We start from the raw sequence: 57,141 nt of genomic DNA on the forward strand, positions 1-57,141 counted from the left end.
ACCTGACGGACCATCTCGCCCAGCCAGGCGGTCAGATCCTCCAGGTCCTCGGTCTTGATGTCGTCCGGGATGGTGTGGTCCAGCGCCTTGTACGCGCTCGCCAGATAGCGCAGCACGATGCCCTCGGTGCGGGCCAGCTCGTAGAAGGACGTGAACTCCGTGAAGGACAGCGCCCGTTCGTACATGTCACGGATGACCGACTTCGGCGACACCGGGTGGTCACCGACCCACGGGTGCGACTTCTTGTACGTGTTGTACGCGTGCCAGAGCAGCTCTTCAAGCGGCTTGGGGTACGAGATGTCCTGGAGCCGCTCCATCCGCTCCTCGTACTCGATCCCGTCCGCCTTCATCGCGCCCACGGCCTCGCCGCGCGCCTTGTTCTGCTGGGCGGCCAGGATCTGGCGCGGGTCGTCGAGCGTCGACTCGACGACGGAGACCATGTCGAGCGCGTACGACGGAGACTCCGGGTCCAGCAGCTCGAACGCTGCCAGCGCGAACGTCGACAGCGGCTGGTTGAGCGCGAAGTCCTGCTGGAGGTCGACGGTGAGCCGGATCGTGCGGCCCTCGGCGTCGGGCTCGTCGAGCTGCTCGACGACCCCGCCGTCCAGCAGCGAGCGGTAGATCGCGATGGCGCGGCGGATGTGCCGCAGCTGGTTCCTGCGCGGCTCGTGGTTGTCCTCGAGCAGCTTGCGCATCGCCTCGAAGGCGTTGCCCGGCCGGGCGATGACCGACAGCAGCATGGTGTGGGTGACACGGAATCGCGAGGTCAGCGGCTCGGGCTCGGAGGCGATCAGCTTCTCGAAGCTGTTCTCCGTCCAGCCGACGAAGCCCTCGGGGGCCTTCTTGCGCACCACCTTGCGGCGCTTCTTCGGGTCGTCGCCCGCCTTCGCGAGCGCCTTCTCGTTCTCGATGACGTGCTCGGGCGCCTGCGCGACCACGAAGCCCGCCGTGTCGAAGCCCGCGCGCCCGGCCCGGCCCGCGATCTGGTGGAACTCGCGCGCCCGCAGCGTCCGCACCCGGTTGCCGTCGTACTTGGTGAGCGCCGTGAACAGCACCGTGCGGATGGGGACGTTGACGCCGACGCCGAGCGTGTCCGTGCCACAGATGACCTTCAGCAGACCCGCCTGGGCCAGCTTCTCGACCAGGCGCCGGTACTTGGGCAGCATGCCCGCGTGGTGCACGCCGATGCCGTGCCGCACGTAACGGGACAGGTTCCTGCCGAACTTGGTGGTGAAGCGGAAATTGCCGATCAGCTCGGCGATCCTGTCCTTCTCCTCGCGCGAGCACATGTTGATGCTCATCAGCGACTGCGCCCGCTCGACGGCCTGCGCCTGCGTGAAGTGGACGATGTAGACCGGCGCCTGCTTGGTCTCCAGGAGCTCGGTCAGCGTCTCCGTGATCGGCGTCAGCCGGTACTCGTACGAGAGCGGGACCGGGCGCGTCGCGGAGCGGACGACGGACGTGGGACGTCCCGTGCGGCGCGTGAGGTCCTTCTCGAACATCGACACGTCGCCGAGCGTCGCCGACATCAGGACGAACTGCGCCTGCGGCAGTTCCAGCAGCGGGATCTGCCAGGCCCAGCCGCGGTCCGGCTCCGCGTAGAAATGGAACTCGTCCATCACGACCTGGCCGATGTCGGCGTCCTTGCCGTCACGCAGCGCGATCGACGCGAGCACCTCGGCGGTGCAGCAGATCACGGGGGCGTCGGCGTTGACCGAGGCGTCGCCCGTCAGCATGCCGACGTTCTCCGTGCCGAACAGCTTGCACAGGTCGAAGAACTTCTCCGACACCAGCGCCTTGATCGGCGCCGTGTAGAAGGTGACCTGGTCATTGGCCAGCGCCGTGAAGTGCGCACCCGCCGCGACCAGGCTCTTCCCGGAGCCCGTGGGGGTGGACAGGATCACGTTCGCCCCCGAGACCACCTCGATCAGGGCCTCCTCCTGAGCCGGGTACAGCGTGATGCCCCGCTCCTGGGTCCAGGAGGAGAAGGCGTCGAAGAGGGCATCGGGGTCGGCGTCGGGCGGCAGCTGATCGATAAGGGTCACGCCCCCCATCTTGCCTGGCTTCCGCCCGGATGAGGGAACCGGCCGCCGCAGCGAAGATCACGAACGATACGCTGCCCTGTCAACTGGGGTTCGGCACAACGGCAATGGGGCGGGCACACACATGATGGGACCGGCGCACTCTCTGTCCGGGGCGGCTGCCTGGCTGGGGGTGGGAGCGGCGACGGCTGCCGCCGGCCACCCGATGCCGTGGCCCGTGCTCGTCGTCGGAGCGCTGATCTGCGCGGGCGCGGCGCTCGCCCCGGACCTCGACCACAAGGCGGCGACGATCTCGCGCGCCTTCGGTCCGGTCTCGCGCGGGCTGTGCGAGATCGTCGACAAGCTCTCGTACGCGGTCTACAAGGCGACGAAGAAGCCGGGGGACAAGCGCAGGACCGGCGGCCACCGGACCCTGACGCACACCTGGCTGTGGGCGGTGCTGATCGGCGGCGGCGGCTCGGTCCTGGCGATCATGGGCGGCCGGTGGGCCGTGCTCGGGATCCTGTTCGTCCACATGGTGCTCGCGGTCGAGGGCCTGCTGTGGCGGGCGGCCCGCGTCTCCAGCGACGTCCTGGTGTGGCTGCTGGGCGCGACGAGCGCGTGGATCCTCGCGGGCGTGCTGGACAAGCCGGGCAACGGGGCGGACTGGCTGTTCACCGCGCCCGGCCAGGAGTACCTGTGGCTCGGCCTGCCGATCGTGCTCGGCGCCCTCGTCCACGACATCGGCGACGCGCTGACGGTCTCCGGCTGCCCGATCCTGTGGCCGATCCCGGTGTCCGGCAAGCGGTGGTACCCGGTGGGCCCGCCGAAGGGCATGCGGTTCCGGGCGGGCAGCTGGGTGGAGCTGAAGGTGCTGATGCCGGCGTTCATGCTGCTGGGGGGCGTGGGTGGAGCGGCGGCGCTGAACATGATCTGAGGGAGTCTCCCGGAACCGGGGGCAGGGCCCCGGCCCCGGGCAGGGCCGTCACCCGTGCCAGGAGCGCCAGAGCGCCGCGTACGCCCCCTCCGCCGACACCAGCTCGTCGTGGCTGCCCAGCTCGCTGATCCGGCCGTTCTCCACCACCGCGATCACGTCCGCGTCGTGCGCCGTGTGCAGCCGGTGCGCGATCGCCACCACCGTGCGGCCTTCGAGCACCCGCGACAGCGAGCGCTCCAGGTGGCGCGCCGCCCTCGGGTCCAGCAGCGACGTCGCCTCGTCCAGGACCAGTGTGTGCGGGTCAGCCAGCACCAGGCGGGCCAGTGCGATCTGCTGGGCCTGGGCCGGGGTGAGCGGGACACCGCCGGAGCCGACCTCGGTGTCCAGACCCTCGGACAGCGCCCGTGCCCACCCGTCCGCGTCGACCGCCCCGAGCGCCGCCCACAGCTCGGCGTCCTCCGCGGACGTACGGGCGAGGAGCAGGTTGTCCCGGAGGGAGCCCACGAAGACGTGGTGCTCCTGGTTGACCAGCGCCACATGCTCGCGCACCCGTTCCGCCGGCATCCGGGACAGCTCGGCCGCGCCCAGCGTGACCCGGCCGGTGCGCGGGGCGTAGATGCCCGCCAGCAGCCGGCCCAGCGTGGACTTGCCCGCTCCCGAGGGGCCGACGAGCGCCAGCCGGGTGCCGGGCGCCACGTCCATCGAGACGCGGTGCAGCACGTCGACGCCCTCCCGATACCCGAAGTGGACCCGGTCCGCGCGCACGTCGCGCCCCTCCGGACGCACCGCCGCGTCGCCCGCGTCCGGCTCGATCTCCCGCACACCGACGAGCCGTCCCAGCGACACCTGGGCGACCTGGAGCTCGTCGTACCACCGCAGGATCAGGTTCACGGGGTCGACCATCATCTGGGCGATCAGCGCGCCCGTGGTCAGCTGTCCGATGCCGATCCAGCCCTGGAGGACGAACACGCCGCCGATCATGAGCACGGAGCCGAGCACGGTCGCGTGCGTGACGTTGAGGACGGGGAAGAGCACGGAGCGCAGGTAGAGGGTGTACCGCTCCCACGCCGTCCACTCCTTGATCCGCCGGTCGGAGAGCGCCACCCGGCGTGCCCCGAGGCGATGCGACTCCACGGTGCGGCCCGCGTCGACGGTCTCGGCCAGCACGGCGGCGACGGCCGCGTAACCCGCGGCCTCCGAGCGGTAGGCGGAGGGGGCCCGCCGGAAGTACCAGCGGCAGCCGATCACCAGCACCGGCACCGCCACGAGCACCGCGGGCGCCAGCGGCGGCGCGGTCACGGTCAGCCCGCCGAGCAGCAGCACGATCCAGAACACGCCGATCGTCAGCTGCGGGACCGCCTCGCGCATCGCGTTCGCCAGCCGGTCGATGTCCGTGGTGATACGGGACAGCAGGTCGCCCGTCCCGGCCCGCTCCAGAACGCCGGGCGGCAGCCCGACCGACCGTACGAGGAAGTCCTCGCGCAGGTCCGCCAGCATCCGTTCGCCGAGCATCGCGCCCCGCAGCCGTACCAGGCGCACGAACGCGGCCTGGATCACCAGCGCCACCGCGAACAGCGCGACCGTCCGCTCCAGACGGAGCTCGCGCGCCCCGTCCGCCGCCCGCTCCACGAGCGAGCCGAGCAGCCACGGGCCGGCCATCGAGGCCACGACGGCCACGGTGTTGACGAGCACGAGGAGCCCGAAGGCCCGGCGGTGGCGGCGCAGCAGCCCGGCCACGTACGCCCGTACCGTCGCGGGTGACCCCACCGGCAGGGTCGTCGCCGTCCGGGGAGCCGCCGGGTCGTAGTCCGGCGGCGCCACGCCGATCATGCTGTCTCCTCGATGTCGATCCCGGTCCTGAGGGCGCCGTCGCCCGACGCGTGGACCGAGGAGAGCTGTTGCTCGTCGGTCTCGCGGGTGACGACCGCGCGGTACCGCGGTTCCGTGTGCAGCAGTTCGCGGTGCGGGCCCACCGCCGCCGCCTCGCCGTCGTGGACCAGGACGACCCGGTCTGCGCGGTCCAGCAGCAGCGGCGAGGACGTGAAGACGACCGTCGTGCGTCCGGAGCGCAGCGACCGCACTCCCTCGGCGATCCGCGCCTCCGTGTGCGAGTCGACGGCCGACGTCGGTTCGTCGAGCACCAGCACCTCGGGGTCGGTCACCAGCGAGCGCGCCAGCGCCAGGCGCTGGCGCTGGCCTCCGGAAAGGGAGCGGCCGCGCTCGGTGATCGGCGCCTCCATGGGGTCCCCGTCGAGCGACGCCTGCGCGAGCGCGCCGAGCACGTCCCCGCACTCGGCGGCCGCGAGCGCGTCCGCCGCCGACACCGCACCGGACGCGGGCACGTCGAGCAGCTCGGTCAGCGTCCCGGACAGCAGGACCGGGTCCTTGTCCTGGACGAGGACGGCCGCCCGCGCGGCGTCCAGGGGCAGGTCGTCGAGGGCGACGCCGCCGAGCAGCACGGACGGCAGTCCCTCCGGTTCCGCGGGGTGGCCGCCGAGCCGTTCGGCCAGCCGGCCGGCCGCGTCCGGATCGCCGCACACGACCGCGGTCAGCAGGCCCGAGGGCACGTGCACTCCGGTGGACGGGTCGTACAGGTCCCCCGTCGCCACCGCGTCCGTGCCCGTGCCGCTCGTGGGGCGCTCCAGCGACAGGACCCGGGCCGCCCGGCGCGCCGAGGGGCGGGAGAAGGAGTACGCCATGGCGATCTCCTCGAAGTGCCGCAGAGGGTAGGCCAGCAGCATCACCGCGCTGTACGCGGTGACCAGTTCGCCCACCGCGATACGGCCGTCGCTAACCAGCCCGACGCCGTGGTGGACGACGACGATGGTCAGGAGACCAGGCAGCAGCACCTGCACGGCCGCGATCAGCGACCACATCCGGGCGCTGCGCACCGCCGCCCTGCGCACCTCCTGGGAGGCACGGCGGTAGCGGGCCAGGAACAGCTCCTCACCGCCGATGCCGCGCAGCACCCGAAGGCCCGCGACCGTGTCGGAGGCCAGTTCGGTGGCCTTGCCCGCCTTCTCGCGCTGCGTGTCCGCGAGCCGGGTCGCGCGCGGCAGCAGCGGCAGCACGCCGAGAGCCAGGACCGGCACCCCGATCGCGACCAGCACACCGAGCGCCGGCTGGTAGACCAGCAGGGCGACGCAGACGACCACGACCGTGACGGCCGCCGCCAGGAAGCGGGAGACCGCCTCGACGAACCAGCCGATCTTCTCGACATCGCCCGTCGAGACCGCGACGACCTCACCCGCCGCGACCCGGCGGGTGAGCGCCGATCCCAACTGCGCGGTCCTGCGGGCCAGTAGCTGCTGGGTACGGGCGGCGGCCGTGATCCAGTTGGTGACGGCCGTACGGTGCAGCATCGTGTCGCCGAAGGCGATACCGGCCGTCGCGAGCGCCATCAGGCCGCCCGCCGCGGCGAGTCCGGACCCGGAGCGCTCCACCACGGCCTGGACGGCGAGACCGACGCCGTACGGCAGCGCCATCACGGACACGAAGTGCAGCAGGCCCCAGCACAGGGACTTGACCTGTCCGCCCAGCTGGCCCAGGCCGAGCCAGAGGAGGAAGCGGGTGCCGGACCGGACGTCGGGTACTCCTGGATCGGGATACGGAAGATCGCGAATCTGCATGACGTCCCAGGGCTCGTCGAAGAGGGGGAAGGGGAGGGAGTAAGGGTGGTTCAAACCGTGAAAGGTTCGCGGTTCACCGCCCCCGCGAGCAATTGATTTTCTGCGCACGGCGGCACAGAACGCGCCAATATCCATCAGCGGGGGTCTGGCGCGGCACAGCCCGCGCACGCTTCACTCCTGACCCATGAAAGCGAAGGATCATGTCCATCATCGCCGGCGCGGTCGCCGCCCGCGGAGTTCGGCAGCGACTGGCACGATCCCGTCAGTGCCGCCCCGCCCGAGGAGCGCCCCGGCACCAGATCGTGCCAAGTCACCGTCGCGCAGGCCCAGTTCCGTGACTTCACGCCCTACCGCGGCGCCTACGCACCGCCCGCGGACTGCGGCACCCTCCCCCAGCTGTCGCTGGGAGGTGCCCCCAGAGCAAGGTGGTGCTGCGGCTCGAAGGCTCCGTGAAGGGACGCCAGTACGACCGGCTCGGCCACCTCGCCATCGGCGGGTCGAGATCCTGCGGACGTCGACCCCGCAGCCCTCGCCGGACGGCATCACCTGGTCCGTGGAGAAGGACGTCACCGGCTACAGCGACACCCTGCGCCGGGCGCAGCCCGTCGAGATGCTGATCGGCAATGTCGTCAACGAGACGTACACCGGCGTCATCGACGTCAAGGTCACCTTGACCTTCTACACCCCGGGGCGGGGCGCCCGGGCCGCCGAGACGCCCGACGTGTGGACCGGCGGCTGGTCCAACCCGTTCCTCTGGTACGTCGTTCCGGGGCCGCGGGCCCTCGACGTCATGCCCGTCCAGTACGACCTCACCCCCTTCGCCGGGCTGCTCAACGACGGCCGGCCGCACCGCCTGGAGGTCTCCGTCGTCGGCGTGCCGCCCGGGCAGACCGGCTGGAGCACCCCCGTCAATGTCCTCGTGTGGCAGGACGAGGGGCGTGACGTCCTCACCGGCGCGCTCACCCGCCACGAGGAGAGCCGCCCGCTGAACTCGGCGACGTACACGCCCGGCGCCGAACACCGCCTGGACACCCGCGGCGCACACCGCCTCACCGTCGCCGGCCACCTCGACACCTCGACACCTCGCACGGCAGGGTCGCCACGACGGTCGCCCGGTCCGTGGCGAACACCTCGGTCCACCGCTGGAGCGACGGCGAGAACCCCGACGCGCTCACGGCCCCATGGACCGACGACGAGACGGTCACCAGGGCAGGGCGCCGTCACCGCCACCCACCGCACGTACGAGATGGACGGGGTGACCACGCTCGGCGAGGGCGACCGGCTGTGTACCGTCCTCACCCTCGCGGACAAGGCCGACACCACCGTCAGCCGGGGCGCTCGGCGGCTGTCGTGGTGGCGCCTCGACGACACGTACACGGGTGATGCCACCTACGCGGCGCAGTCCCAGGAGCCGGTGCCCGGCCCGGCGGAGACTCTCAGCAGCGCGGGCCGGTTCCGTCGACCAGCGTGGACAGCAGCTCGCCCAGCACCTTGCGCTGCTCGGTGGTGAGCGGTGCGAGGACGTCCTCCGCCGCGGCGCGGCGCGCGTCGCGCAGGGCCCGGAGCGCGGCGCGGCCGGTGTCCGTGAGCTCGATGCGGGTCACCCTGCGGTTGGCCGGGTCGGGGACGCGCCGCACGCAGCCGCCCGCCTCCAGCCCGTCGACGAGGCTGGTCACGGCGCGCGGCACCACTTCCAGGCGCTCCGCGAGATCGGCCATGCGCGGCGGCCGGTCGTAGTGCGCGACCGTCCGCAGCAGGCGAGACTGCGCCGGAGTGATGGCGATGTCGGCGGACTCCAGCTGGCGCTTCTGGCTGCGGTGGAGGCGGCGGGTCAGCCGCAGCAGTTGCTCGGCGAGCAGGCCGTCGGCGTCAGGGGTGCTCATGCGGGAACATTAGCAGGATGTTGTTCATTGTGAATACAGGTAACAGTGAGCTAGGCTCTCGGACGTCGTCCGCCGGACGACCCCGTCCGTCCGCCCATCGGAAGGAGCCCGTTGCGCCCCGAGCACTCGACCTGGACCCCGCCGCCCAAGGACCCCGACCAGCCGCCCGCGGACGTCCGCCGCATCCTGCGCCTCTTCCGGCCCTACCGCGGCAGGCTCGCCGTCGTCGGCCTCCTCGTCGGCGCGTCCTCGCTGGTCTCCGTCGCGTCGCCGTTCCTGCTCCGCGAGATCCTGGACACCGCGATCCCGCAGGGCCGCGCCGGGCTGCTCAGTCTGCTGGCACTCGGCATGATCGCCACCGCGGTGATGACCAGCGTCTTCGGAGTGCTCCAGACTCTGATCTCGACCACCGTCGGCCAGCGTGTCATGCACGACCTGCGCACCGGGGTCTACGCACAGCTCCAGCGCATGCCGCTCGCGTTCTTCACCAGGACGCGCACGGGCGAGGTCCAGTCCCGCATCGCCAACGACATCGGTGGCATGCAGGCGACCGTCACCTCCACCGCCACGTCCCTGGTCTCCAACCTCACGGCCGTGGTCGCCACCGTCGTCGCGATGCTCGCCCTGGACTGGCGGCTCACCGTCGTCTCGCTGCTCCTGCTCCCGCTGTTCGTCTGGATCAGCCGCCGCGTCGGCCGTGAGCGCAAGACGATCACCACACAGCGGCAGAAGCAGATGGCGGCGATGGCCGCCACGGTCACCGAGTCCCTGTCCGTCAGTGGCATCCTCCTCGGCCGCACCATGGGCCGGGCCGACTCGCTGACCCGGTCCTTCGCGGACGAGTCCGAGCGGCTGGTCGACCTGGAGGTGCGCTCCAGCATGGCGGGCCGCTGGCGGATGTCGACGATAGGCATCGTCATGGCGGCCATGCCCGCCCTCATCTACTGGGCGGCCGGTCTCGCGCTCAGGACGGGCGGACCGGCGATCTCCATCGGCACGCTCGTCGCCTTCGTCTCGCTCCAGCAGGGCCTGTTCCGCCCGGCCGTCAGCCTGCTGTCCACCGGCGTGCAGATGCAGACCTCGCTCGCCCTCTTCCAGCGGATCTTCGAGTACCTCGACCTGTCCGTCGACATCACCGAGCCCGCGAAGCCCGTGCGCCTCGACAAGATCAGCGGCGACGTGCGCTTCGAGGCGGTCGACTTCGCGTACGACCCGGCGCAGAAGCGGCCGACCCTCGACCGGATCGACCTCGCCGTGCCGGCAGGCGGCTCCCTGGCCGTCGTGGGCCCCACCGGCTCCGGCAAGTCCACGCTCAGCTACCTGGTGCCCCGGCTCTACGACGTCACGGGCGGCCGCGTCACGATCGACGGCGTCGACGTCAGGGACCTCGGCTTCGACACGCTCGCGCAGGCCGTCGGCGTCGTCTCCCAGGAGACGTACCTCTTCCACGCCTCCGTCGCCGACAACCTGCGCTTCGCCAAGCCCGATGCCACCGACGAGGAGATCGAGGCCGCGGCCCGCGCCGCGCAGATCCACGACCACATCGCGTCGCTGCCCGACGGCTACGACACCCTGGTCGGAGAGCGCGGATACCGCTTCTCGGGCGGTGAGAAGCAGCGGCTCGCCATCGCCCGCACCATCCTGCGCGACCCGCCCGTGCTGATCCTCGACGAGGCGACCAGCGCCCTCGACACCCGCACCGAGCACGCCGTGCAGCAGGCCATCGACTCCCTGTCCGCCGGACGCACCACCATCACCATCGCCCACCGGCTGTCGACCGTCCGCGACGCGGACCAGATCGTCGTGCTGGAATCCGGACGCATCGCCGAGCGCGGCACGCACCAGGAGCTCCTCGACCGGGACGGCCGCTACGCCGCACTGGTCCGCAGGGACGCGGAGCTGCGGCCCGACGCGGCCGTGACCGCCGACGTCACCTGACGGCCCGCGCCCCAGGGCCTCCTGACGACATGTCGGCTCGCGGCCGCCGCCCGGCCGCTCGCGGCTCATGAGCGGCACCCGCGGGTCCGCCGAGGCGCCCCATGCGGCATGATCGCCGGCCATGAGAGCACTCCTGGGTGTCGACCTGCCGGGATTCCGTCCCGTCGACCACGACGTATGGGCCAACGACGAAGGCGACATCCTGTCGCTGCACTTCTTCGGGCTGCCGCCGGACCTGCCCGCGTCGCTCGACGACGGCCCCGCGCTGCGCGCCGCGCTCACGCGGTACACCGCCGAGGCCGGCGGCGGCCTGATCGAGGCGTCGGTCAAGTCGCTCGGTTCCCTGCCCGCGCTGCGCCAGATACTCAAGCTGCCGCTCCCGGGGCAGCCGAACGGCCAGGTGTTCATCGGCAGCTTCACCGTGCCTCGTGCCACCTGCAGCACCGTCGTGAAGATCCAGGCGCCCGAGCGGGGGACGACCGGGATGCGCGAGGCGATGGTCATGGCCCAGGTCGGCCCCACCGACTACTTCCGTCCGCACCCCTACGCACCCGAGGTGCAGGGCGGTCTGCCGTTCCACGCGGCCGACCACGCCCAATGGGACGCCCAGTTCCCCGACCACCCGCTGAGCCGGGTCCGACGCGGGCTCGCCACCCTCGCGGAAGGGGTGCAGGCGGTACCGGAGTTCGCCGCGCTGCCGCCGTTCGCACCCTGAGCGGAGCCGTACGCGTCGGCGACGCCGCTCCCCGGGGGACGGCTGAGCGGCGTCGCCGCGGGGCGAGTGCGGGACGCGCCGGCGCACGAAGTGGACGACTCCGCCGAGCAGGCGCGTCCTTCGTGTCGCAGCGCGGGAGGTACCGGGGCGAACGGGGCGGCCGCGTTGGCGTGCCCGTATGACGAACGAGCGCTCGTCGGCCCGGCGCGGGCGCGGGTACCGCGTCACCCGCCGCGGCCGTCTATCCCATCGACGAGAAGGCCACCCCGGCGAGCCTGCTCAGCTTCATGGTCAACACGGCGCACCAGCGGTTCGGGGCCAGGGCCGTCATCGCGAGCGCCCGCAGGGGAGGGCTCAGCCCCTACGAGGCAGTCAACGTCGCCGGCATCGTGCAGGCCGAGGCGGACACGGCGTCCGACATGGGCAAGGTGGCCCGCGTCATCCACAACCGGCTCGCCAAGGGGATGCCGCTCCAGATGGACTCCACCCTCAACTACGCCCTCGATCGCAGCACGGTCGACATCAGCACCGCGGACACACGGCTCGACAGCCCCTACAACACGTACGACCGCACCGGCCTGCCGCCGACGCCCATCGACAACCCGGGTGAGGAGGCGATGCGCGCGGCCGTCGAGCCGCCCGCGGGCGACTGGCTGTACTTCGTCACCGTCGAACCCGGTGACACCCGCTTCACCAGTGACTACGAGGAACACCAGCGGAATGTGGGGGAGTTCAACGCGCGCCGCGCCGAGGCCAGGGACGCGGGCTGACCGGCGGCCCGCTCCCGGCCGCCGCCGCGGGACGACCGCGCCTCACACCAGCGCCGGTTCGCGCTCCGGTTCGCGCTCCGGCTCCGGTTCGCGCTCCAGGAGGCGTTTGATCTCGCGGACGGCGGCGCGCCCTGCCCGGTTCGCCCCGATCGTCGACGCCGACGGGCCGTAGCCGACGAGATGGACGCGCTCGTCCCGTACGGCCCTGGTCCCCTCGACCCGGATGCCGCCGCCCGGCTCCCGCAGCCGCAAGGGCGCCAGGTGGTCGATCGCCGCCCGGAACCCGGTCGCCCACAGGATCACGTCGGCCTCGACCGTCCGGCCGTCGTCCCAGGCCACCCCGGTCGGTGTGATCCGGTCGAACATCGGCTCGCGTTCCAGCACCCCGGTCTCACGGGCGTGCCGGACGGCATCGGTCAGCGGCAGCCCCGTCACCGACACCACGCTCAGCGGCGGCAGTCCGCGCCGCACACGCTCCTCGACCATGGCGACGGCGGTCCGTCCGGCGTCCTCGTCGAACGGCCCCTCGCGGAAGACGGGGGGCCGGCGCGTCACCCAGGTGGTCTCCGCGGCCACCTCGGCGATTTCCATCAGGTGCTGGGTGCCCGACGCCCCGCCGCCCACCACGACGACGCGCTGCCCGGCGAACTCCTCCGGGCCGGGGTAGTCCGCGGTGTGCAGCTGACGCCCCCGGAACGTCTCCTGACCGGGGTAGCGGGGCCAGAACGGCCGGTCCCAGGTGCCGGTCGCATTGATCAGCGCGCGCGCCGACCACACTCCCTCGGAGGTCTCGACCGCCAGCCGGCCGCCGCCCGCCTCGCGTACCGCGCGGACCTCCACGGGGCGGTGGACCCGCAGGCCGAAGCGTTCCTCGTACGCCGTGAAGTACGCGCCGATCACCTCGGAGGACGGCCGGTCGCCGTCGGCACCGGTCAGTTCCATACCCGGAAGGCTGTGCATGCCGTGCACCTTGCCGTAGGTGAGCGAGGGCCAGCGGAACTGCCAGGCGCCCCCCGGGCGCGGCGCGTGATCGAGGACCACGAAGTCCCGGTCGGGCACCAGACCGGCGCGCCGCAGGTGATAGGCGGCGGAGAGCCCCGCCTGCCCGGCGCCGATGACGACCGCGTCCATGTCCTGTGCCCCAGAGTTGTTCACGGTTCTACCAACCGAGAAGGGGCCCGGGATCTTCCCCAGAGGCGGCCGTGCGACGCGCGCCGGGCTGGTGACGGGCGGGAGGATGGAGCCATGCCCGGACACTTCACCACCACGACCCTGACCCTCACCACCGGATCCGGCGAGACGGTCACCGATCTGACGCACACCTGCGAGCAGTTCCTCGCCCAGCACGCGGACGGCAGGGACGGCCTGCTCAACGTGTTCGTCCCGCACGCCACCGCCGGAGTCGCGGTCATCGAGACCGGCGCGGGCAGCGACGACGACCTGCTGGCCGCGCTGCACACGATCCTGCCCGCCGACGACCGCTGGCAGCACCGCCACGGCAGCCCCGGCCACGGCAGGGACCACGTCCTGCCCGCTTTCGTCCCGCCGCACGCGACGCTGCCGGTGCTCGGCGGCCGCCTGGAACTGGGCACCTGGCAGTCGGTCTGCCTGGTCGACACCAACAAGGACAATCCCAGCCGCCAGGTGCGGCTGACTTTCCTGGGCTGACCCGGGCGTCATCGGTCGCCGCTCGGCCGGACGGCGTAGTCCTCGACCAGGTCGCCGATGAGCGCGAGCAGGGCGTCGGCCCGGTGCCGGTCCTCGTGCTGGTTGCGCAGGGCGTGGTCGAGCGCTCGAAGTGTGGCCAGGGCGGCCGGGTCCCGGGCTCTCACCTTGTCGAGCAGCGGCGTGGTGATGAGGTCCATGCATGCGGTGAGCAGGAGCCGGGTGGCTGGAGAAGGGGGAGCCGGGTCGGGGGCGGCGAAGCCCGTGGTGAGGTACCGCGCGGGGTCGGTGAGGCTCCAGCCGACGACGGTGCCGTGCTGGACGAGGAGCGCCACGTCGGGGGCGATGCCGATGCGGGCCTCCAGCGGCTCGTCGAGGACATCGAGGTCGCGCAGACAGGTCAGCGCGGTGTCTCCGGGGGCGCGGCAGAGCTCTGTGGGCACCTCCAGGCGGAAGTCCCGGGCTTCATCGGCGCGGAGGCCGCCCACGCGGACGGCGGGTGTAGCGGGCAGGCGGGCCGAGTCCTCGGCATCGGCGGCTTCACCGGCGATCTGAAACTCGGCGCCGACAAGTTTCCGGCCCGCCTGATCGAACCGGAGCTCGTCGGGCGTGTCCCACAGCCACGGCTGACTGCCGAAGGTGTCCAGAAGGAACCGCCCGCGTTCCTCGACGTTCGCGTACTCCGCGATGCGCACACGGAAGTCCCGGAAGTCGAAACGCGGGGTTATGTGCAGTGGATCGCTCGTCACCGTCGCGGTCCAGTCGTCGTCGAGGGTGAGTCTCATGGTGCATTGCCGCCTCATGGCCCTCCCTGTTCACCAGTTCCCGTAGTCCTCCACGTAGGTGGCGATCAGCTCGAGCAGGGCGTCGGCCCGGTGCCGGTCCTCGCGCTGAGCGCGCAGGGCCTCGTCCGCGGCCCGGAGGCGGGCCAGGGCGGTCGGTTCGCCGTCCACCACGTCGTCGACCACCGGCGTAGTGATCAGGTCCAGGCATTCGGTGAGCAGGAGCCGGGTGGCGGTGGAGGGCGGGCTGGGGTCGGGGTCGGTGTACGCCGTGGTCAGGTACCGTGCGGGATCCGTGAGGCTCCAGCCGACGACGGTGTTGTGCTGGACGAGAAGTGCCACGTCGGGGGCGATGCCGATGCGGGCGTCCAGCGGCTCGTCGAGGACATCGAGGTCGCGCAGACAGGTCAGCACGGCGTCCCCAGGGGCGCGGCACAGCACCGAGCACCTCTCATGCCGGAAGTCCCGGACCTCATCGGCACGGAGCCCGCCCGGGCGTACCGCGGGCGTGAGGGGAAGGCGGGCGACTTCCTTGGCGGAGGCGGACTCTTCCGGCCAGTGGAATTCTGCCCCGACCAGCACTCGGCTGGCCTTGTCGAAGCGGAGGATGTCCGGCGCGTCCCACAGCCAGTCCTGGCTGCCGAAGGTATCCGCGACGAACCGCTCACGCTCCATCACGTCCGCGTAGTGCGTGACGCGCACAGAGTCGCCTGCGAAGCGGGGAGTGATGTGCAGCGGCGGATCGTCCGTCACCGTTGCGCACCAGCCGCCGTCGAACGACAGTTTCGTGGTCATTCTTGCCTCATCTGATCTGCACTCCTGGTGCCAGGTTGCCGAACTTCCCAGGGATCCTGCCCTCCACGATGTCCTCGTGGGTAACCGGCTTACCGGGGTCCGACGGACTGCCGCCGAGCGCCCTGGCACCGGATTCACCCTTGATGCCCGACTCTCCGTACGCCGTGATGGCCTGGCCCTGCTTGGAGCCGGGCCCGTAGACCACGGCAATGTCATTGTCCTTCCGGAAGATGAAGTTTCCTGCTTGACCCGATGACTGGTACACGGCATCGGGATTCTTCAGGATCTCCACGACCCGTTCGTCGGTGAAGCCGTGCCCCGTGTCCCCGTGGTAGTCGGCGTGTTTCTTGAACTCGCCGTTCTGTGCCCTCGCGAGGACGTCGTCCACGATCTTGTCGATCCGCTTCTGGGCCTTCTCCTCCTTCGTGTACTTGGGCATCAGGCCCAGCGGGTCGCACCCGCTGTGCGGGTTGTCCACGTACCCGACGGGATTCGGGGCGGGTGCGAGACCCAGGGGGTCCGGTGAGGTGTAGCGGCCGGTCTCCGGGTCGTAGTGGCGGAAGCAGTTGTAGTGGAGGCCGGTCTCGGGGTCGTAGTACTGGCCCGGGAAGCGCAGAGGGGTGTAGGCGCTGCTGTCCCGGGCCCAGGCGGTGGCTCCCCAGAGCGTGCTCCGGGTGCGCCAGGCGATGTCGCCGGCCTCGTCGATCAGCTCGGTCGGCGTGCCGACCAGGTCGGTGGCGATGGCGAAGAACCGCCGGTCCACCTCCTCCTGGCGTGCGTCCGCAGTGAGGATGCGCTCGGTCTGGGCCAGAGGGGCGACATCCCGGTGGTCCCAGGTGAGGGCGACCGTGTGCGGGACGTCCGGCTGGTGGCTCGTCTGCTCGCACAGGGTGAGGCCGTCCCAGGTGAAACGGACCTCCTCGACCACGCTCTCGCCGTCGGCTGCCAGGCGCTGTTTCGCGGTGCGGCGGCCCAGGGGGTCGTAGCGGTACCGCCACCGTGTTCCGTCGGGGGTGGTGACGGAGGTGAGGCGGTTCTCCGTGTCCCACTCGTAGCGCCAGGTGTCGGGCTTGCGGGAGAGGCGGGTCTTCTGCCGGAGGGTGACACGGCCCAGGGCATCGTGTTCGAAACGCACGCCTCCGGCTCGGGAGATGGTGGTGCCGGTGTAGGTGCGTGGTCCGGTGGCCTCGCGGCCGGGGTGGCCGGACGGCCAGGACGCCGAGGTCTGGTTGCTGGCGTCGTCGTAGGCGTACCGCTCCGTCCATCCCCGGGCGTGGACGGCGGTGACCCGGCCCGCCCGGTCGAGATCGAAGGTACGGGTGCCCGACAACCGGTCCGCGACGGAGGTCAGCTGACCGTCGGAGCGGTAGGAGTAGGCGCGGCTGTTGACGTCGCGCCCTGCGGCGGTGACGTGCTGCGCGGAGAGCCGTCCGGCCGCGTCCCAGGCGGAGGCCACGGTGACCGCGTCGTCGAAGACGCGGGCGAGTTCCCGGCCGGCCGCGTCGTGGGTGAAGTCGATCCGGTGATCGCCGCTGGTCAGGCTATGGGGCAGTCCGTCGGCGCCGTAGGCGTAGGAGGTGACATGACCCGTGGGCGTGGTGCGGCGTGTACGGCGGCCCAGGACGTCGTACGCGTACATGATGGGGCGGCCGTCGACCAGTTCCGTCTTGGTGAGTCCGCGACGGTCGTACTGGTACCGCAGCTCGCTGTCCGGTCCGGACGCTTCCAGCAGACGACCGGCCCTGTCGTAGGCGTAGGTCGTCACCCGGCCGTCGACTTCCTTGCGGATCACCTGGCCGAGCCGGTCACGCTCGAACGCGACGGTCCCGCCGAGCGCGTCGGTGCGCGTGGCGAGCCGGCCGGCGGCGTCCACCCGGTAGGTGAGGGTGCGGCCGTCGAAGTCGGTCTCGGAGACGATGTTGTCGGCGGCGTCGTACTCGTAGGTCCAGGTCAACCCGTGCGGATTGGTGACGCGGGTGAGGCGCAGGTCGGCGTCGTGCTCGAACTCGTAGCGCACGCCGTCGGGCCCGGTACGGGCGACCGGCAGGTCGCAGTGGGTGTACTCGAAGCGGGAGACGCCACCGGACGCACCGGTGTGCGTGAGGAGGTTGCCCTCGCCGTCGTAGGTCCACGACTCCGACGCACCGTCAGGGCCCATGCGGCGGGCGAGCTGTCCGTCGGCGTTCCATTCCAGGCGGGTGACCCCTCCCACCGGGTCGGTGACGCGGACCGGTCGGCCGAGGGCGTCCCGCTCCGTGCGGGTGATGGCACCGGCCGGGTCGGTCACCTCCACGGGCAGCCCCGCCGCGTCGCACACCACGTGCGTCGTGGCCCCGAGGGCGTCGGTGACTGAGGTGAGCCGGCCGCCGGGGTCGTAGGTGTAGCGGGTGATGGTGCCGGCCGGGTCGGTGACCGCCGTGCGGTTGCCGCGTTCGTCGAACTCGTGGACCGTGCGGGCGCCGTCCGGACCGAAGACCTCCACCGGCAGGCCGAACGGGCCGCGCACGGTGCGCAGTTCGCTTCCGTCGGGGCGGGCGGCGGATATGAGCCGACCGTCCTCGTCGTAGGAGAAGGCGGTGGTGAGGCCGAGCGGGTCGGTGCGGGTCAGGAGGTTGCCGCGCGGGTCGTAGGTGAACCGGGTGGTGTGGCCGAGCGGGTCGGTGACGGCCAGGAGACGGCAGCCGGGGCCGAACAGGTGGCGGGTCGCGTGCCCGTCGGCGGTGGTGAGCGTGGTCGTGTGGTGGCCGGTCTCGGGGTCCGGGTCGGTGTAGGCCAGGGTGATCTGGATGTGGCCGGCCTCGCCACCCTCGGCCACGACGCGGTCGCGGTCGTCGTAGACGTAGTCGTAGCGGCTTCCGTTGGAGTCGATCCAGGCGATGACTCGGCGGCGGTCGTCGTAGACGAAGGTGGTGGTGGCGCCGGAGGGCTTGGTGACGGCGGTGAGGTTGCCGTCCTCGTAGCCGTAGCCCATCAGGGGCAGGTCCGCGCCGCCCTCGCCCGCGCCGGCCAGGGACAGGGCGGTGACCAGGCCGTCGGCCACGGACAGTTGCAGGCGGTGGCCCGCCGAGTGGACCAGGGCCAGAGGCGTGCCGTTGCCGTCGCGGTCGACGGTGATCGTGTGGCCGTTGCGCTCGGTGATGCCCGACAACCAGGCGACTCCGTCGCCCCCCGGTTCACTGCCGGACGGGGCGGTGAAGTGGAAGGTCAGGCCGCTGTCGGGGGCGGTGACCGTGTAGTCGCCGTCGGCGTCACGGGCCAGCAGCGTGCGGGCCCTGCCCGTCGCCGGCACGGTGGGCGCGCCGGGGACCGGGTGCGGGTACGGGATGAGGAGCCCTTCGGCGGTGATGTGGACGACGCCGACGGCGTCGATCTCCAGACGCTCGTCGACGGTGGACGTCCAGGCGGGCCCCAGGAAGCGGCCGACCGCGCAACCGGACTCGGTGCGGCGGCTGAAGACCAGCGGCAGGATGCCGGGGAGTTCGACGTCGGTCTGGGGCAGGTACATCCGGCCCGTGGCGAGGTCCACCGGATCGCCGCCTTGCTTGCGGTCGCCGTCCGGGGTGTTGTGGGTGCCGTCCGGGGCTTTGTCGATCAGGTTGCGCGCCCGTGCGGCGTCGGCGGCGTCCGCGGCGATGCGCACGCCCTTCACCGCGGCGCCGCCTCCGCCTGTGGCCACGGTCAGCGCGGCGTCGGGCAGCAGACGGCCGAAGCCCTCGTACGGGTCCTTCATGAAGTCGCTGATCATCTGCTTGCCCGTGCCGACCGGGTCGTTGGCGGCGACCACCAGCCCGGCGGCCAGGCTGTTGAGAGAGGTGGCGTACTCGGCCGGGTGCGTGATGTTGTACGGGTCCAGGGGGTTGATCCCGCGGACGAAGTTCACCAGCCCCGCGGTGCCCTTGATGATGCCGCCGCCGACGTGGTCTCCCATGATCTGCATTTCCTGGAGCCCGTCGCGCAATTGCTCGGCGTAGGACGGCTTCTCCGGGGCCTTGTCGCGGGCGGCGCGCACCGCGGTGCGCGCGGTTTCCGCAGCGGTGTTCCGCTGCTCGCGGGCATGGGCGAGGATGTCCTGCGCTTCCTGCATCAGCTTCTTGCCGGGGTCGGCGAACGTCGGCGCGGGGCAGGGCGGGAGCGTGGACGGGTTGCGCTGGTCGGCGGGCTGGGCGTTGTAGCGTTCGACCGCGCTGTTGTAGTCGTCGATCTTCTTGCGGTGGGCATCGGCGGCGTCCGCGGAGGCTTTGGTGCCCTCCTTCCACTTGTCGATCGCCGCCTGTGCCCGCCCCTGTGCCCAGGTGACCGTGCCGGCGAACGCCTCCAGCGCGGCGGCCGCATTCTCACAGGCGTCGGCGCCGGTGAACCACTTGGGAGGCTGGGTGCGCACCGCTGTCCGCAGTGCCTCGGCCGCCTCGCCCTTGAGCTGGGAGGAGTCGAGGCCCTTGAGACCTTCGCCGGCGTTGTCGAAGGACGTCTGGAAGGCGCGGAGTTGCTTGGCGGTGGAGCGGATCTTGTCCGGGCTGCCGTAGATCAGCTTGGTCTTGTCCTCGGTCTGCCCGAGGTCCATCTCGTCGACCTCGGCGCCCATCCGATTGGCGACCGAACGGGACTGCTCGCGCACCCAGTCCGCACCGGACTCCCAGCCGACGTCGTCCAGCCGGTCGGCGGTCCAGTTCCCGGCGTCCTCGACCCGGTTGCCGGCCCACTCGACGCCGTCCTCGACCACCTTCTCGACGGAGTCGGGCGTGATGTCACTGATGAAATCGCCGATACCCATGGTCAGTTCCCCCCGGACTCACCCTGCTGCTGCGCCTGACGGGCGCGTTCCTCCGGCGACGGGCCGAAGGTCTCGTCCAGCGCCTGGTTCCACTGGTCGTCGGAGATGCCGAGTGCGTCGTTGAGCATTTCCGACTGCCGGCCGCCCCGGCCTTCGGTGAGGACGGTGCGGCCGGTGTCCTTCCAGGTCTGCCCCATCTCCTGACCGGCCCGGTCCCACGACTCGGCGCTCCAGTCCGGGTCCAGGTAGTCCGGCGTGAACACCTCTCCCCAGCCCTGCCGGGTGATCTCCTCCTCGGTGGCGTGCGGGTTGCCGCCCATCACGGAGTTGACGCCCACCTTCAGCGCACCCTCGACGTACTGGTCGTGCTCCCACTGGGTGCCCGCCGCCAGGCCGAGGCGGTTCGCGATCGCACTGGCGTCGCCCACCAGGGCGCGCACACCCCACTCCCAGCGCTCGCAGAAATCCTCGAAGTCGACCGAGAGGCCGTGGTGCCCGGCTTCCATCCCGGTCATCGACAGCTCCGAGAAGCCCTTGCCCATCACCGAACCGGTGGCGCCGCCGAGTTCACCGAGCTGGTCGATGGTCGCGCCCACGCCCTGCGTGAACTTCGCCACAGACGCCTTGTCGAAGCGCAGGTCAGCCCCATCACCGCCCATGGCCGCGCCCCTCCTCCGCCTCACCGGAGTCGACGGCGACGCCGTCCGGAACGATGCCGACAACCGGCGGGAAGAACATCGACCCGTCCTCGGTGGCGATGTCGACGGCAAGGCCTGCGGGCTCGTCCAGGGACGGCACGACCTCGTCGACGATGCGCGCGCCCAGCAGTGCCGCGTAGTCCATGGGCTGATCACCGGATGCGTGAAGCAGGGCGAACCGAGCCAGTGCGGCCTCGTCCGTGAACCCGCAGATCCACCGCACGCCGCCCGAATGCGCCGACCAGAGACCTCCGCTGGTCGTCGGCACCAGAAGGACCGAGCGCCGCATCTCACCGACCAGCGCACGAGGGTCACCGAGCCCCCTTCTTTGCTCGGCTATTCGCTCGGCGAGCGCTGTCCTGGCCTGCTCCACGGCCCCTCCCCCGTTGTAGGTGACTGATGACCGTAGATCATGACGCGTGCCGGGGGAGGGTTAGTTCCCCTGAAGCTTCGCTCGGGGCCGGACTCAGGGCACGGGCGTCGCCGGCCGATGCCCCGTCTCGCGGGCCGCCGCGAGGAAACCGCCGCCCTCGCCCCACGAACAGCACGACCCGGTCCCAGAGGCCGCGGCTCCTCCGCGGACCGGCGACGTCAGAGCTCCCCTCCACGCCCGCAGGACGCAGGGGGAGGACTTGCTATTGGGGGCGTCCCGTGGCGGAGCCCTGGCGACTGGCGACAACGCTGCGTGAGGGCGCTTCGCGTGCCCGAAGGGCTACGGAAGTGGGGCACCTCCGGCGCCGAAAGCGGTCGGGGCGCGTGTCAGGGCAGGCGAGCCAGACAAGATCGAAAGACGGGCGCCGGCTCCGCCGGAGGCCGCCGGGGAACCGAGGGCGGCCGGACAGGGCTCGTGACCCGCTCGGCGGGGCATACTTAGTCCACGATGACAAATCGATCCGCGCCGCGGCGCCACCTGCCCACCAGCCCCTTCGCAGCTCCAACCGATCCCGTGATCAAGGATTTCGCCCTCGGAGACCGCGTCTCCCACGACCGGCACGGCCTCGGAAAGATCGTCGGTCAGGAGGCCGCTGGTGCCTTTCTCGTCGACTTCGGTGCCTGCCAGACCCGCATCGTCAGCCCCTACAAGGGCATGCACAAGCTCTGACCACCCGTCCCCGGGGCACGGCCGCTCGGCGGCCGGGCCCCGGGGACGTACAGCGGTCAGCCGGTGGTGAGCTCGTAGAAGCCCCGGCCGAACGTGGCCGCGACCATGCGGTGGTGGCCGGCGTCGTACTCGATGTCGTCCACCGGGACCGCGGGCATGCCCCGGCCCAGGCGGAACCACTGCCGCCCGCCCGACGGGGACGTGAAAACACCCTGGTCGGTGCCGATGTACAGCACCTTGCCGCGCCCGACGACCAGATCGTTGACGGGTGCGTCCGGCAGGTTCCCCGACAGGTCCTTCCAGTGCCTGCCGCCGTCCGTGCTGCCGTAGACGTGGGCGAGTCCCGAGCCCGCGCGGTAGGCGGAGTGTGTGGTGTAGACCCGGTCGGGGTCGGCGGGATCGACGACGACGCGGGTCACCCAGGGCAGCCCCTCCGCCAGCTTGGTCCAGGTGGCGCCCAGGTTCCTGGTGACCCAGACCCGGCCGTCGTCGGTGCCGGCGTAGACGGTCCGGCCGTCACCGGCCGGGGCGATCGAGGTGATCGTCCCGTAGTTGGTGTAGATCGGGTCGGGCCCCGGGCCGCCGGACAGGTCCGGGCTGATGGCCTGCCAGGTCACACCGCCGTCCGTGGAGCGGTTGAGCACTTCGGCGCCGTAGTACAGGATCTTGGGGTTCCGCGGGTCGAGGACGACGGGCGTGAACCAGTTGCGCCGCTTGAAGGTCGTGCGGTCGGCGAAGTACGTCAGTGTGTCGCCGCCGTCGGTGGACCGGAAGCAGTTGCCGTACTGGTAACAGGCGTACACCTTGTTCACGTCGGTCGGGTCGATGACGTTCTCCTCGCCGTCCCCGCCGAGGTACTCGTTGAAGCCGTCCCCGCCCCAGGAGCGCAGCGAGCCGTTGTCCTGTGATCCGCCGGAGATGCGCGAGGTGTCCTGCGGGCTGATCGCCGCGCTGTAGAGCTGGGTGTACGGCTCGTGGCGGGCCTTGACCCAGCCGCCGTCCCCGTTCGCGTCCGAGCGGTAGACGCCGCCGTCGTTGCCCAGGTAGACCCGGCCCGGCCGGCGCGGGTCCCAGACCATCGCGTGGTGGTCGACATGGATGCTGGTGTCGTCGTACGTCCAGGTGGCGCCGGCGTCCTTGGTGGTCATCAGCGGTACGCCGGCGACGTGCACGTGCCGCGCGTCCTTCGGGTCGGCCCAGATCTTCCCGAACCACCATCCGAACGACGACTGCGACTCCGTGAGGTTCCTGTTCGCCGGGGTCCGGCTCCAGGTGTCGCCTCCGTCGGTGGAGGTGTAGAAGCCCTCGAAGGGGCCGCTGGTCCGGTTGACGATGGCGTACAGCCGCTCGCCCGCGACGGCGAGTCCTATCCGGCCCACCTCAGGGCCCGGTGCGGGCAGGCCGCCACCGAGGCGCTGCCAGGTCCTTCCGTCGTCGGTGCTGCGGAAGACGCCGGAGCCCGCGCCGCCGTAGGTGCGCAGCTCCGGCGTACGGCGGTGGTCCCACATCACGGCGTACAGTGTCGAGCCCTGGACGAACACCTCGGTGGCGCCGGTGAACGCATTGGCTCCCCCGAGAATCCGCCGCCAGGTGTCCCCGCCGTCGTCCGAGCGGTACACCCCCCGGTCGCCGCCGCCGTTGTAGAGCGAACCGGCCGCGGCCACATAGATGCGCCGCGGGTTGACGGGATCCACCGTGATCGCGCTGATCGCGCCGGAGTCGCGCAGCCCGATCGGGCGCCAGTGCTCGCCGCCGTCGGTGCTGCGGTACAGCCCGGTGCCCTCGTACGTGATGCTGCCGCCACCGGGGTTGGGCTCGCCGGTCCCCGCGTACAGGGTCCCGTCCGGGGCCGTGGCGACCGCTCCCATGGCCTGCGTCCAGTCGTCCGGCCACGCGGACTCGAAGGTCTGTCCGGCGTCCGTGCTGCGCCAGATCCCTCCGCTCGCCGCGGCGGCGTACACGGTGTCGGCCCGCTGCGGGTCGAGCGCCAGCGAGACGATCCGCCCGCCGATGCCGGTGGGTCCGACCGCCTTCCAGCGTCCGCCGACCGTGGGCAGCAGGCGTGCCTGCGCGGCGGCGTCCGCGTGGGCGTGGCGCGGGATCGGCTGTCCGGGCAGCGTCTTCTGCAGGTACCGGTACTCGGCTGGTGCGGCGGGCCCGCGGACCGGGCGGTACACGTCGGGCGGGCCCGGTGGTGCGGCGGCGGCCGGTGCCGCGATCACCGCGAGGCCCGCCGCAAGAGCTAAGACCAGCTGAAGGAGACGCTTGTGCATGGGCACCCTCTTCTTCGTCATGGCCATCTCAGGCCGTGCTGACGTTACGAGAGTCGGCGGCGCAACAGAAGGTCACGGACGGGACTTTGCGCCGTATGAGTCTCAAGAGGCCCGGTGTGGAGGCGTGTCGGGTGGGGGCCCGGGGCGGGCGGGCGACGCCGTGGACCGGATCAGTAGTTCTGCCACTCGTTGCTGGTGTACTCCAGGATCACGGGGTCCATCAGGGTGCTGGCCCGTACGTTCTGCGGGCGGCGGTCCACGGGGAAGACGGTGGCCGCCTCGAGGACGGCGCCGTCCAGGAAGCGCAGCGGCGGGGTGTCCTCGGCCAGGCGCAGGGGCGGCGGCGGCCCGTCCGTGCCGGGAGTCGCCAGGATGAAGCCCCAGTTGCCGAAGCTGGGGACATCCACCTGGTACTCGGTGGTGCGGTAGCCGGCCTCGCCGATCGTCGCGGCGATGGACCAGTACGACTTGGGGGCGAAGAAGGGGGAGCCGCCCTGCACCATGACCTGGCTGTACGGCTTCAGGACGTGGCGGAGCAGGTGGTAGAACTCGACGGAGTAGAGCTTGGCGAGCGCCGCGTTGTCCGGGTCGGGGAAGTCGATGACGACCGTGTCGTAGCGCCGGCCCGCGTCGCGCAGCCAGTTGAAGGCGTCCGCGTTGACGGCCGTGACCCTCGGGTCGTCGAGCGCCCGGCCGTTGAGCTCGCACAGCGGTGCGAAGGTGCGGGCGAGCCGCGTCATCGCCGGATCGAGGTCGACCAGCGTGACCGTCTCGACGTCGTCGTAGCGCAGGACCTCCCGCAGGGCCAGGGCGTCGCCGCCGCCCAGGATCAGCACGGAGGACCGCTTCGCGGACAGGGCGGGGTGGACGAGGGCCTCGTGGTAGCGGTACTCGTCGACGGACGAGAACTGGAGGTCGCCGTTGAGGAACAGCCGGGTGTCCGGCTCCCCGGTGAACGCGGTGGACCGGGTGACCACGATGTCCTGGTACGGCGTGGTCTCGGCGTGGATGATCGGGTCGCGGTAGAGCTGCTGCCGCGCGGTGACCTCGATGTCGTCCGCCAGCGCGTACACCGTGCCGAGTACGGCCAGGACGGCGGCCATGCCGGTCAGCAGCGCGATGCGCACGACCCGGCGGGTCTCGCGGCGGAAGATCCACAGGACGACGAGGACGCCCGCCACCGCGTTGACGGCGCCCACCACCAGGGCGCCCTTGAGCTGGCCGAAGGCCGGCAGGAGCAGCAGTGGGAAGCACAGACCGCCGACCAGGGCGCCGATGTAGTCCACGGCGAACATGTCGGCGACCGCGCTGCCTGCCTCCTGACGCCTGATCCGCTGAAGCAGCGTCATCAGCAGCGGTATCTCGGCCCCGATGAGGAGGCCGACGACGAAGGACACCACCACCATGGACGGCATGTAGATGCGCAGCCAGGCGAACGACACGTACAGGACGAGCACCGACAGCCCGCCGGCGAGCGCGAGCAGGCCCTCGACGAGGGCGAACGCGCCGACCGCGCGCCGCTGGAGCGGTTTGGCCGCCAGCGATCCGACGCCCATGGCGAACACCATGACGGAGATGACCACGGAGGTCTGCATCACGGAGTTGCCGATGAGGTAGCTGCCCAGCGCGGTGAGCGCCAGTTCGTAGACGAGGCCGCAGGCCGCGCAGAGGAACACCGAGAAGAGCAGCAGGAAGCGCGCCCCCCGCGAGCGGGTCGCGGGAGGGCGGGCGGCGGCCGTGGTGGTGCGGTCGAGCGTGGTGGTGCCCATGCGTGGTTACGAGACGGCGGCGCCGACCATGAAGGCCGTGCCGATGTACATCGCGGCCTGGACCCAGGCGGCGGGGTGGGGGCGGTCCCCGTTGTCGTCGAGCACGGCGTGACCGAGGCGGCCCGGGGTCAGCAGACCCACGACGCAGGAGATGAACGTCATCACGGCGACGCCCGCGAGGCCGTACAGCAGGGTACTGAACAGGCCGAGGCCCAGGCCCAGTTCGGACTCGCTCGCCCTGATGGACTGGTCGATGACGAGGCCGATGGCGATCGTCTGGCCGGCGAGCAGGACCGCGGCGCCGCGGTTGCGCTCGGTCCAGACCACGTGGAGGAGCTTGCCGGGGGTCACGAGGTCGAGTGCGATGAAGCCGACCGCCATCACGATGAAGCCGACCAGGCCGTAGAGCAGGGCGGTGCCTGCCGACTCGAGGATCTCTGCCACGGGGGTGCCTTTCGGGGACGTCGTCGGTGAGTTCGGGTGGGTGGACCTGGTGCGGTTACTTGCCGGAGCCGGGGCCGCCGCCGCGGAACGCGTCGCTGTCCGGGTCCGGCCACACGTTGCCGATACGGGACTTCCAGCGGCGGTGGCCGTCGCGGTAGTCGTCGATCTCGATCATGCTGCCGCTCTGGTGGGGGGTGATCGCGACGATGTCGTCGCGGTAGCGGAGGAACACGTGGCCGTCGTCCTCGAGGCGGTCCTCGGCCGCGGTGTGCCCGTGGATCTCGTCCCCGACCGCGGCCGGCGTGTCGAGGCTGTCGGTGTACGTCGGTCCGACGCCGTCGTACTCCTGGTGGATCCACGACCTCGGCACGTCGTTGACGTCGTCGGACTCACCGGCACAGGCGGTGAGCGCGACCGTGGCGAGCATCGTCACGCTGATGAGTCGGGCGGTCTTCATCGGGCCTCCAGCCGGGTGTGCGTCGCCACGATCTGGCGGCTCTGCGGATAGGTGTGCCAAGTGCGCCAGCTCAGTCCGGTGGCGTGCCGGTCGACGGTCAGCGCGGTGACGGCTTCGGGGGAGCCCGGGAAGATCCCGTACAGCGCCTCGGGGTTCCCGTCCGACCGGCTGCGGATCCATGCCACCCGGTTGCTGAACCCGGCCGAGGTGAAGCGCCGGACGCGCGCGGCGAAGTGGTAGGTCCAGTCGTCGAACTCCCGCACCGTCGTCCGGGGCAGACCTCCCGCGACGCCGGGGAGGCAGGCCACGGTCTCCCGGACCGGCCCGGCGAAGACCTGATGGGAGGCGCCCAGGAGTCTGAGCTGGACGTCGAGCCCGCCGACCGTCAGATCGCGTACCGCGAGCGCGTCGAGCGCGGGCAGGACCAGTGAGAAGGAGAGCTGGTCCGCATCGGTGTCCAGATACGAGGTCGTCAGTGCTATGCCGCTCACGTACCGCTGCCCGCCCGGGGGTCGGATACGGCAGCCCCGGCGGGGCGCCCTCCTGGCGCGGGCGTCCGCTCCCGGCGACCGGCACCGGAGACGGATCCGGTGGCGAGGACGGCGGACTGGGGCTTCAACGATGATCCCTACGACGTGGAACGGGCAATGAGCGCGCTGAGTATGGCACAGGCGTTCCGCGTCACAGCGCGGGGGTGGTCCCCGCGATCCCGGTCGGCGGGCGGCGGGCCCGGGGGCCGCGCCGCCGCCGGGGCGGTCAGCCGGCGGCCGCCCGCACGAAGCGCTCGTGGTCGTCCGCGCAGACCTTGCTCCCGGAGGAGGGCAGCAGCTGCGGAATGCCGTCCACGATCGGGTAACTCAGCTGGAGACGCGGGTTGTACAGCACGTTCTCACCGGCCGGCAGCGTCAGCGGCCCCTTGTCCAGCGGGCAGGCCAGGATCCGCAGCAGCGGGTCGTCGGGGTTCATGGGACGGGCTCCTCGTTCTCGTGGGCGGTACGGGTGGTACGGGTGGTACGGGTGGTACGGCGGCGGGGTCAGGTCTGCGGGTCGTGGCGCGGCATGGCCAGCAGCACGGACAGCGCCAGCGCGGTGCCTGCCACCCGCAAGGTCAGCAGCAGCGGGTCGTCCGGCAGACGTTCCCCGAAGGTCAGCGTCCCGAGCACCGCCGTGAACAGGCAGGTGACCGTCGTGCAGACGGGCACGATCAGGGAGGCCCTGCACCGCTGCAGCGCGGCCTGCGACATGACGAGACCGGCGACGGCCGTGAACAGCAGCAGATACGGATAGGGGGAGGCGAACAGCGACCGCGCCGCCTCACCGACGCCCGCGCCCGTCAGTCGGCCGGACGCGCCCTTGATCGCCAGCGAACTGACCCCGTACAGCAGCCCGACGGCCACCCCGTACCCGATGCCGTTCGTCGGCACCCGGTGCCGCCTTCTCGCCCGCGCCTCCACGCGCCCGTACAGCCACACCCCGCCCGCGAGCGACGGCACGCACACGAGGAGCACCAGTGTCCACGGAGCGCCGGTGCTCACGACGTCCTCGCCCTCGCGGACCGAGGCGACGACCATCAGCAGGGCGACGAGCACGGCGCCGAGCGCGTAGCGTTCCCGGCCGGAGGGCTGTTCGCCGAGCACGGCGGACGACAGCAGCAGGAGCAGGACGAGACCGGAGACGAAGATGCCCTGCGCGGCCGCGATCGGCAGCGCACGGTAGACGATCAGCTGGGCGACGAACCCGGCGGCGAGCGCCAGCGCCCCGGCGATCCACAGGGGGCTCGCCAGCAGCACCGCGACGACGCGCGCGGGCCGCCGGGCCGACAGGGCGGGCAGGCCGCCGAGCGCCCGTTTCTCCAGCACGAAGCCCACGCTGTACAGCACGTTGGCCAGCAGTGCCGCGCCCACACCCCACCACATGCCGCTACCTCCGCCGGGCGTGGGCCAGCAGGATGGACGACGCCGAGGGCACGGCGCAGGCAGCCCGGTCCAGCAGCCGCAGCCCGCGCGGCACCCCGTGGAACGGAGCGCCCGCGATCCGCACGACCTCGAAACCGGACGCGGTGAGGAAGGAACGCAGCGCACGGGCGGTGTACAGCCGCAGATGGCCGACCACTTCGCGGCCCGGCCGGCCGTGAATGCCGCGCAGGCTCACCTCCGAGAAGACGGGCTGCCATCCGGCGAGCAGCAGCGCGCGGTTGTACCAGGCGGCCAGGTTCGGGGTGGACAGCATCAGATGACCGCCGGGCCGCAGGATCCGCCGCAGCTCGTCCAGCGCCGAGTCGGGGTCGGCGAGATGCTCGACGACCTCGCTGAACAGCACGGCGTCCGCGCAGCCGTCGGCGAACGGAAGGCCGCCGTCGCCCAGTTCGCCGCGTACCGCGTGCGCGAGCCGGGGCCGGGCCCGGCGCAGGGCGTCCTGCGACCAGTCGACACCGACGATCCGGTGTCCCGCGAGGACCGGGGCCGCGGTGGCGGCCGCACTGCCGTCCCCGCAGCCGACGTCGACGACGAGTGCGCCCGGTACGCCGAGCGCCCGGGCCAGCAGCCGCGCCTGGCGCCTGCTGCGCGCGTCGCCCGACGCCACCGGAACGGCGGGGTTCTCGTAGAAGGCACGCAGGCCCGAGGGAGCGGTGCCGCTCACAGGGCCTCCGTATCCGTCGCCGCCAGACGGCGGGCGAACACGTCGCGCAACCGCAGCCCGTCGTCGTCGCCCAGCAGCGCCCGCGACCAGCGCAGTACGAGGTGCAGCCGGCCGCCCGTGGACGCCGTGGTGACGGTCAGACCCCGCGGCATCCTGGCGGGTGCCGAGAACCAGACGGCACTGGCGCGGCCGGCCTCGCCGAAGTCCAGGGGATAGGGGACCCGGCCGATGTTGCTGAGCAGCGTCGTGGACGTCCACGGCGAGGCCAGCCGCGTCAGACCCCGGGTCGTCGCGGCCCTCGCGCCGACGGGCAGCACCGGCGCGGTCAACAGGGACGCGCCGCGCCCCAGTGGGGGGCGGGGCCGCGCCTTGAGGGCGCGGGTGCGGTCCGCGGTGAGCCGCAGGAGGACGCCCATGTCGGCGCCGGCCGCCACTTCCGCTGCCGTGAAGCCGACCTCGACCAGGCGGGTGCCGTTGCCGATCGGCATCTCGGGACCGCGGCTGCGGTCGTCGACGGGCATCGTGATGCGCAGCGGGCGCTCGGGCGCGCCGTGCTCGCGGTTCCAGTCGGCGACGGTCAGGGCCGTGGCGGCCATCAGCTGGTCGTTGACCGTGTACGGAGCGCCCGGCTCCCGCCGCGGCACGGGCAGTTCGGCGACGAGCATCGCGTTGCCGGGCACCGGCCCCGGTCTGCCCGCGGCGACCCGGGCGGGTCTGGCCAGTACGGGCGTACGGGCCGCCCTCCGCTCCGGTGCGGCCAGGGGCCGGACCGGGGACGGCACGACAGGGGCCGGGCGGCCGCTGAGGAGCTCCGCCGCGGTCGCCGCGATCCGCAGGCACGACGGGCCGTCGAGCGCCGTGTGGTGCACCGTGAACAGGAGCACGCAGCCCGGCGTTCCCGGCTCCTCCACGACCTCCAGGCGCAGCGGAGGGGACGCCGACAGCGGCGGCGCCGCGGTGAGCGCGCGTGCACGGGCGAGCGCGAGGGCGCCGGATACGGGTGGCGGGACGGAGACGACGTCGGTGTCGGGCCCGTCCGTCAGCTCCCACTCGTAGCGCCGCGCGAACGGGCCGTGTGCCCGCTCCCGCATCAGTGCCCGCGGGTGCCGGCGCAGCGCATGGGCGAACGCCTCGCGCAGCCGGTCCGGTGACAGGCGGCCCGGCAGGTGGATCTCGATGTGCACGGTGTTGGGCTCGGAGGAATCCATGCAGTGCCGTGCCACCTCGTCGACGACCGGGAACGGCACGCGGGCCAGCGGTCCCCGCGCGGCTGCTCCGGCGGCGGACGATTCTTGAACGGTGGCCATCAGACCCTCCCTCGGTCGTGGTGGGGCGCGTGCCCGCCGCCTTCCGCCGGCCCGGTGGCCCGGTGGGCCCCGCTCCCGCGTTCCCGGCCCACCGTCACCAGTGCGGCGAACAGCGCGGTCAGGGCGAGGAGTTGGGCCACCGGTCCGTACGCCCCCCGGCCCAGCGCGGCCGCCTCCCCGCTGCCGGCGACGGCCGCGACACCGGCACCGGCCATGGCCGCGAACGCGAGCGGACCGAGGACCGCCGGGCGCAGCCACGCCACGACCGCGAGCAGGGGCACCACCGCGGCGACCGGACCGGCGACCACCGCACCCGCCAGCGTCAGCGCGACGGTGCCGAGCAGCAGCCCGGGGCCGGGCGGCGCCGCCTGTTCCGGCAGCGCCGGCGCGGCGGGGGAGCGGCGGCGGACGAGGGCGAGTGCGGCCAGCAGGACCAGCAGCGCCCCGGCGACGATCATCCCGGCGTCGTACAGGCGCGAGGGCTCGTAGAGGAGCGTCACCGTGCCGCCCTGACCGGCCGGGACGAGCCATGCCTGCTGCCAGCCGTCGATCCGCAGCGGCGTCAGCTCCCTGCCGTTCAGTGCGGCCTTCCAGCCCGCGTTGTGGTTCTCGTGGATCTGGAGGTACGAGGCCTCTCCCGCGCCCACCCGCACCGTGCGGCGGTCGCCGCCGCCCGAGACGGTCTCCACCCGGCGGGGCGTGCCGGCCGCGGCCCGCGACGGCCCGGTGGCGAGCGTGATCCCGGTGACGGCCAGCGGGCCGGTGTCCCCGGCCTCGACCGTGTGCGTGCCGCGGTCGAGCGGCACACGCCCGCCCTTGGTGCAGAGCGAGACGGCGACCGGGCGGCGCTCGGTCAGATCCCGTACCCGCCCCTCGGCGCGTGTCTCGAGGAACTGTCCGTCGACCGACACGATCGGTCCCTTGCCGCACGGCAGCCTGAACGTCTTGTCCGGGTCCGGCTGCGGCGCGCGGAACTTCTCCAGGGCCGGGATGTGCACCTCGCTCAGCCCGACCGGGAGCTGCAACCGGTCGTCGGCGACCGGGTTGTGGAGTGTCAGCGGGGCCACCCGCGAGATCGTGATGTCCATGCGGTCGGTGGTGACGGGGGAGAACCGCGCCATGCCGTTCTCGTCCACCGCCGCCACCGCCGTCCCGTCGGGAGAGCTGATCTGCACCTGCTCGGGCCGGGTGGCCAGCCCCCCGGCCGCCGCGAAGACGATCTCGCCGACCGCTGTCCTCTTCGGCCAGGACAGGTGCAGGACGGGGCGTTCACCGGCGACCCAGGCCGTGGTCAGATCGCCGTCGGTGAGGTTGCGGGGGCTCAGGTTCGTGCCGAGGCGCGCCGTGGAGTCCGCGCTCACGAGAATCTTGTCGCGTTGTCCGGTGAGGCCGAACAGCAGCTCGTCGAGCGCGTCGCCCGGCACGGGCAGCGCGGTCGCGCGCACCGCGTAGTCGCCGGGGCGGGCGGCGTCGAACTGCCGGTGCAGCCCCACCTCGGCGGGCACCGCGGACAGTCCGCCCGGATCGCTGCCGCGCCGCAGCGAGTAGACGACGGAGCCCGCGCCGTCGCGCGGAGCGTCGGCGGGCAGCTCCAGCATCCGGGTCACCTGCACACCGGGCACCGAGATCTCCGTGAATCCCGCGCCGGTCAGGCCGGGGCGGCCCTGCTGGGAGTCCAGGATCGTCACCTTGAGCCACCGTGCGTCGCCCTCGGGGGCGGCCACCTGCTGGGCGGTTCCGTCCGGCCGCAGCGGCGACACCCTGCTGCCCCGGTCGGTCTCCACCCGCACCGACGTGGGCGCCGCGCGTACGTTGCCACTGGGCAGCGGGGTCATGGACAGCGTCGCGGGCATCCGCGTGGGGCCGGTGAACGCGATGCGCACCCACTCGCCCTCCGGTGAGCCCGGCGATCCCTCCGCCCAGCCCGTGTCGGGATTGCCGTCGAAGGCGTTCACCGGGTCGTACTGGGGCAGGTGGAACAGCCAGTTCCCCACGGAGGACGCGCTGACGGACGCGGCCCCCCGCAGCACGGCCGTCGTCCGGTGTCGCTCCGCCGTCAGGGGCAGGATCTGCCGCGGCTGCGCGCCCGGGTCCTGCGCCGCGTTCTCCGGGTTGCGCTCCTGACGCGTGTACGTGTGCGACGTGTGCGAATTGACCAGCCCGAACCGGGTGTCGGCACGGCGCATCCCGTCGCCCGCCGCGTACAGGGAAGGACGGTCCACCCCGGGATGCGCGTCTCCCGCGAGGACGGCGGGCCGCCCGGTGAGGGCGCCGTCGGCGGACAGCGGCAGCAGGGTCTCCGGCCCGCCGCTGACCACCGCCGTCGACGCCACCGGCGTCATCCGTGCCCTGCCGGGGCGGGCGGTCCCGGCGGGCGGCTCGTAGACCTCCACCGCGCGCTGGCGCGGGAACAGGCCCTCGACCTGCACGGGGGTGTCGTCCGCGATGCGCCCGCCCGTGAGCACCGGACCGAACCCGGTGACCCGCTTGTACCCGGACGCCTCCAGCGTGCGCTTCACCGTCGTGGTGGGGACGTGACCGATCTGGTCCGGGTCGAGGTCGTTGCGCACGACGACGTGGTGGAGACCCGCGCGGCCCAGGAACTCGCTCAGGCCGGGCACTTCGCCGCCCGACGTCAGCGCCTGCTCCACCGCGTCCATGGCCCGCCGGTTGCCGGGAGTGCCGAAGGGCACGTAGTCGCGCTGCGCCCAGGGCGAGCGGGCGAGGACGTCCAGCGGCTGGTCGATGGGCGAGCCCCAGGTGTAGAGGCCGTGCGCGGTCGCCGGCACGACGAGCGCCCGGTCCTCGGGCGAGTTCTCGGCCAGCCAGTCGGCGGTCGTCTCCCAGTACGCGGGCAGCTGCCGGAACGAACCGGGCTGCAGGATCGAGCCGTTGACGTAGGGCCAGCAGAGGCCGGGCAGCACGAGGGCGGCCGCCGCCGCGGGCGCGAGGCGCCGGGCGCGGGCGGGCACGGTGCGCGGCACGACGGCCGTGAGGTGCATCAGCCCGAGGGCGAGCGCCAGCGCCAGTCCGGTCTGGAACTTGTAGATGTTCCGGAACGGCACCAGCGGCCCGTTCAGCCAGCCCTGCACCGTCTCGTGGAACGGGCCGCCCAGCGCGCCGCCGTACCCGGCGAGGGTCACGAGGGCGACCGTCAGCACGGTCAGCACCAGCCAGCGCCGCTCGGGGAGATCACGCCGCGCGAGACCGGCGAGTCCGAGCGCGGCCGCGAGCGCCGATCCGGCGATCACCAGGGCCGAGGTGGCGACGGTCCAGCCGGCGGGCAGCCAGGCCTCCCCGAAGTTCAGGTAGCCGACCCAGTTGCCCGCGCCGCGCAGCACCTCGGTCGCCGACATCGTCGCGGTGGTGGTCTGTGACGTCTCCACGTACGGCATGAAGTTCTCGCCGTACGTGCCGAGCAGCAGCAGCGGCACGATCCACCAGGCGGTCGCGAGGACCACGCACGGGGTCCACCAGGCGATCAGCGCGCGCTTGCGTGGCCCGGCCGGCCGGCACAGCAGGTACAGGCCCACGGGCAGCAGCGAGGCGAGGGTGGACGCGGCGTTCACACCGCCCATGAGGGGGATGATCAGCGCGGAGCGGGCAGCGGCGGTCCGGGGGCTCGTGCGGGGGTCGGTCAGCGGCAGCAGCACCCACGGGAGCAGCGCGCCGGGGAGGGCGGCGGCCGAGGTCGAGCCGACGACGATGGTGTACGTCGGCCACAGGGCGTACACCGCGGCACCGAGCAGCCGGGTCGCGGCGGAGCCGGTGCCCAGGCGCTCGGCCAGGCGCAGCGCACCCCAGAAGGCCGTGGTGACCACCAGCGAGAGCCACAGCCGTTCGGCGAGCCACACGGGCAGCCGCACGAGGTCGGCGACCGCGTGGAACGGGAGCATCGGGATCAGATAGCCGGCGTACTGGTCAGCGATGCCGCCGAACACGGCCCGGTCATGCCACAACTGGCCCAGGTCGCGGAGGAACTGCCAGGGGTCGGCCACGACGCCGAGCTTCGTCTCGAACGTCATCCGCCCCGGCGAGACGGCGAGGAACGCGACGAGGACCGCGGCCCAGAAGCCGAGCAGCCAGCGGCGCGAGCGCCGCGGCGGGGGCGGCGGACCGGGCGGCGGGGGGCCGGCCGCGGGGGAGGCGGGCGGGCGGGCGTGCACAGCGCTGGTCATGGACACCGCCGGAGGATGAGGAGGAGGTTCCAGGTGGCGAACTCGCGCAGCCCCGGCACGAGCGGGACGAGCTGGGGGACGACGGGCCAGTACCGCGACCGCGCGGAGACGATCTCCACGTCGCCGCGGCCCCTGACGTGCCGCAGGGTCGCGCCCACGCCGACGGCGAACAGGTTCTCCCCGAGGCGGTGCTTGGCCGGCCGGCCCGTCCGCCGCTCGTAGCGGGCCCGGGCACGCTCGGCACCGAGGTAGTGCCAGGGCGCCCACTCGTGACCGCCCCACGGGGACAGCCAGTTGGTGAACGAGACGTAGATCAGCCCGCCGGGACGGGTGACCCGCACCATCTCGCTGAGGAAGGTGCGCGGGTCGGACACATGCTCCAGCACGTTGGACGAGAAGCACACGTCGGCCGCGCCGTCGGCGAGCGGCAGCAGATAGCCGTCCGCCACGACCGTGCCCGCACCCGGCTCGGCGGCGAGCTCCGCCGGGTCCGGTTCGAACAGGTAGCTGTGGGCGCCGCGCCTGCGGAACTCCCGCGTGAAGTACCCGCGTCCGCCGCCGACGTCGACGACGACGCGGCCGCTCAGCGCCATGTGGCGTTCCACCTGGTCGGCCGCGTCCCGCGCCAGCAGGCGGTAGGCGGTACGGGGATCGTCCTGTTCGCGGAGGAAGGCCCGGAAGAGGGTGAGGGAGCGGCGGAACGACGGATCCCTCACCTGCGCGCGCCCGTCGTCCCGGCGCCGCCGCCCTGGGCGGCGGCGCGCTCCACGGCCTCGGCCGCCACCGTCGCGAACCGCCGTACGGTGCTGTTCCAGTGGAAGGCGGCGGCGTGCTCGGCCGCGGCCTTTCCCATGCCCTCACGCCGGTCGTCGTCGAGCGCCAGAGTGCACCACGCGGCCGCGAACGACGACTCGCCGCCGACGAGAACGCCGGTGACGCCGTTGTCGACCGAGTCCCGCAGGCCCGGCACGTCGAAGCCGAGGGCCGGCGTGCCGCGCGCCCCGGCCTCGGTCACCACGAGCCCCCAGCCCTCGACGGCCGCGGGGTGCAGCAGGAGCCAGGAGGCGCACAGCAGCCGGTGCTTCTCCTCCTCCGTGACATGGCCGGTGAACTCGACGGACGGGCCCGCGAGGCGTTCGAGCCGCTGCCGTTCGGGGCCGTCGCCGACGATGACGAGCCTGCCGCCGGTCACCGGACGGACCCGTTCCCACAGCCGCAGCAGGAGGTCGATGCGCTTGTAGTCGACCAGCCGGCCCAGAGCCAGGAAGAGCGGCGTCGTGGAGCGAGGCGTGCGCACCTCGGGCTCGTGGACCCCGTTGTGCACCACGCGGATCTGCTGCGGCTCCACGCCGATCGCCCGCAGCGCGTCCGCCGTGGACGGGGAGACGGCGACCAGGAGGTTGTCCCGGTGCGCCCGCGCCAGGGCCCAGTGCTCCAGCAGCCGCCCGGCCCGGGCGACGGGCGCGGGGAAGCGCATGTCCCACAGCTCGGTGTGCACATGGTTGACCAGGCACAGGGTGGGACCGCGGTGCCACAGCGGTGTCAGGTACGGCATCCCGTTGCAGACCTCGACGAGCAGATCGCACGCGCCGATCTGCCGGGCGAAGGCCGAACGGGCGCCGGCGTAGTGCCCGAGCGCGCTGCCCGCCGACACGACGCGGTAGGGCCGCCGGTGTCCGGCGGGGCCGCCGCACAGCAGGGTGACGTCGTGGCCGCGGTCGGTGAGACCGCCGGCGAGCCGGTCGATCAGCAGCTCGGAGCCGCCGGCGGCGGGGTTGTCCAGGTCGCGGTGGGCGAGGAAGACGATGCGGCGGGGCGGCCCGGGGTCGTGCGGTGCGGCCAGGGAGCGGCCGAGCGGGTGCCGGTGCGGGTGCCGTCCGGCGTCGAGCAGTGGGGGAGGGGGTACGTGCTGGGGCATGCGTGCTCCAACTCGTGTCGCTGTGTGGGAGGTTGAGGGGAAGCGGCACAGAGGTCGCAAGGTGGGGGAAGGTGACCGGGTGGGGCCGTGCTCTGGTGGGGACAGCCAGTGTTCGGCACGTGTTCGACACACGGCTACTCACCGGTTTGACAACTTGTTCGACGGTCAGGCGGCCTGATTCGTCATCAGGTGAGCATCCGGATGCGCGCGTTCCGGTCGGCGGCCCCGTGCGACCAGCACGCCGCCCAGGACGGCGAGTACCGCGCCCAGGACCGCCGCCCCGGCCGGCGCGGTCGTACCGAGCAGTGCGAGCTTCCCGCTGTCCGCCGCGGCCAGGTCCACCTGCTGCCGTTGTGTACGCGGGGTGAAGGCGATCTTCTCGCTGGCCAGGAGCACGACCGCGTCCTTGTCCGAACCGGGCGCGCGCAGGGTCTTCCTCGGGCCGATGGCGGCGTACACGATACGGCCGGTGCGCCGGTCCGCGACCAGCTCGATGCCGCTGTTGGCGTACCACTCCTCGGCCAGCACCTGCGGCGTCCGCGGCCTGCCGACGAGCCGGCCCGGCACCTGGCGCACCCCCGTCCTCGTGGGAGCCACGCTGCCGGTGAACCGGAGTCCCTCGTACCCCTGCACCGTCCTGCGGCCGGCGTAGCGGAGCTGTACCACCGCGCCGAGCGTGCCGTCCCACCAGCGGTAGGAGCGCTCCTCGACGTCGAAGGGGAACTTCAGGTACGCCTCGCCGTCGAAGGCAGGCGTCTCCTGGCAGCAGTGCACCGGTTCGTTGGTGGAGCGGTCGGTCACCCAGCGCTCCAGCGTCCACTGGAGGGAGTCGCGAGTGTCGGACGCGGGCAGCGTGCGATCGGTGTCGACGGAGGTCGACACGTCCCAGACGGCGTTGCCGCTCCTGACGCTGTCGGACACGTCGCCGCGGACCTGGCGGGTGATCGTGATCGTCTTCCCGTGCACGGTCCTGAGCTTGGAGGTGTCGAAGTAGCTCCCCCTGCCGGTGAACACCGTGGTGGTGTCGACGTCGATCGGGGTGCGCTTGGCCTGTGGCTGGACGTACGCGACCAGGAGAGGGGCCAGGACCAGCAGGAAGACTCCGGCTCCCAGGAGGACAAGGGACATCGGTGAAGCGGTACGGCGCATCCGGGCACTCCTGAATCGAGAAACTCGCACGGAGATGCACGGGCCCGGGCCGGTCAGCCCTCGCGGGCCATGACAGTAGGGGGGTACTTGACGGATTGTCAATGTCCCGTCAACACTGTGCGTCCAGCCGGTGGGGGCCGGCCTTACGGGGTGGGGATCGTCTCCAACGAGGAGCTGACCCGACTATGCGCAGACTGTTCGCCGCCGCAGCGACCGCGGTGGCCGCCGCCGTACTCGCCGTGTGCACGGCCTTCGGGATCGTCGCCGTGCTCAACGCCAATCCCGAGCAGCCGAATGTCCCGTTGATCAGCTACGACACCGCCCCGCCGGGCCGATGACCCGCCCGGCATGGAGCGAGGTGCCCAGGCCGAAGGTGGAGCGGTTCGCCGCCATCGCCCTCGGCGAGGCCGGCGAACTGGCCCAGGCGATCCTCCGTGAGATCCGCCACGACTTCCCGCACCTGCGGCTCGTGGGGGACGAGTCCGGCGAGCCGATGGCACTCGTCGGCATCCGGCGCGCGATCGAACGCTTCGTGCAGCACCTGGCGTCCGGTGCCCAGGACCCCCGGGTGCCGCCCGAGGTGTTCCAGGAGTTCGGGCGGGGCGAGGGCCTGAACGGCCGCAGCCTCGACTCCCTCCAGGCGATCTACCGGCTCGGAGTCCGGCTCGCGTGGCGGAGGTTCGCCGAGATCGGCCAGCAGGTCGACATCGCCGCGCCCGCCATGTACGAACTCGCCGAATCCGGCTTCGAGTACCTGGACGGGCTCGTGGAGCAGTCGGTGCGCGGCTACGCCGAGGCGGCGGCCCGCCGCGCCGGCGAACGCCTGCGCCTTCAGCGCCAGTTGATCGACCGGTTGTTGGTCGAACACCGCGGCGACCCGGCCGCCGCGCTCGGCGAACGGGCCGCCCGCATCGGCTGGGAGCTGCCGGGGACGATCGCCGTGGGCGTGCTCATCCGGCCGGCCAGGGAGGCCGTCGCGCCGGCCGTCGGCCAGGGCATCCTCCTCGACATGGAGAGCGAGCAGCCCCGCATCGTCATCCCCGAACCGGACACCGCGGGCCGCTGGGACATGGTGCGCCGCGCCACGGCCGGCTGGTCCGGCGCGATCGGTCCCTCGGTGCCGCTCGCCGCCGCCGCGACCTCGCTGCGCTGGGCGGAGACGGCGGTGCGGCTGGTGGAGAGCGATCTGCTGCCGCGGGGCGAGGTGCTGCACTGCACCGAACGCACGGAGGAACTGGTGCTGTTACCGTCCCGGGAGCTGATCGACGCGGCGGCGCGGCGCTGTCTCGCACCGCTGGAGAGCACGAGCCCGGTGCAGGCGCGACGCCTCGCCGCGACGCTGCTCGCCTGGATCGAGACCTCGGGCGGCGCTCCCGAGGTCGCGACCCGCCTCGGCGTCCACCCCCAGACGGCCCGCTACCGGCTGCGACAGATCCGCGAACTGTGGGGCGACGCGATCGACGACCCGGACCGCCGCTTCGAAATGCTGCTGGTACTGCGCGCCCAGCGCCTGCGCGGCGAACTGAAGGACACCACGGAATGCGCGCCGGGCCGCTGACACCGGCGTCGCCGCCGCCGTCCTGCGCCGGCTGCCTCGGCCCGCCGGCCCGGCGCCCGCAGGGCGGCCCGCCGCGCGTCAGCGCGGGGTCGTCGTCCAGGCGTACGCCGTCTCCGAGGTGAACTCCCGCTGGCCGCCCGCGAACAGCAGGTCCGCCGCCAGGAACGCCGGGTCGGACGCCGTGCCCGGCACGTACGGCACGGCGATGCAGCGCATGCCCGCCGCCCGCGCGGCCGCCGCGCCGGGCGGCGCGTCCTCCAGGACGACGCAGTCCGCGGGGTCCGCGTCCAGCCGGCGGGCCGCCTCCAGGAAGACGTCCGGCTCCGGCTTGCCGCGTCCGACCTCCTCCGCGGAGACGACCAGCGGGATGTACGCGCCGAGGCCGGTCCCCGCGAGGACGGCCTCGATCGCGGCCCGCGACGAGCCCGACGCGACAGCCATCGGCACGCCGTCCGCCGCCAGACGCTCCACGAACTTCCGCATCTCGGGGAAGACGTCCGTCGACGCCCGCGCCAGCTCCAGATAGATCCGGTTCTTCTCCGCCAGCAGCGCGTCGAGCGGCGCGTCGATGGTGTACCGGGCCCGCAGGATCTCCAGCGTCTCGCGCGTGCCGATGCCGATGAACGAGGTGTGCTCCGCCCAGTCGAATCCGGTCACGCCGTGCGAGGCGAGCACCCTGCGCCCCGCCTCGTAGTAGTTCGGCTCGCTGTCCACCAAAGTGCCGTCGAGATCGAAGATGACCGAGGGAGTACGCGCAGTGCTCATGGCGTCCAGCATGCCAAGGGGCCGATCAGCGGGATGAACCGGCTGCCTTCCCCACCGATTCGACCAGCGGCAGCAGCCGGTAGGGCACCCGCTCGCGCAGGGCCATCTCCGTCCGCGTACGGACCACGCCGGGCAGGTTGATCAGCCGCTGGATCACGTCCTCCAGATGACCGTTGTCCCGCGCCACGACCCGGGTCAGCAGATCCCCGCCGCCCGTGATCGAGAACGCCTCGACGATCTCCGGCACGGCCGCAAGCGCCTCGCCGACCTCGTCCAGGTGACCCTGGGTCACCTCGATGTGGACGAAGGCGAGCACCGGATGACCGAGCGCGGCGGGTGAGAGGTGCGGCCCCGTGCCCGTGATCACCCCCTCGCGCTCCAGCCGTTCGATCCTGGCCTGCAGCGTGCCGCGGGCGATCTGGAGAATGCGCGCGTACTCGCGCACGCTCGTGCGCGGCTGTTCGATCAGCAAGCGCAGGATGCGGGTGTCGAGCTCGTCCACCGCCATGGTCCGTTGGTCCTTCCATGGTCCCTGTGCACCGTCTGCAACTGTACCAATGGTCCAGTGGGAATCCACCCGGTTGAGCCATTGACCTGCGGATGGTTTCCTTGCATCGACAGGGCGCTGCGCAGCGCCGGCCGGCGACGGAGCCGGACCGGACCCGCGGCGCCTTTGCCGTGTCCGAGACCGCCGCCGAGCGGCGCGTCGATCAGCAAGGGGGGCGGGACGACCGTCGTGAGGAGCATGACCGGCCTGCAGCACATCAAGAGGGCATTCTCCGCGCCCGACCCGGGACGCCTGCGGCTGCGCGTCTCGACGCGCGCCGTCCTCGGCGTCGGCCTCGCCGTCGCCGCCACGGAGCTCGCCGGCCTCTCGCTCGTCGCCTCGATCACCGCCGGCCTCGCCGCGATGCTCGCCCTCTTCACCGTCGCCGACCCGACGGTGCGCCGGCAGGCCGTGACGACGGCGCTGCTGCCGGCGGCCGGCTTCCCCGTCCTGGCACTGGCCACCGTCCTGCACGGACAGCCGCCGGCGCGCGCCGCCGTGTGGCTCGCGGTGGTCTTCTGCGGTGTCTACGCCCGCCGATGGGGTCCGCGCGGGCACGCGCTGGGGATCTTCGCGTTCATGATGTTCTTCGTCACCCAGTTCCTGCACGCCGTCCCCGCGCAGCTGCCCGAACTGTACGGAGCCGTCGCCCTGGCCCTCGCCGCCGCGTCCGCCGTCCGCTTCGGGGCATGGTGCATCGAGCGCCGGACGCCCCCGCCCCCGCTGCCCGCGCCGCTGCCCGGCCGCGGCCTCGCCCGGCCCACCACCCGCCAGGCCTTCCAGGCCGCCGCCGCGTGCGCCCTGGCGCTCGCGGCCGGGCAGTTCGTGTCCGGGGACCGCTGGTACTGGGCCGTCGGCACCGCCTGGTGGATCTTCGTCAACACCGCGTCCCGCGGCGAGACGCTGATACGCGGCTTCCGCCGGGTCGTCGGCACCGTCACCGGCATCCTCGCGGGCCTGCTCGTCGCCGTCCCGGTGGCGGGCGCGCCCGGTCCCACCGCCGTGCTGGTCGCCGTGTGCGTCTTCGGCATCTTCTACACCGCGGCCCCGTCGTACAGCTGGATGATGTTCTTCGTGACCGTCATGGCCGGTCTGCTCTACGGGCTGCTCGGTGTGCTCCACCCGGGCCTGCTGCTCCTGCGCCTCGAGGAGACCGCGGTCGGCGCGCTGGGCGCGGCGCTCGCCGTCGCGCTGGTCCTGCCCGTGACCACCCACACCGCGACCGACGCCTGGATCCGGCGCGCGGTCCGGTGCGTGCACGACTGCACCACCACGGCCGCGCGGCGCCTCGCCGGCGACGAGACGGCGGATCCCGCGCCGCTCGCCGCGGAGCTGGAGCTGCTGCTCGGCCGCGTACGCCTCTCGCTCGCGCCACTGGTCCACCCGCTCAGCCCGCTGCGTGCGCGAAAGGCCCGCGCGCGCCGGGTCATCGAGCTGCTCGACGTATGCGCCCGCGAGGTGCGCGGCCTGGCCGCCGTCGCCGCCGATGCGCAGGCGTCCCACGACGCCCGGCTCGCCGCAGCCTGCGGCCGCGTCGAGGCGGCCGTCCACGCGCTGGTGCCGGCGCGGCCCGCCCGCCCCTCGGCCGCGACGGAGGTCGTGCACGTACCGCCGCACCACCCGGGGGCCGAGGCGGCGCTCGGTCACCTCCACGGCCTCGAACGCGCGCTCGCGGACCTCGCCCATCCGGTGCGCACCTCCCCGCGCGCCCCGCTGGTACCGGCGTGAGCGGCCTGCCGCGCGGTTGCCGCCCCAAGCGATCCTCTTTGGTCTAGACCTACTGCTACCGTCGGGGCCGCGCACCCGTGTGCGGCCCGTGGGCGGTCCACGGGCGCTCCACGGGGCGGAGAGGGGACTGCTGTGGGTGGCACAGGCGTGGGGCGGGCCTTCATCGGATCGTTCACCTCGGCGGGCGGACGGGGGATCGTCGCCGCCTCGGTGGACCCCGGCACCGGAGCCCTGACAGCCACCGCCGCCACCCGTGCGGTCGCCGACCCCTCCTATCTCGCCGTGACGGACTCGGTCCTGTACGCCGTCTCCGAGACGGCCGACGGCGCCGTCGCCGCCTTCGACATCACGGGCGGCGCGCTGCGCCCGCTCGGCGGACCGGTACTCGTCGGCGGCCACAGCCCGACGCACCTCGCGCTCGCCCCGGGCCGGCTGCTGACGGCCCACTACGGCTCCGGCAGCGTCAGTGTGCTGCCGCTCGGCCCGGACGGATCACCGGGCCCGGTCGCGTCGGTCGTCCGGTACGAGGGTCGCGGCCCCGACCCGGACCGGCAGACGCGGCCGCACGCCCACCAGGTCCGGCCCGACCCGTCCGGGCGCTGGATCCTCGCCGTCGACCTCGGCTCCGATGCGGTGCGCGTCCACGCCCTCGATCCCGTCACCGGCGGTCCGGCGGAGGGCCACCGGACGACCGCGCTGCCGCCCGGTACGGGACCGCGCCACCTCGCCTTCCACCCCGGCGGCCGACATGCCTACGTGCTGGGCGAACTGGAGCCGACGCTCACCGTGTGCCGCTGGGACGACCGCAGCGGGATCCTGGAGCCGGTCGCCGCGAACCGCGTCCTGCCGGACGGCGTGGCGGGACCGGCGTATCCCTCGGCAGTCGTCGTCGCGCCCGACGGCAGGCGCGTGTGGGCCGCGATCCGGGGCCACGACAGCATCGCGGTGCTGGACCTGGACGAGACCTCCGAGAAGGCGGAGATCGTGACCACGGTTCCGTGCGGCGGCCACTGGCCCCGCGACCTCGCACTCGATCCCTCGGGCCGCAGGCTCTACGCCGCGAACGAGCGTTCCGGGGACGTCACCTGGTTCCACGTCGACGAGGCGACGGGCATCCCGCACCCCGCGGGTTCCCTGCCGGTCCCGGCCGCTTCCTGCGTGGTCTTCACCTGACCCGTCCGGCGCGCGGCGGCCGGCCGCGCCCACGCGAAGGGCCCGTGCCGGTCGAGACGTCGACCGGCACGGGCCCTTCGGCACCGACACCCTGCGGGACCGTCAGCGCAGCTGAGTCCCCTGCGGCTGGGCGATGCCCAGGGCGGTCGCGTACTGCGACAGCACCAGCTTGCCGATGGCCGGGTACGCGCCGAGGGCCTCGGAGGCGGCGCAGCCGGCATCCTTCACGGCGGCGTCGAGCAGCCCCTCCGGCAGCTCCGGACCCACCAGGTACGGCGCCAGCGCCAGCTGGACGGAGCCCGAACCGCGCAGCTGCTCCGCGACCGCGGCCGCCGAACCCGGCTCGTCGAGCGCCGCGGCCATCACCGGCACGGCCAGCCGGGCCGCCAGGAGCATGCCGGTGATACCGGCGGCCTGCACGGCCTCCTCGCCGCCCACCGTGGCGAGGATGATGCCGTCGGCCGCCGTCGCCACCGTGAACAGCCGCGCGCGGTCGGCACGCGCCATACCGGCCTCGGAGAGCCGGACGTGCACGGCCTCGGCGAGCAGCGGGTGCGGACCGAGGACGTCGGTCAGCTCCACCGTGACGCGGCTGTCCATGAGGGCCTCGCGGATCCGGCGCATCAGCGCGTTGTCCGGGCCCGCCAGCAGCGGGACGACGACGGCGGCAGGGCCCTCGGGCTCGGCGACCTCGCGGCCGGCGGCCTTGGCGATCTCGTAGCGCTCGGTGCGGACGGCCGCCGTGCGCGCGAGGACCGTCGCCAGCGTCGGGTACTCCTCGTCGTCGCCCTCGAGGTAACCGATGGCGACTTCGAGGCCGGGCAGCTCGGAGCGGGCGATGCTTATGACCTCTTCGGCCAGGCTGCGCGTCGTGGGCGCGGTGGCGCCGGGCACGGCGAGAACGAGCGCGGGCGCGCCCTCGGGAGCGGCCACGGGCTCCGGGCGGCGGTGTCGCCCGGTCTGTCGGGGGCGTGGCATTCGTACAGGCAGGCCGGGTGCAGGCCCAGTGGGGGAGCTCATGGCGCCGCATGCTACTGGCTTTGTGCGCGCGGCTGTTCGGGGAGGGTGCAGTCGTGCGTCTTCTGTCCGTGTTTATCCGCCGGGCGGTGTACGGATCACGCAACCCCGTCCGTCACGACGTGCAGCATGGCCGGATGCGGCGGCAGCAGCAGCCCGCCGGTCGCGACGGCCTCCGCGAGAAGCAGCGCGCCGGACAGCGGATCCCCGGCCGGGGGAACGACGCGCGCCTGGGGGACCTGGTGCGCGAGCTCGGCCCGCAGCGGCACGAGCAGCGGGTCTCCGAGCTTCGCCACTCCGCCGGTCACCGCGACCTCGCACCCGTCCGGCGCGTCGGGCCCCGCCGGGCACACGGCCGCGGCAGCCTCGGCGATGTGCTCGGCCGCGCGCGCGAGGATGCCCGCCGCCACCGGGTCGTGGTCCGCGCAGGCGGCCACCTCGGGGGCGAAGGAGGCCAGCATCGCGGGCCGGTCGGCGCGGGGGTAGATCAGCCCCGGCAGCTCCGCCGCCGGGCCGAACACGGCCTCCATCCGCGCCAGCAGCGCCCGCGAACCGCCCCTGCGTCCGTCGTGCGCGCGCAGCGCCGCCTCGAGGCCCACCCGGCCGATCCAGGCGCCGCCGCCGCAGTCGCCCAGCAGATGACCCCAGCCGTCGGCCCGGCACCACGACGCGAGGTCCGTGCCGACCGCGATCATGCCGGTGCCCGCCGCGACCACGGCGCCGGGCCGCTGACCCAGCGCACCCGCGTACGCGGTCACCGCGTCGGCGGCCAGCCCCACACGTCGTACGCCGAGCGACGCGGCCAGCGCGGCGGGCAGTTCGGCGCGCAGCCGGCCGCCCAGCGTGGCCATCCCGGCCGCGCCGATCACCACGGCCGTCGGCTCGCCGCCCCCGGCCCGCTCCAGGAGGGCGCGCGCCATCGGGACGAGCTGCTCCAGCATGTGCCCGGCGTCGATCCCGTCCGAGCCCGTGCGCACCGGTTCGGCCGACACCGAGATCGCGGCCTTCTCCAGCGCGCCCGCCTCGGCGAGCGCGACCCGCAGGCCCGAGCCGCCCGAGTCGACGCCGAGCACGCGGATCACGGAAGCCGCCAGTCGACGGGCTGCCCGCCCTGCCGGATCAGCAGCTCGTTGACCCGGCTGAACGGGCGGGAGCCGAAGAAACCGCGGTCCGCGGACATGGGCGAGGGGTGCGACGACTCGATCGCCGGCAGATCGCCCAGCAGCGGGCGCAGATTGCGCGCGTCCCGGCCCCACAGCACCGACACCAGCGGCTTGCCACGCGCCGCGAGCGCGCGGATCGCCTGCTCCGTGACCTCTTCCCAGCCCTTGCCGCGGTGCGCGGCGGGTTTGCGTGGTGCGGTGGTCAGCGCCCTGTTGAGCAGCAGCACACCCTGACGCGTCCAGGGCGTGAGATCCCCGTTCGAGGGACGGGGGTGGCCGAGGTCGGCGTGCATCTCGCGGAAGATGTTGTCGAGGCTGGGCGGCCACGGCGACACGTCCGGCGCCACCGAGAAGCTGAGCCCGACGGCATGGCCCGGTGTGGGGTACGGATCCTGGCCGACGATCAGCACTCGGACATCGTCGAACGGCTGCTGGAAAGCGCGCAGCACATGCTGTCCGGCGGGCAGATACGTACGCCCCGCGGCGATCTCCGCGCGGAGGAAGTCCCCCATGGCGGCGATGCGTTCGGCCACGGGGGCGAGAGCGTCGGCCCAGCCGGGCTCGATGATTTCTTTCAGCGGTCGTGGTGCCACGGGGCGTCACTCTACTGGTGCAGTCAGCACCGGCGGCACCACATGATCCGTTCCCCCGGCGGCCGTGGACCGCCGTCCGTGACCGGCCCCCGTCAGCGCATCACCGCCGCCCGCACGCACAGCACGTCCGGGAGATGCGAGGCGAGTTGCTGCCAGGAGTCGCCGTCGTCCGCACTCGCGTACACCTCGCCGTTGCGGTTGCCGAAGTAGACGCCGGCGGGGTCCGCGTCGTCCGTGCACATCGCGTCGCGCAGCACCGTCCCGAAGTGGTCGCCCTCGGGCAGACCCGCCGACAGCGCCTCCCAGCTCCCGCCCGCGTCCCCGGTCCGGTAGACCCGGCAGCGCCGGCCGGCCGGGACGCGGTCGGAATCGGCGGTGATCGGGAAGACGTACGCGGTGTCGGCGCGGTGCCGGTGCGCGGCCACCGCGAAACCGAAGTCGGATGGCAGTCCGGCGCCGATGTCGGTCCACGTGGCCCCGGCGTCGTCGCTGCGGTAGACGCCCCAGTGGTTCTGCAGGTAGAGGCGGTCCAGGTTCGCGGCGTCCTGGGCGATCTTGTGCACGCACTGCCCGAACTCCGGGTTCGGATCGGGCAGGAAGACCGCCGACACCCCCTGGTTGGAGGGCGCCCAGCTCGCTCCCCCGTCGCGGGTGCGGAACACGCCGGCCGTCGACACCGCGACCGTGACCGCGTCGGGGTCGCGGCGGTCCGTCACCACCGTGTGCAGACCTTCACCGCCGCCGCCCGGCACCCACTGCGAGCGGGTCGGGTGCTCCCACAGCGGCCTGATGAGCTCGAAGGTCTCGCCGCCGTCCTCGGAACGGAACAGCGCGGCGGGCTCGGTGCCCGCGTAGACCACGCCCGGTGCCGCGTCGGACGCCGGGTGGAGCTGCCACACCCGCTCCAGCGAGGCGCCGGTGTCCTTGGGGAACTTCACCGCCGGCTTCTTCGGCTCGACCCAGTTCCTGCCGAGGTCGTCGGAGTGGAAGACGGACGGCCCCCAGTGCGCGCTGTCGCCGCCGACGAGCAGCCGCGGCACCCCTCTGCGCGTGTCGATGCCGACCGAGTAGACGGCCTGCGCATTGAAGTGGGGGCCCTCGAACTCCCATGCACCGCCCCTCCTGCGGCCGATGAAGAGCCCTTTGCGAGTGCCTACGGTGAGCAGTACATCGGTCATGGCCGATATCCCTCCAGGACGCCGTTGTCTCGGATACGGGCCAGTCTGCACCCGACCACTGACAACGTCCTGCGATGCGGTCCGTGCGCACGTCGGCCCCGTGACAGCAGTACGGACCGGACCGGCCGGCGAAACTCATCGGTGTGCGCGGGTGAATCTCCCGCACACGCCGGCCCGCCGGGAGAGATCTCCCGGCGGGCCGGCGTCGAAGGCCCAGGGGGCGGGGGCCCGGAAGGACGGACGGATCAGACGGAGCGGTGGTACTGCTGCGGCACGTGGACCTCGGCGCCCAGCGTGCGGGCCGCGTGCCGCGCCCACGACGGGTTGCGCAGCAGCTCACGGCCGAGCAGCACGGCGTCCGCCTCGCCGTTGGAGAGGATCTTCTCGGCCTGCTCGGCCTCGGTGATCAGGCCGACCGCGGCGACCGGCAGCCCGGTCTCCGCCCTGACCCGCGCGGCGAAGGGCACCTGGTAGCCGGGGCCGGTGGGGATGCGGACGCGCGCGGCGTTGCCGCCGGAGGAGACGTCGAGCAGGTCGACGCCGTGCTCCTTGAGGAGAGCGGCGAAGCGGACGGTGTCGTCGACCGTCCAGCCGTGCTCCTCCAGCCAGTCGGTGGCCGAGATGCGGAAGAAGAGGGGCAGTTCCTCCGGCCACACCGCGCGCACGGCGTCGACGACCTCGAGCGCGAAGCGGACCCGGTTGTCGAAGGAGCCGCCGTACTCGTCGGTGCGGCGGTTGCTGTGCGGCGAGAGGAACTCGCCGATCAGGTAGCCGTGCGCGCCGTGGACCTCGGCGATCTCGAACCCGGCGTCGAGCGCGCGGCGGGCCGCGTCGGCGAACTGGCCGACGATCTCGGAGATCCCTTCCCGCGTCAGCTCGTCGGGCACGGGGTGCCCCTCGTCGAAGGGGACCGGGCTGGGGCCGAGCGGCTGCCAGCCGTGCTCGTCGGCTCCGAGCGGCGCGCCGCCCTTCCAGGGCCGGTCGGTCGAGGCCTTGCGGCCGGCATGGGCGAGCTGGACGCCCGGAACGGTGTTCTGGCTCTTGAGGAAGCGGGTGATGCGCCGGAACGCCTCCACCTGCGTGTCGTTCCAGATGCCGAGGTCCGCGGGGCTGATCCGGCCCTCGGGGCTGACCGCGGTCGCCTCGACGAGGATCAGGCCGGTGCCGCCGGCGGCGCGGGCCGCGTAGTGGGTGAAGTGCCAGTCGCCCGCGACGCCCGCGTTCGGGCCGAAGACCTCCGCGCTGTACTGGCACATCGGCGCCATCCAGGCGCGGTTGGGGATGGTCAGCGAGCGCAGGGTGCAGGGCTGGAACAGCGAGCTCACGGGGGACTCCAATTCGGACAGGACGGAACCGGGGTACGCAAATCGAAAGGCGGGACCCCGTCACGCTTCGTACGATACCCATCGTAGTACGGGAAGTGTCAAACTACGATACCTCTCGTACGATGGAGTTCGGGGTGGGCCGCAGCGGCCGCGCCCCCTGCCGTACGAAGCCCACCGGACGAACCCCGGACGAAGCGGAGCCACCGTGACCAGCGTGAGCAGCGCCCGAGTTCTCGATCACCCCGCGCGGGACGAGATCCGGCTGGAGAACGTGCTCCACGCACTCTCCGACCCCATGCGCATGCGGGTGGTCCGGGCGCTGGCGACCACCCACGACGAGCTCTCCTGTTCGTACTTCGACCTGCCCGTCACCAAGTCGACGACCACGCACCACTTCCGGGTGCTGCGCGAGAGCGGCGTGATCCAGCAGATCTACCGCGGCACCGCGAAGCTCAACTGCCTGCGCCGGGACGACCTGGAGGCCCTTTTCCCGGGTCTGCTCGACAGCGTGCTCGCCGCGGCCGAGGGCCAGGACGAACGCCTCGGCGCACGCTGAGCGGCCGGGCCCCGGCCGGCTCGGTCCGGCAGACGGCCCCGAAGCGCGGGGCCAGGGCGACGGCGACGCCTGCGACGATCTCGATGGCCTGCCGCCCGGTCCGCAGCGGCATCCCGTGACACGCCGACGTGGCCCGAGGCAGGCGGTGCCGCCTGCCGCCGACTGGGCCGCCGCCCGTGCCGCCTCAGTCCGCCCCGTCCGCGGCCGTCAGCAGGCCCTGCCAGTCCGCGATCTTGACCGAACGCCGGCCCAGCGTGCGGCCCAGTGCCTCCTCGGCCGACTCGATGGCCAGCCAGCCCGGCCAGGCGACCGGACGGTGCCCGGCGGCGCGCAGCTCCGCGACCGGATCGGCCGCGACCGGTCTGGCGGCCAGGCGCGCCGCGTCCTCCAGCAGCGAGGTGACGGTCTCCTTGGCGCACGGCCGGTTGGTGCCGATGACGCCCGTCGGTCCCCGCTTGATCCATCCCGCCACGTACTCGCCAGGGGAGGGCACGCCGCCCCTGAGCACGCGCCCTGCCGCGTTCGGCACGATGCCGCGATCCGCGTCGAAGGGGAGGCCGTCGGTCGGCACACCCCGGTAGCCCACCGCCCGCAGCACCAGCTGCGCCTCGATGTCCTCGTACGCGCCCGTGCCCCGCACCCCGCCCCGGCCGTCGGGCGCCGTGCGCTCGAAGCGGACCCCCGCGGCCCGCCCGCCGCGCTCCAGCACCTCGACCGGGCGCAGGAAGAAGCGCACATGGATGCGCCGGGCCCTGCCCGTGGGACGCCGGGCGGCCCACTCCCGTACGACCGCGAGATTGCGGCGGACGACGGCGGGCACGGCCTCGGGATCGGCGTACGCCGTCTCCAGGGCGAGGTCCGCCGGCTCGACCAGCACGTCGGCCCCGGGCAGCGCGCCCAGTTCCCGCAGCTCCTTGGTGGTGAACTTCGCGCCGGACGGACCGCGCCTGCCCACCATGTGCACCTCGCGCACACCGCTCGCCGCGAGCGCCTCGAGCGCCGGCTCGGGCACGTCCGTGGGCCGCAGTTCGTCCGCACCCCGGGCGAGGATGCGGGCCACGTCGACGGCCACGTTGCCGACCCCGATCACGACGGCCGACGGCCCGCCGAGCGGGAATCCGCCGGTCACCGCGTCGGGGTGGGCGCTGTACCAGGAGACGAAGTCGGTGGCGGAGTGGCTTCCGGGCAGGTCCTCACCGGGAATGCCGAGTCTGCGGTCCCGCGCCGCCCCCACGCAGTAGACGACGGCGTGGTACAGCTCCAGTAGCCGCGCCGGCGTCAGGCCGTGCGCCCCGACCTCGACGTTGCCGAGGAAGTCGATGCGGTCGTCCTCCAGCACGGACCGCAGGTTGTTCTGCAGCGACTTGATCTTCTCGTGGTCTGGGGCGACTCCGTAGCGCACGAGTCCGTACGGGCAGGGAAGACGGTCCAGGATGTGCACCCGGACGTCGGGCACGGCGGACTGCTGGACGAGGGACTGCGCGGCGTAGACCCCGCTGGGGCCCGATCCGACGACGGCGACACGAAGCACGACTGCGCTCCTTCCCGCAGGGGATTCCAGCATCGCACCGGTGTGCGCGCCTGGGGAGTCTCCCGCCCGAGTGTCGTCGCGGCGTCGCGGCGCGGCAGCTCACAGCGCTCGCATCCGGCCGATCTCGCTCGTCTGCTGCGCGATCACGTCGTTCGCCATCTCCTCCACCGCGACGTTGTTGCCGTTCGACAGGACATCGGCCGCCATGGTGAGCGCCCCCTGGTGGTGGGTGATCATCAGCTTGAGGAAGAGCTCGTCGAAGGCCGTCCCCTCGGCATGGCGCAGCTGGTCGAGCTGGGCGTCGGTGGCCATACCCGGCATGGAGGCGTGGTCGTGCTCGTGGGGGCCTGCCGAGTCCCCGCCGTGCGTCTCCAGCCACGCCCGCATCGCCCCCACCTCGGGCTCCTGCGCGGCGGCGATGCGCCCGGCGAGCCGCTCGATGCGCTGCGAGCCCGCTCGGCCCTCGGCCAGCGAGGTCATCTCCAGTGCCTGCTCGTGGTGCTTGATCATCATCTGTGCGTAGCGGAAGTCGGCGGCGTTGGGACTGTCGTCCGGCACGGCCTTCGCGGCCTCGTCGGCGGACAGGGTCTTCGCCGGCTCTCCCGGCTTCCCGGGCGCGAGGACCGGCGCCCCCTTGTCCGCGCCCGCCTCGGCGCGCGTGCCGGAGTCCGCGTCGCAGGCCGCGAGGGCGAGCGCGGCGGCGGCAACCGCCGCGGCCCTGAACGAGGTTCGAGTGCGCGCGGATCTGCGGGGCTTCAACACGGCGACCTCCTGTGGCACTTGGCGTGTTCGAGGAGCGTACTTGCTTGAACGCGCGGCGAGTCGATCAAAAACCTTCATTACATGTGTGTTGCCATCTGTTGAGATGTGCATGCAAAGGAAGATACTGCCGGGGTCCGTGAACCGTTCCGCCAAGAACGGCGACAAGGGAGGACGCAGTGACCCCGTTGCACACCACCGGAGTGCGGCGCAGACGTCTCGGCGCGGCGGCGGCCGCCGCCGGTCTGCTGACCGCGCTGCTGACCGCGGGACCGGCCGTGGCGATCCCCGACCCGGGAGACGCTCCGGCCGGGGGCAAGGTCTCGTCGAGCCAGGCGGCCGGGACCCGGTCCGCCATCGCGAGCGGTGAGATCCCCGGTGTGGACGAGATCGTCCACAGCGACAACATCGAGCACGTGAGCAACATCCCCAAGGACGCGATCAAGGGGACCAACTCGGACCTCGCGTTCCAGGGCTCGTATGCCTTCGCCGGCAACTACGACGGGTTCCGGATCTTCGACATCAGCGACCCCAGGTCACCGAAGTCCGTGGCCCAGGTGCTGTGTCCCGGATCGCAGAACGACATCAGCGTCGCCGGCGACCTGCTCTTCCTGTCCACCGACTCCTCGCGCAGCGACAACTCCTGCAACAGCACCTCGCAGCCGGCCACGGAGAAGTCGTCGTGGGAGGGCATGAAGATCTTCGACATCAGCGACAAGCGCAACCCGAAGTACGTCGCCGCCGTCGAGACCGCCTGCGGCTCGCACACCCACACCCTCGTTCCCGAGCGCAGGAACGTCTACGTCTACGTGTCGTCCTACGCGCCGAACGCCGCGTTCCCCGACTGCCGGCCGCCGCACGACGGCATCTCCGTCATCAAGGTGCCCCGCAAGGCCCCCGAGCAGGCCGCCGTCGTGAACTTCCCCGTGCTCTTCCCCGGTGAGGGCCCCGACGGAGGCGGCAACCCGGGCGGGCCGACCAACCCGGGCGTCTCCAAGACCACCGGCTGCCACGACATCACCGTGCTGCCCGCCAAGGACCTCGCCGCCGGTGCCTGCATGGGCGACGGCATCCTGTTCGACATCGAGGACCCGGAGAACCCGAGGGTCATCGACCGCGTCCAGGACAACGTGAACTTCTCCTTCTGGCACTCGGCCACCTTCAACCAGAAGGCGAACAGGGTCGTCTTCGCCGACGAGCTGGGCGGCGGCGTCGCGGCCACCTGCAACACCCGGGTCGGCCCGAACCGCGGCGCCGACGGCATCTACGACATCACCGGCAAGGGCGACGGGCGCAAGCTGGTCTTCCGCAGCTACTTCAAGATCGACCGCCACCAGGCAGACACCGAGAACTGCGTGGCGCACAACGCCTCGCTGATCCCGGTCAAGGGCCGCGACATCATGGTCCAGGCCTGGTACCAGGGCGGCGTCTCGGTGGTGGACTTCACCGACGCCGACCGGGCCGAGGAGATCGCTTACTTCGAGCGCGGCCCGGTCAGCACGGGCAACCTCGTCGTCGCCGGCTCCTGGTCCGCGTACTACTACAACGGCTACATCTACTCCAACGACATGGCCAAGGGCCTCGACGTCCTGAGGATCGAGGACCGGCGCACGGACGCCGGCGCGCGGGTGCGGATGCACGAGCTCAACGTGCAGACGCAGCCGGACTACTTCGAGGACTTCGACAGCTCCGACGACTGACCCGGGACAGCCGGGGCAGGACGAGACGTTCCGCCGGGTCCACGCGGGCCCGGCGGAACGCCGAGCTCCCAGTCCAGCCCGTAGCGCTGGAACAGCTCGGCGCGCAGGCGTGCGAGAGGCATGGGCGCACCCGGCAGCAGCACGGCGAACACCGCGCCCATCAGCAGGGCGCGCAGCAGCGGATAGTCGGTGTCCACGTCCGTGGAGCCGTACCGTTCCACCGTGTCGCGCAGCAGAGCGGCGAGCTGCTGCTGCTCCGGGCCCTGCACGAACCCCTCGGCCTGCAGGATCCCCGCCATGTGCGTACGCATCAGCCTCGGATGCTCGACCGCGAGACACAGGATCGCGTCGACGGCGCGCGCCAGGCGCTCCCGCCCGTCCTCGGTGCGCGGCTCGCGTTCGAGCGCGGCCTCCAGCGTGCGGTGCATGAGCCGGTGCACCGCGGACTGCAGCAACTGGTGCTTGCCGGGAAAGTAGTACGAGACGAGACCGCGGGCCGAGCCCGCCCGGTCGGCGATGTCGCCGAGCGTCGTCGCCTCGAATCCTCTCTCGTCGACCAGCTCCACCGTCGCCTGCAGCAGCCGCTCGCGCGAACGCCGACGAAGTTCTTCATTGACCTCTGCGCTCCGCGGGGACATCCTGGACTCCTGCGTTGACTGGCTCGGAGCCAATATACTCAGCGCGTCCCGCCTCCAGGCCCAGCGGGGGCTGGTCGGCGGATGTGGTGCCCGGACCGGGCGACGCGGGGGATCGTCCGGTCCGGGTGGCTCTTCACCTGATTCTTTCGGCTGTCTTCAGTGTGCTCCGCTCGCGTCGCCGACCGGGCGCCCGGCCGCCCGGCGGTCCCGGTCGACCAGTTCGAGCACCGGGCGCAGCCCGTCGGGCCGCTCGTCCACCGGCAGGTGGTCCACGAAGCGCACCGCGCACCCGAGGGCCGCGGCGCCACCGTCGGCCTGCGGGTGGTCGCCCACCATCAGGGCGTCGTGCGGGTCCCGGCCGAGCGCCTCGCAGGCCGCGCGGAACAGCCGGGCGTCCGGCTTCTGCACCCCGTGCTCGTACGACAGCGTGTACGCGTCGACAAGGGCGTCCACGCCGTGGGCGCGGAACACCGGCCTCAGGTCCCAGCCGATGTTGCTCACGACCCCGACCCGTACGCCGCGCTCCCGCAGCCCGCGCAGCACCTCGGCCGCGTCCGGGTAGGGGCGCCAGGCCGCGGGCGTCATATGGCGGTCGTAGAGCGCGTCGTACAGGCCCCGTCGGGCAGCGCCACCTCGCGGGCGAGACCGGTGTACACGGCTCGGTGCAGCTCCGGGCTCCTGTCGCGTACCGCCCACTGCTCGGCCAGGTGCTCCGGCAGGCGCAGCGGCGGCGGCCCGCCGGGGAGGGCGCCGGCCTCGGCCGGCCGACGTGCGAGGTGCTCCGCTTCGGACTCCGGGAGCGCGGTGTCCCGGTCCCGGAGCACCGCGCGGAGCCAGTCGCGGGCCGACTCGCTGCGGAACAGCGTGCCGGAGAAGTCGAACAGCACCGCCGTGATCGCCATGCCGGCGATCCTTCGCGGTTCAGCGACGCCGCGACAAGACCGCCCTGTGGTACGAGACCGTCGTCAGGGCCACCACGGCCGCCCCCAGCAGCCATCCGGCGACCACGTCGGAGGGCCAGTGGACGCCCAGATACACGCGCGTGAGGCCCACACCGGCGACGCTCACGACGGCGAGCGCGACGCCCCACGCCCAGCCGGCCCCGGACGCTCCGTAGCGCCGCGCCAGCCACAGGAGCAGCCCGCAGGTGACCGCCGCCGTCATCGCGTGACCGGAGGGGAACGCCGCGTACTGCGCGGAGTCCACCGGGTCAGGCCACTGCGGACGTTCCCGGCCCGCCATCGCCTTCAGCGACTGCTGCACGGCCGCGGCCAGGGCGCTCGCGGCGGCCACCCACACCGCGAGGAGCCGTTCGCCCCGCAGCCACAGCCACACGGTCGCTGTGGCGGCCAGCAGGCGCATCGTCCAGGGGTCCCACACCCAGTCCGTCAGCACCCGGTTGACGCGGGTGAGCCCCGGCTCGGCGACCGCGGTGCTGTGCAGCGCCTCCGCGACGTCGCGGTCGAAGGCGAGCAGCGGGGACCAGGGCAGGACCACCAGCACCGTCAGCACGGCCGTCAGGGCCAGGCAGACCGTGCCCGTACGGGCCGCCGCGGTCACGCGCGGGGCCGGACGACGGGCAGGGGAGGGGGCCGGGCTCAGCGGGCGTGAGAGGGTCATGCACCGATCCTGGCCTCTTTACGTGCGGTCCGGCTATTCCAGCGCGCGCAGTCCCGGGACGAATGCCACGAGCAGCGGAACGACGGGCACCAGCGCCGCGGCCGCCGTCAATTGAAGCCGGCGGCCGGCGGTGAACCGCGGCGCGGGGGTCAGCAGCCGGTTCACCCGCTGCGGGAGCTGTGCGTCTGGCGTGGGGCAGGGGCCGAAGACCCCGCGGTCCTCGTTGAGTTCGACCAGCGCCAGGGCGATCGTCAGCCGCCCGAACCGCCGCGAGGCGACATCGTCCGCGGCCAGCTCGACCAGCCGGTGCATCTCGTCGCGGAACGCGGCGAACACCGGGATCTGCGGGAACCCGTTGGCCAGCGCGGCGGAACAGTGCAGCAGCCAGTCGTGCCGGGCCCGGGCATGTCCCTGCTCGTGCGCCAGCACCGCATCCAGCTGACGGCCCTTCAGTCTGAGCAACGCCGCGGTGGTGACGACCAGTTGGGGCGCCGTTCCCGGGAGCCACCAGGCGTCCGGCCGCTCGCCCTCCAGGACCACCAGCGGCTCGTCGCCCGGCTCCTCGCCGGGCAGCAGGGGGGAACGCACCAGCAGCTCCCGGTGCCGCCGACGGCGCCGTGCGTGAGCCCGCAGCACCTCACGCGTGAGCATCGTCGCGGTCCACAGCCCGCCGCAGGCGAGGAGAACCGCCAGCACGGCGGACCAGGGCTCGTTCGCCCGCAGGGCGTAGGCCTCGACGACGCCGTGCGGAGCCGGGGCGAAGACGTGGCCGCGGACCAGCTGCCAGGCCGCGGCGGCGCTGAGGATCATGGACAGGGCGAAGGAGAGGAGTACGGCGGCGACCACGCACTGCCACACCCACAGCGCGACGACGGGCTCGCGCTCCGCCCAGTCGCCGCGTGACATGAGTCGTGGGGCGACGACGGCGGCCAGTACCCCGAGCAGAAGCAGCGCGAGCGAGACCATCATGGAATCCAGCCTATGAGCGCGAGGCTACCTGCCGGTATGGCCCTGCGCGTCAAGTGATGCACGCCACGGTTTGAACGGCGGACCGTCCGAGCGGCTCACAGGGTCAGAAGCATCGCCAGCATCGCCGTTCCCATCGAGACTCTGCAGGCCAGGGCAAGTTCCGGTGGGGCGCCCCAGGCGGGCGCCGCCGGACCCGGGCTTCCGGCCGGGGCCGCGACCGGGACGAGGCGCAGGCCGGCGCGCAGCACGTACCCCGCGAAATAGACGACGAGCGCAGTAGTCAGCAGAGGGACTCCCGTGCGGGCGTGGGACGCGTGCGCGCCGCCGGGCCCGGCCATCGCCGCCGCCATGTAGATCATCGCCAGGCACGCCACGAGATGGTGCACGTGGTGGCGGCGGGTGCGCTGCGCCCATATCGCGCGCAGGGCCGCGGCGCCGAACACCACGGCGTACACCACCCAGTGCCAGGACGGGAGCGTG

47 protein-coding genes and 3 pseudogenes (2 of these 50 running past the window's edge) are annotated in these 57,141 nt (G+C 72.7%); 13 read left to right on the forward strand and 37 right to left on the reverse strand.

Features of this window, described 5'->3' with window-relative positions; translation table 11 throughout:
- A protein-coding gene (locus ACWD0A_RS11975) for a DEAD/DEAH box helicase (RefSeq protein ID WP_451297092.1) crosses the window boundary here: on the reverse strand, positions 1-2,054 show its 5' portion. 469 nt of this gene lie to the left of the window's left edge; 2,054 of the gene's 2,523 nt are visible here — the first part of the coding sequence; its start codon is at positions 2,052-2,054; the stop codon falls past the left edge of the window.
- A gap of 112 nt (positions 2,055-2,166) precedes the next feature.
- On the opposite strand from ACWD0A_RS11975, the gene ACWD0A_RS11980 reads away from it, so the two are divergent.
- Positions 2,167-2,958, forward strand: a complete 792-nt coding sequence (locus ACWD0A_RS11980; RefSeq protein WP_451297094.1) for a metal-dependent hydrolase — start codon at positions 2,167-2,169, stop codon at positions 2,956-2,958.
- 48 nt (positions 2,959-3,006) lie between these two features.
- Here the strand turns inward: ACWD0A_RS11980 and ACWD0A_RS11985 are convergent, their stop codons facing one another.
- Complete coding sequence (locus ACWD0A_RS11985) at positions 3,007-4,788, reverse strand: ABC transporter ATP-binding protein (RefSeq protein WP_451297096.1); 1,782 nt, start codon at positions 4,786-4,788, stop codon at positions 3,007-3,009.
- Positions 4,785-6,587: an ABC transporter transmembrane domain-containing protein gene (locus ACWD0A_RS11990; protein ID WP_451297204.1), complete on the reverse strand. Its 1,803-nt coding sequence runs from the start codon at positions 6,585-6,587 to the stop codon at positions 4,785-4,787. The genes ACWD0A_RS11985 and ACWD0A_RS11990 overlap by 4 nt, the downstream gene beginning before the upstream one ends.
- A gap of 177 nt (positions 6,588-6,764) precedes the next feature.
- Between ACWD0A_RS11990 and ACWD0A_RS11995 the strand changes: the two are divergent.
- Positions 6,765-8,097 (forward strand): annotated as a pseudogene (locus ACWD0A_RS11995) (peptide-N4-asparagine amidase).
- Here the strand turns inward: ACWD0A_RS11995 and ACWD0A_RS12000 are convergent.
- Positions 8,024-8,470 carry a MarR family winged helix-turn-helix transcriptional regulator gene (locus tag ACWD0A_RS12000; RefSeq protein ID WP_451297098.1) on the reverse strand — a complete coding sequence of 149 codons (447 nt, stop codon included), beginning with the start codon at positions 8,468-8,470 and terminating at the stop codon, positions 8,024-8,026. The pseudogene ACWD0A_RS11995 and the gene ACWD0A_RS12000 sit on opposite strands and share 74 nt — an antisense overlap.
- Before the next feature lie 111 nt (positions 8,471-8,581).
- Between ACWD0A_RS12000 and ACWD0A_RS12005 the strand changes: the two genes are divergently transcribed.
- The 3 genes and pseudogenes from ACWD0A_RS12005 to mltG all read left to right on the forward strand — a co-directional run.
- The gene (locus tag ACWD0A_RS12005; RefSeq protein ID WP_451297100.1) at positions 8,582-10,408 is read left to right on the forward strand and encodes an ABC transporter ATP-binding protein; all 1,827 of its coding nucleotides are present in this window, start codon (positions 8,582-8,584) and stop codon (positions 10,406-10,408) included.
- Between the two features lie 121 nt (positions 10,409-10,529).
- Positions 10,530-11,123, forward strand: a complete 594-nt coding sequence (locus ACWD0A_RS12010; RefSeq protein WP_307716745.1) for a hypothetical protein — start codon at positions 10,530-10,532, stop codon at positions 11,121-11,123.
- A gap of 236 nt (positions 11,124-11,359) precedes the next feature.
- Positions 11,360-11,893, forward strand: a pseudogene (gene mltG / locus ACWD0A_RS12015) (endolytic transglycosylase MltG); the annotation flags it as partial.
- A gap of 42 nt (positions 11,894-11,935) precedes the next feature.
- Here mltG and ACWD0A_RS12020 read toward each other — a convergent pair.
- Complete coding sequence (locus tag ACWD0A_RS12020; protein ID WP_451297206.1) at positions 11,936-13,024, reverse strand: NAD(P)-binding domain-containing protein; 1,089 nt, start codon at positions 13,022-13,024, stop codon at positions 11,936-11,938.
- Positions 13,025-13,138: 114 nt separating this feature from the next.
- On the opposite strand from ACWD0A_RS12020, the gene ACWD0A_RS12025 reads away from it, so the two are divergent.
- Complete coding sequence (locus ACWD0A_RS12025) at positions 13,139-13,561, forward strand: YjbQ family protein (protein ID WP_451297103.1); 423 nt, start codon at positions 13,139-13,141, stop codon at positions 13,559-13,561.
- A gap of 8 nt (positions 13,562-13,569) precedes the next feature.
- Here ACWD0A_RS12025 and ACWD0A_RS12030 read toward each other — a convergent pair whose 3' ends face one another.
- The 5 genes from ACWD0A_RS12030 to ACWD0A_RS12050 are packed head-to-tail and all read right to left on the reverse strand — an operon-like array spanning position 13,570 to position 20,977.
- Positions 13,570-14,343 carry a hypothetical protein gene (locus ACWD0A_RS12030; RefSeq protein WP_451297105.1) on the reverse strand — a complete coding sequence of 258 codons (774 nt, stop codon included), beginning with the start codon at positions 14,341-14,343 and terminating at the stop codon, positions 13,570-13,572.
- A 30-nt stretch (positions 14,344-14,373) separates the two neighbouring features.
- The gene (locus tag ACWD0A_RS12035) at positions 14,374-15,135 is read right to left on the reverse strand and encodes a hypothetical protein (RefSeq protein WP_451297107.1); all 762 of its coding nucleotides are present in this window, start codon (positions 15,133-15,135) and stop codon (positions 14,374-14,376) included.
- Positions 15,136-15,142: 7 nt separating this feature from the next.
- Entirely contained in the window at positions 15,143-19,906 is a 4,764-nt protein-coding gene (locus ACWD0A_RS12040) for a putative T7SS-secreted protein (protein ID WP_451297109.1), read from the reverse strand.
- 2 nt (positions 19,907-19,908) lie between these two features.
- Complete coding sequence (locus ACWD0A_RS12045; RefSeq protein WP_451297111.1) at positions 19,909-20,565, reverse strand: hypothetical protein; 657 nt, start codon at positions 20,563-20,565, stop codon at positions 19,909-19,911.
- Entirely contained in the window at positions 20,555-20,977 is a 423-nt protein-coding gene (locus ACWD0A_RS12050; RefSeq protein ID WP_451297113.1) for a hypothetical protein, read from the reverse strand. The genes ACWD0A_RS12045 and ACWD0A_RS12050 overlap by 11 nt, the downstream gene beginning before the upstream one ends.
- Positions 20,978-21,484: 507 nt before the next feature.
- On the opposite strand from ACWD0A_RS12050, the gene ACWD0A_RS12055 reads away from it, so the two are divergent.
- Positions 21,485-21,706, forward strand: coding sequence for a hypothetical protein (locus ACWD0A_RS12055; protein WP_177148189.1), 222 nt, complete (start codon positions 21,485-21,487; stop codon positions 21,704-21,706).
- Positions 21,707-21,762: 56 nt separating this feature from the next.
- On the opposite strand, the gene ACWD0A_RS12060 is transcribed toward ACWD0A_RS12055, so the two are convergent.
- From ACWD0A_RS12060 to ACWD0A_RS12120, 13 genes are all read right to left on the reverse strand, one after another.
- Positions 21,763-23,979, reverse strand: coding sequence for a WD40/YVTN/BNR-like repeat-containing protein (locus tag ACWD0A_RS12060; RefSeq protein WP_451297115.1), 2,217 nt, complete (start codon positions 23,977-23,979; stop codon positions 21,763-21,765).
- 170 nt (positions 23,980-24,149) lie between these two features.
- Positions 24,150-25,748: a polyamine aminopropyltransferase gene (locus tag ACWD0A_RS12065; protein ID WP_451297117.1), complete on the reverse strand. Its 1,599-nt coding sequence runs from the start codon at positions 25,746-25,748 to the stop codon at positions 24,150-24,152.
- 6 nt (positions 25,749-25,754) lie between these two features.
- A complete protein-coding gene (locus ACWD0A_RS12070; protein WP_177148190.1) occupies positions 25,755-26,192 on the reverse strand; it encodes a DUF350 domain-containing protein in 438 nt (145 codons plus the stop codon).
- 55 nt (positions 26,193-26,247) lie between these two features.
- Positions 26,248-26,649 carry a DUF4247 domain-containing protein gene (locus ACWD0A_RS12075; RefSeq protein ID WP_451297119.1) on the reverse strand — a complete coding sequence of 134 codons (402 nt, stop codon included), beginning with the start codon at positions 26,647-26,649 and terminating at the stop codon, positions 26,248-26,250.
- On the reverse strand, positions 26,646-27,140 hold the full coding sequence (locus ACWD0A_RS12080) for a DUF2617 family protein (RefSeq protein WP_451297121.1): 495 nt from the start codon (positions 27,138-27,140) through the stop codon (positions 26,646-26,648). The genes ACWD0A_RS12075 and ACWD0A_RS12080 overlap by 4 nt, the downstream gene beginning before the upstream one ends.
- Before the next feature lie 265 nt (positions 27,141-27,405).
- Entirely contained in the window at positions 27,406-27,615 is a 210-nt protein-coding gene (locus ACWD0A_RS12085) for a Trm112 family protein (protein ID WP_307716754.1), read from the reverse strand.
- 68 nt (positions 27,616-27,683) lie between these two features.
- Positions 27,684-28,565: a hypothetical protein gene (locus ACWD0A_RS12090; RefSeq protein WP_451297123.1), complete on the reverse strand. Its 882-nt coding sequence runs from the start codon at positions 28,563-28,565 to the stop codon at positions 27,684-27,686.
- A 4-nt stretch (positions 28,566-28,569) separates the two neighbouring features.
- Positions 28,570-29,289, reverse strand: a complete 720-nt coding sequence (locus ACWD0A_RS12095) for a methyltransferase domain-containing protein (protein WP_451297125.1) — start codon at positions 29,287-29,289, stop codon at positions 28,570-28,572.
- Positions 29,286-30,596, reverse strand: a complete 1,311-nt coding sequence (locus tag ACWD0A_RS12100; protein ID WP_451297126.1) for a condensation protein — start codon at positions 30,594-30,596, stop codon at positions 29,286-29,288. Before ACWD0A_RS12100 ends, ACWD0A_RS12095 begins: the two co-directional genes overlap by 4 nt.
- Positions 30,596-34,774 (reverse strand): alpha-(1->3)-arabinofuranosyltransferase domain-containing protein, encoded by a 4,179-nt coding sequence (locus tag ACWD0A_RS12105; RefSeq protein WP_451297208.1) that lies wholly within the window; start codon positions 34,772-34,774, stop codon positions 30,596-30,598. The genes ACWD0A_RS12100 and ACWD0A_RS12105 overlap by 1 nt, the downstream gene beginning before the upstream one ends.
- Positions 34,771-35,490, reverse strand: coding sequence for a class I SAM-dependent methyltransferase (locus ACWD0A_RS12110; RefSeq protein WP_451297128.1), 720 nt, complete (start codon positions 35,488-35,490; stop codon positions 34,771-34,773). Before ACWD0A_RS12110 ends, ACWD0A_RS12105 begins: the two co-directional genes overlap by 4 nt.
- Positions 35,487-36,692 (reverse strand): glycosyltransferase family 4 protein, encoded by a 1,206-nt coding sequence (locus ACWD0A_RS12115; RefSeq protein WP_451297130.1) that lies wholly within the window; start codon positions 36,690-36,692, stop codon positions 35,487-35,489. The genes ACWD0A_RS12110 and ACWD0A_RS12115 overlap by 4 nt, the downstream gene beginning before the upstream one ends.
- 165 nt (positions 36,693-36,857) lie before the next feature.
- Positions 36,858-37,841, reverse strand: coding sequence for a DUF3068 domain-containing protein (locus ACWD0A_RS12120; protein WP_451297132.1), 984 nt, complete (start codon positions 37,839-37,841; stop codon positions 36,858-36,860).
- A 185-nt stretch (positions 37,842-38,026) separates the two neighbouring features.
- Here ACWD0A_RS12120 and ACWD0A_RS12125 point away from each other — a divergent pair, with 185 nt between their 5' ends.
- Both ACWD0A_RS12125 and ACWD0A_RS12130 read left to right on the forward strand, forming a co-directional pair.
- Positions 38,027-38,179 (forward strand): hypothetical protein, encoded by a 153-nt coding sequence (locus ACWD0A_RS12125; protein WP_451297134.1) that lies wholly within the window; start codon positions 38,027-38,029, stop codon positions 38,177-38,179.
- Positions 38,176-39,399 (forward strand): PucR family transcriptional regulator, encoded by a 1,224-nt coding sequence (locus tag ACWD0A_RS12130; RefSeq protein ID WP_451297136.1) that lies wholly within the window; start codon positions 38,176-38,178, stop codon positions 39,397-39,399. Before ACWD0A_RS12125 ends, ACWD0A_RS12130 begins: the two co-directional genes overlap by 4 nt.
- A 78-nt stretch (positions 39,400-39,477) precedes the next feature.
- On the opposite strand, the gene ACWD0A_RS12135 is transcribed toward ACWD0A_RS12130, so the two are convergent.
- On the reverse strand, positions 39,478-40,164 hold the full coding sequence (locus ACWD0A_RS12135) for an HAD family hydrolase (protein WP_451297138.1): 687 nt from the start codon (positions 40,162-40,164) through the stop codon (positions 39,478-39,480).
- 25 nt (positions 40,165-40,189) lie between these two features.
- Positions 40,190-40,672: an Lrp/AsnC family transcriptional regulator gene (locus tag ACWD0A_RS12140; protein ID WP_451297140.1), complete on the reverse strand. Its 483-nt coding sequence runs from the start codon at positions 40,670-40,672 to the stop codon at positions 40,190-40,192.
- A gap of 237 nt (positions 40,673-40,909) precedes the next feature.
- Here ACWD0A_RS12140 and ACWD0A_RS12145 point away from each other — a divergent pair, with 237 nt between their 5' ends.
- Positions 40,910-42,439 carry an FUSC family protein gene (locus tag ACWD0A_RS12145; RefSeq protein ID WP_451297142.1) on the forward strand — a complete coding sequence of 510 codons (1,530 nt, stop codon included), beginning with the start codon at positions 40,910-40,912 and terminating at the stop codon, positions 42,437-42,439.
- Positions 42,440-42,571: 132 nt separating this feature from the next.
- Positions 42,572-43,612: a lactonase family protein gene (locus ACWD0A_RS12150; protein WP_451297144.1), complete on the forward strand. Its 1,041-nt coding sequence runs from the start codon at positions 42,572-42,574 to the stop codon at positions 43,610-43,612.
- A gap of 102 nt (positions 43,613-43,714) precedes the next feature.
- Here the strand turns inward: ACWD0A_RS12150 and ACWD0A_RS12155 are convergent, their stop codons facing one another.
- The 5 genes from ACWD0A_RS12155 to ACWD0A_RS12175 form a co-directional block, all read right to left on the reverse strand.
- Positions 43,715-44,632 carry a sirohydrochlorin chelatase gene (locus ACWD0A_RS12155; protein WP_451297146.1) on the reverse strand — a complete coding sequence of 306 codons (918 nt, stop codon included), beginning with the start codon at positions 44,630-44,632 and terminating at the stop codon, positions 43,715-43,717.
- 95 nt (positions 44,633-44,727) lie between these two features.
- Positions 44,728-45,702, reverse strand: coding sequence for an N-acetylglucosamine kinase (locus tag ACWD0A_RS12160; protein ID WP_451297148.1), 975 nt, complete (start codon positions 45,700-45,702; stop codon positions 44,728-44,730).
- Positions 45,703-45,707: 5 nt separating this feature from the next.
- Positions 45,708-46,385, reverse strand: coding sequence for a uracil-DNA glycosylase (locus tag ACWD0A_RS12165; RefSeq protein ID WP_451297150.1), 678 nt, complete (start codon positions 46,383-46,385; stop codon positions 45,708-45,710).
- Between the two features lie 92 nt (positions 46,386-46,477).
- A complete protein-coding gene (locus ACWD0A_RS12170; RefSeq protein WP_451297152.1) occupies positions 46,478-47,563 on the reverse strand; it encodes a WD40/YVTN/BNR-like repeat-containing protein in 1,086 nt (361 codons plus the stop codon).
- Between the two features lie 245 nt (positions 47,564-47,808).
- Positions 47,809-48,888, reverse strand: a complete 1,080-nt coding sequence (locus ACWD0A_RS12175; protein ID WP_451297154.1) for an NADH:flavin oxidoreductase/NADH oxidase — start codon at positions 48,886-48,888, stop codon at positions 47,809-47,811.
- 205 nt (positions 48,889-49,093) lie between these two features.
- Between ACWD0A_RS12175 and ACWD0A_RS12180 the strand changes: the two genes are divergently transcribed.
- Positions 49,094-49,444, forward strand: a complete 351-nt coding sequence (locus ACWD0A_RS12180; protein ID WP_307716772.1) for an ArsR/SmtB family transcription factor — start codon at positions 49,094-49,096, stop codon at positions 49,442-49,444.
- Positions 49,445-49,628: 184 nt separating this feature from the next.
- On the opposite strand, the gene ACWD0A_RS12185 is transcribed toward ACWD0A_RS12180, so the two are convergent.
- Together ACWD0A_RS12185 and ACWD0A_RS12190 are read right to left on the reverse strand one after the other, a co-directional pair.
- On the reverse strand, positions 49,629-50,975 hold the full coding sequence (locus ACWD0A_RS12185) for an FAD-dependent oxidoreductase (protein WP_451297156.1): 1,347 nt from the start codon (positions 50,973-50,975) through the stop codon (positions 49,629-49,631).
- A 99-nt stretch (positions 50,976-51,074) separates the two neighbouring features.
- Positions 51,075-51,737 (reverse strand): DUF305 domain-containing protein, encoded by a 663-nt coding sequence (locus tag ACWD0A_RS12190; RefSeq protein ID WP_451297158.1) that lies wholly within the window; start codon positions 51,735-51,737, stop codon positions 51,075-51,077.
- Positions 51,738-51,913: 176 nt separating this feature from the next.
- Between ACWD0A_RS12190 and ACWD0A_RS12195 the strand changes: the two genes are divergently transcribed.
- Positions 51,914-53,434, forward strand: a complete 1,521-nt coding sequence (locus ACWD0A_RS12195) for an LVIVD repeat-containing protein (RefSeq protein ID WP_451297160.1) — start codon at positions 51,914-51,916, stop codon at positions 53,432-53,434.
- Here the strand turns inward: ACWD0A_RS12195 and ACWD0A_RS12200 are convergent.
- From ACWD0A_RS12200 to ACWD0A_RS12220, 5 genes and pseudogenes are all read right to left on the reverse strand, one after another.
- Positions 53,401-54,072, reverse strand: coding sequence for a TetR/AcrR family transcriptional regulator (locus tag ACWD0A_RS12200; RefSeq protein WP_451297162.1), 672 nt, complete (start codon positions 54,070-54,072; stop codon positions 53,401-53,403). The two genes, ACWD0A_RS12195 and ACWD0A_RS12200, sit on opposite strands and share 34 nt — an antisense overlap.
- 156 nt (positions 54,073-54,228) lie before the next feature.
- Positions 54,229-54,974: pseudogene (locus ACWD0A_RS12205) on the reverse strand (HAD family hydrolase).
- 19 nt (positions 54,975-54,993) lie between these two features.
- Positions 54,994-55,692 (reverse strand): phosphatase PAP2 family protein, encoded by a 699-nt coding sequence (locus tag ACWD0A_RS12210; protein ID WP_451297164.1) that lies wholly within the window; start codon positions 55,690-55,692, stop codon positions 54,994-54,996.
- A gap of 33 nt (positions 55,693-55,725) precedes the next feature.
- Entirely contained in the window at positions 55,726-56,661 is a 936-nt protein-coding gene (locus ACWD0A_RS12215; RefSeq protein ID WP_451297166.1) for a M56 family metallopeptidase, read from the reverse strand.
- 95 nt (positions 56,662-56,756) lie between these two features.
- Positions 56,757-57,141, reverse strand: the 3' portion of a protein-coding gene (locus tag ACWD0A_RS12220) for a DUF5134 domain-containing protein (protein ID WP_451297168.1). The gene runs 170 nt beyond the window's last position; 385 of the gene's 555 nt are visible here — the last part of the coding sequence; its start codon lies beyond the right edge, outside the window; its stop codon occupies positions 56,757-56,759.

Source organism: Streptomyces sp. NPDC002867 (assembly GCF_053591895.1).

What these genes read in the sequence shown, in the direction of transcription:
- ACWD0A_RS11980 (WP_451297094.1), top strand. Translation starts at nt 2,167, where the DNA reads ATGATGGGACCGGCGCACTCTCTGTCCGGGGCGGCTGCCTGGCTGGGG.
- ACWD0A_RS11985 (WP_451297096.1), bottom strand. Translation starts at nt 4,788, where the DNA reads ATGATCGGCGTGGCGCCGCCGGACTACGACCCGGCGGCTCCCCGGACG.
- ACWD0A_RS11990 (WP_451297204.1), bottom strand. Translation starts at nt 6,587, where the DNA reads ATGCAGATTCGCGATCTTCCGTATCCCGATCCAGGAGTACCCGACGTC.
- ACWD0A_RS12000 (WP_451297098.1), bottom strand. Translation starts at nt 8,470, where the DNA reads ATGAGCACCCCTGACGCCGACGGCCTGCTCGCCGAGCAACTGCTGCGG.
- ACWD0A_RS12010 (WP_307716745.1), top strand. Translation starts at nt 10,530, where the DNA reads ATGAGAGCACTCCTGGGTGTCGACCTGCCGGGATTCCGTCCCGTCGAC.
- ACWD0A_RS12020 (WP_451297206.1), bottom strand. Translation starts at nt 13,024, where the DNA reads ATGGACGCGGTCGTCATCGGCGCCGGGCAGGCGGGGCTCTCCGCCGCC.
- ACWD0A_RS12025 (WP_451297103.1), top strand. Translation starts at nt 13,139, where the DNA reads ATGCCCGGACACTTCACCACCACGACCCTGACCCTCACCACCGGATCC.
- ACWD0A_RS12030 (WP_451297105.1), bottom strand. Translation starts at nt 14,343, where the DNA reads ATGAGACTCACCCTCGACGACGACTGGACCGCGACGGTGACGAGCGAT.
- ACWD0A_RS12035 (WP_451297107.1), bottom strand. Translation starts at nt 15,135, where the DNA reads ATGACCACGAAACTGTCGTTCGACGGCGGCTGGTGCGCAACGGTGACG.
- ACWD0A_RS12040 (WP_451297109.1), bottom strand. Translation starts at nt 19,906, where the DNA reads ATGGGTATCGGCGATTTCATCAGTGACATCACGCCCGACTCCGTCGAG.
- ACWD0A_RS12045 (WP_451297111.1), bottom strand. Translation starts at nt 20,565, where the DNA reads ATGGGCGGTGATGGGGCTGACCTGCGCTTCGACAAGGCGTCTGTGGCG.
- ACWD0A_RS12055 (WP_177148189.1), top strand. Translation starts at nt 21,485, where the DNA reads ATGACAAATCGATCCGCGCCGCGGCGCCACCTGCCCACCAGCCCCTTC.
- ACWD0A_RS12060 (WP_451297115.1), bottom strand. Translation starts at nt 23,979, where the DNA reads ATGCACAAGCGTCTCCTTCAGCTGGTCTTAGCTCTTGCGGCGGGCCTC.
- ACWD0A_RS12065 (WP_451297117.1), bottom strand. Translation starts at nt 25,748, where the DNA reads ATGGGCACCACCACGCTCGACCGCACCACCACGGCCGCCGCCCGCCCT.
- ACWD0A_RS12075 (WP_451297119.1), bottom strand. Translation starts at nt 26,649, where the DNA reads ATGAAGACCGCCCGACTCATCAGCGTGACGATGCTCGCCACGGTCGCG.
- ACWD0A_RS12085 (WP_307716754.1), bottom strand. Translation starts at nt 27,615, where the DNA reads ATGAACCCCGACGACCCGCTGCTGCGGATCCTGGCCTGCCCGCTGGAC.
- ACWD0A_RS12090 (WP_451297123.1), bottom strand. Translation starts at nt 28,565, where the DNA reads ATGTGGTGGGGTGTGGGCGCGGCACTGCTGGCCAACGTGCTGTACAGC.
- ACWD0A_RS12100 (WP_451297126.1), bottom strand. Translation starts at nt 30,596, where the DNA reads ATGGCCACCGTTCAAGAATCGTCCGCCGCCGGAGCAGCCGCGCGGGGA.
- ACWD0A_RS12105 (WP_451297208.1), bottom strand. Translation starts at nt 34,774, where the DNA reads ATGACCAGCGCTGTGCACGCCCGCCCGCCCGCCTCCCCCGCGGCCGGC.
- ACWD0A_RS12115 (WP_451297130.1), bottom strand. Translation starts at nt 36,692, where the DNA reads ATGCCCCAGCACGTACCCCCTCCCCCACTGCTCGACGCCGGACGGCAC.
- ACWD0A_RS12120 (WP_451297132.1), bottom strand. Translation starts at nt 37,841, where the DNA reads ATGCGCCGTACCGCTTCACCGATGTCCCTTGTCCTCCTGGGAGCCGGA.
- ACWD0A_RS12125 (WP_451297134.1), top strand. Translation starts at nt 38,027, where the DNA reads ATGCGCAGACTGTTCGCCGCCGCAGCGACCGCGGTGGCCGCCGCCGTA.
- ACWD0A_RS12130 (WP_451297136.1), top strand. Translation starts at nt 38,176, where the DNA reads ATGACCCGCCCGGCATGGAGCGAGGTGCCCAGGCCGAAGGTGGAGCGG.
- ACWD0A_RS12135 (WP_451297138.1), bottom strand. Translation starts at nt 40,164, where the DNA reads ATGAGCACTGCGCGTACTCCCTCGGTCATCTTCGATCTCGACGGCACT.
- ACWD0A_RS12140 (WP_451297140.1), bottom strand. Translation starts at nt 40,672, where the DNA reads ATGGCGGTGGACGAGCTCGACACCCGCATCCTGCGCTTGCTGATCGAA.
- ACWD0A_RS12145 (WP_451297142.1), top strand. Translation starts at nt 40,910, where the DNA reads ATGACCGGCCTGCAGCACATCAAGAGGGCATTCTCCGCGCCCGACCCG.
- ACWD0A_RS12155 (WP_451297146.1), bottom strand. Translation starts at nt 44,632, where the DNA reads ATGAGCTCCCCCACTGGGCCTGCACCCGGCCTGCCTGTACGAATGCCA.
- ACWD0A_RS12170 (WP_451297152.1), bottom strand. Translation starts at nt 47,563, where the DNA reads ATGACCGATGTACTGCTCACCGTAGGCACTCGCAAAGGGCTCTTCATC.
- ACWD0A_RS12200 (WP_451297162.1), bottom strand. Translation starts at nt 54,072, where the DNA reads ATGTCCCCGCGGAGCGCAGAGGTCAATGAAGAACTTCGTCGGCGTTCG.
- ACWD0A_RS12210 (WP_451297164.1), bottom strand. Translation starts at nt 55,692, where the DNA reads ATGACCCTCTCACGCCCGCTGAGCCCGGCCCCCTCCCCTGCCCGTCGT.
- ACWD0A_RS12215 (WP_451297166.1), bottom strand. Translation starts at nt 56,661, where the DNA reads ATGATGGTCTCGCTCGCGCTGCTTCTGCTCGGGGTACTGGCCGCCGTC.